Here is a 57,671-nt window from a genome sequence, read left to right as displayed (position 1 = left end):
CCAGCGCACAGCGGAAGCCGTCAAGTCGCCGGTTCGACACCAGCCAGGGCACGCCGCCCTTGGGTGCGCCGCTGATGGCGAGCGCCTGGAAACAGGCGCTCTGCCGGATGGCGCGAATATCCGTACGCGAACATTCGAGCGTCGGGCCGGCATCGAAAATGTCGATGTAGCCCTGATAGCGGAAGCCCTCGTCCTCGAGCAGCACCCGCGCCGGCTTGGTGGCCGGATGCACATCGGCGATCGCGTCCTGCGCTTCCTGCGACAGCAGCGTCGTATAGATCGGGTAGCGTGGCATCAGCTCGGCGATGAACGATTTGCTGCCGATGTAGGAAAGAAAATCGGCGCGGGCGAAATCCATGGTGAAGAAATGCCGGCCGAGGCTTTCCCAGAACGGCGAGCGCCCATCGGCATCCGACACACCGCGCATTTCGGCAATCACGCGCTCGGCAAACCGCTCGGGAAACTCGGCAATGAACAGAAAGCGGCTCTTCGACAGCAAGGCACCATTGCCGTCGCGACGCCAGTCGGGATGCAGGAACAACGAGCACAGCTCGGACGAGCCGGTCATGTCCGACGTCAGAAACAGCGTCGGCAGCTGCTTGTAGATGTCGAGCTCGCGCGAGGCATGCACCGACAAGCCGACGCGATAGTTGTACCAGGGGTCGGCCATGCCGACGGCAGCCTCGATCGCGGCAATGCCGGCCAGCTCGCCAGTGGCTTCGTCTTCGAGTGCAAAGAAATAACCCGCGTCGGCCAATTGCGGCGCTTCGGCAACCGCGCGTTCGCTGCCGGCAATTCGCGCCGCCAGACGTGCCTCGTCGGCTTGCAAGGTGGTGACCCCCACACCGGCACTGCTGGCCAGCCGCACGACCGCATCGAGATCGGCGCGATTCAGTAAACGGACTCTCATCGGGTACACCTCCCGATCCCACTGTATGCAGGCGGTGCAGCGGCAGCCATTCGGTAAAGCCGCAATGTCGGCGGAGCGGCAAGTGCGTGCCCAAAACAAAACCGCCCGGCTGGCCGGGCGGTTTTGTTGGCGCAAAGGACCGGATCAGCCCTTGAACGTCTTCAGGGCACGAGCAAAGCGCGCCAGACCTTCATCGATATCGGCATCGTCGATCACCAGTGACGGCGCGAAGCGGATGACGTTCGGGCCGGCCATCAGCACCATCAGGCCTTCGGCCGTCGCGGCGTTGAGCACATCCTTGGCGCGACCTTCGTATTCGGCCTTGAGCGGCGCACCGATCAACAAGCCGACGCCGCGCAACGGGCCGAACAGGTCCAGCTCGGCATTGATCGCCTCAAGCCCCGCCACGAAGCGCGCACGCTTGGCCGCAATTCCCGCCAGTGTCGCCGGATCATTGATCACGTCGAACACCGCACTGGCCACCGCACACGCCAGCGGGTTGCCGCCATACGTAGTGCCGTGCGTGCCGACAGTCAGGTGCTTGGCCAGCTCGTCGGTGGTCAGCATGGCGCCGATCGGGAAGCCGCCACCGAGGCTCTTCGCGCTCGACAGGATGTCCGGCACGACGCCGAAGTGCTGATAGGCGAACAGCGTGCCGACGCGACCCATGCCGGTCTGTACTTCATCGAAAACCAGCATGGCGTTGTGCTTGTCGCACAGCGCGCGCAGCCCCTGCAGGAACTCGCGCGTCGCCGGCAGCACACCGCTTTCACCCATGATCGGTTCGACGATCACACAGGCGGTTTCATCGTCGATCAGCGCTTCGACACTGGCCAGATCGTTGTATTCGAAATGGGCGATACCTTCCGGGCGCGGACCGAAACCGTCCGAATACTTCGGCTGGCCACCGACCGACACGGTAAAGAAGGTCCGGCCGTGAAACGAATTCACCGCCGACAGCACCTTGTGCTTTTGCGGGCCGAAACGGTCGATCCCGACGCGACGCGCCAGCTTCAGCGCAGCCTCGTTCGCCTCGGCGCCCGAGTTGCAGAAGAACACGCGCTCGGCAAACGTTGCAGCAACGAGCTTCTCGGCCAGTGCCAGTGCCGGCTCGTTGGTGAACACGTTCGACACGTGCCAGAGCTTGTTGGCCTGCTCGGTCAGTGCAGCCACCGCCGCCGGATGGCAGTGCCCCAGCGAATTGACCGCAATGCCGCCGGAAAAATCGACGTACTCTCGCCCGGCCTGATCCCAGACTCGGCTGCCCTGACCTCGGACCGGCACGAAGGCGGCGGGGGCGTAGTTGGGCACCATGTACTGGTCGAAATCGGCGCGGGTCGGGGACATCGGCGTTTCCTTGATCGGGAGTGGATTGGACAGGCGTTGGACAATAAAAAACGGGCCACCGTAGTGACCCGTTTTTCCGTGACGATCAGTGCGCTTTCTGACCAGCCAGGAACAACCAGGTTTCCATCACGGTGTCCGGGTTCAAGGATACCGTTTCGATCCCCTCTTCGACCAGCCATTGCGCGAAATCCGGATGATCCGACGGGCCCTGACCGCAGATGCCGACATACTTGTCCAGCTTGCGGCAGGCCGCGATCGCCATGCTCAGCATCGCCTTGACCGCATCGTTGCGCTCGTCGAACGACGCCGATACCGGGCCGCCCGAATCGCGGTCGATACCGAGGGTCAGCTGGGTCATGTCGTTCGAGCCGATCGAGAAGCCGTCGAAGTACTGCAGGAAACGCTCGGCCAGCACCGCATTGGCCGGGATTTCACACATCATGATCAGGCGCAGGCCGTTGTCGCCGCGCTTGAGGCCGTTGCGCTCGAGCAGCTCGACTACGCATTCGGCTTCGTTCAGCGTCCGCACGAACGGGATCATCACCTCGATGTTGGTCAGACCCATCACGTCACGCACTTTCTTGACCGCGCGGCATTCAAGCTCGAAACAGTCACGGAAGCTCTTGTCGACGTAACGTGCCGCGCCGCGGAAACCCAGCATCGGGTTTTCTTCGTGCGGTTCGTATTGCGGACCGCCGATCAGGTTGGCGTATTCGTTCGACTTGAAGTCCGACAGGCGAACGATGACCTTCTTCGGCCAGAACGCCGCACCCAGCGTGGCGATGCCTTCGGCCAGCTTGTCGACGTAGAAGTCCACCGCACTGCGGTAACCGGCAATGCGCTCGTCGATCTGCGCCTTCAGCTCGGCCGGCACATTCGGGTAGGCCAGCAGCGCCTTCGGGTGCACGCCGATCATCCGGTTGATGATGAACTCGAGCCGGGCCAGACCGACGCCTTCGTTCGGCAGCTGGGCAAACTCGAACGCCAGTTCCGGATTGCCGACGTTCATCATCAGCTTCACCGGCGACTCGGGCATCTTGGTCAGCGCGATATCCAGCTTCTCGAACTTCAGCAAGCCGGTGTAGACGTTGCCGGTGTCGCCTTCGGCGCACGACACGGTCACAACATCGCCCGTCTTGAGCATGCGGGTTGCATCGCCGCAACCGACGACGGCTGGCACGCCGAGTTCACGCGCAATGATCGCCGCGTGGCAGGTCCGGCCACCACGGTTGGTAACGATGGCCGAAGCGCGCTTCATCACCGGTTCCCAGTCCGGATCGGTCATATCCGACACCAGCACGTCGCCCGGCTGGACCTGATCCATTTCCGACACGTCGCGAATCACCCGCACCGTGCCTTGGCCGATTTTCTGGCCGATCGCGCGGCCGCTGGTCAGCACTTCGCTCTTTTCGAGCATGCGGAACTTGGACATCTTGTCGCTGGCCGCTTCCTGCGACTTCACCGTTTCCGGGCGCGCCTGCAGGATGTAGAGCTTGCCGTCGATGCCGTCACGACCCCATTCGATGTCCATCGGCCGGCCGTAATGCTGCTCGATGATCAGCGCGTAGCGGGCCAGCTCCTCGACTTCCTCGTCGGTCACCGAGAACTTGCGGCGGTCAAGCGGATCGACGTCGACGGTTTTCACCGACTTGCCGGCGGCAGCTTCGAGATCGAACTCCATCTTCAGCGCCTTGCCGCCGAGGTGCTTGCGCACGATCGCCGGGCGACCGGCCTTCAGCGTCGGCTTATGGACGTAGAACTCGTCCGGGTTCACCGCGCCCTGCACCACGGTTTCACCGAGACCGTACGACGCAGTGACGAACACGACATCCTCGAAACCGCTTTCGGTATCGATGGTGAACAGCACGCCGGCAGCGCCCTTGTCCGAACGGACCATGCGCTGGATGCCGGCCGACAGCGCGACCAGCTTGTGATCGAAGCCCTTGTGGACGCGGTAGGCAATGGCGCGGTCGTTGTACAGCGAAGCGAACACGTGCTTCATCGCATCAAGCACGTTCTCTACGCCGACGATGTTCAGATAGGTTTCCTGCTGGCCGGCGAACGACGCATCCGGCAAGTCTTCGGCCGTGGCCGACGAGCGCACCGCGACAGTCACGCCTTCGCCCAGCTTCGCGTAGTGTTCGCGAATCTCGGCCTCGAGTTCGGCCGGGAACGGCGTTTCAATGATCCAGTCACGAATCTGCTTGCCGACTTCGGCCAACGCCTTGACGTCGTCGACGTCGAGCGTGGACACGGCCGCATCGATGCGATCGGCCAGCCCGTTGTGCGCGAGAAAAACGCGGTAAGCGTGTGCGGTGGTCGCAAAACCACCGGGAACGCGCACGCCCTTCTCGGCCAGTTGGGAAATCATTTCACCCAGCGAGGCATTCTTGCCACCGACGTACTCGACATCGGTCATGCGCAGGTGGACAAAGTCGATCACATTTCGATCATTGAGGTAGGCGGTCATCTACGGCACGACTCCACAGAGTTAAACTTCGAATAGTTTTAGCTTATGTTGCAATGCGATATTGCTTTCAGTCATTCTAGGCACCCAGCCCCGGTCGCCTAGTCGGGATAATCCTTTACATGCTATCCCGCAGCGAACTGTCAGGATGACACACAGCCAGTCCGCGCCTCACCATCCCAGACTCAACGCCTTGCACGCACGGAGCCCCGATGCCTCGCACCGCCTTCTTCGTATCCGACCGTACCGGCATCACCGCAGAGATGCTCGGCCACAGCCTGATCACCCAGTTCGAGGACGTGAATTTTCGCCGCATCACGCTGCCTTACATCGATAGCGTCGAGAAGGCGCACGAGGCCACCGCACGCATCCGCCACCAGGCCGAAATCGACGGCTGCCGCCCGATCGTGTTCTCGACCGTGGTCGACGACGAGCTGCGCAACCTCATCCATGTCGAAGAGGCACTGACGCTGGATTTCTTCGAAATTTTCATCGGCCCGCTCGAAAAAGAGCTGGGGCGTGAATCTTCACACACCGTCGGAAAGACACACGGCATCGCCAATTTCGAGGAATACAAGGCGCGGATCGATGCGGTCAATTTCGCGCTCAACCATGACGACGGCGTGATGCCGCGCGATCTGAACGAGGCCGACATCATCCTGATCGGCGTATCCCGCGCCGCCAAAACGCCGACCTGCCTGTATCTGGCGCTGCAATACGGCATCAAGGCCGCCAATTACCCGCTGACGCCGGAAGACTTCGGTCAACATACGCTGCCCAAACTGCTGCTACCGTACCGCAACAAGCTGTTCGGTCTGACCATCGACCCGGTCCGCCTCTCGCAGATCCGCGAAGAACGCAAACCGAACAGCAAGTACGCTGCACTCGACAACTGTCAGTTCGAGGTCGGCGAAGCCGAAGCGCTGATGCGCCATGTCGGCGTCCCCTATCTGGCCTCGACGACACGCTCGATCGAGGAACTCGCCACCACCATCATGCACCGCACCGGTCTGACCCGGCGCACCTACTGAGGCCGATCGGCCCGCTCCGGAGTTGTCATGCCCCGCACCGCGTTCTTCGTTTCCGGCCGAACCGGCATCACCGCAGAAATGCTCGGTCACAGCCTGATCAGCCAGTTCGAAGAGGTCAATTTCCGGCGCATCACGCTGCCTTACATTGACAGCGTCGACAAGGCGCGCGAAGCCATCGTGCAGATCCGGGAGCAAGCGCTCACCGATGGTGTACGCCCGGTGGTTTTCTCGACACTGATCGACGAAGAGTTGCGCCAGTGCTTCTACATCGAGGAAGCGCTGACGGTCGATATTTTCGCGACCTTCATCAAGCCGCTCGAGGAAGAGCTCGGCGTCATGTCGTCGCACACGGCGGGCAAGGTCCATGGCATTGCCAACTTCGAGGAATACAAGAACCGCATCGACGCGGTGAACTACTCGATGAGCCATGACGACGGTGGCGTATCGCGCAACCTGGCCGATGCCGACGTCATCCTCGTCGGCGTTTCGCGCGCCGGCAAGACACCGACCTGCCTGTATCTGGCGCTGCAGTACGGCATCAAGGCCGCCAACTACCCGCTGACACCCGAAGACTTCAACGACCACGCCCTGCCGCGGGTACTGGCGAATCACCGCAACAAGCTGTTCGGACTGACCATCCAGCCCGAGCGACTGTCGCAGATTCGCGCCGAACGCAAACCGGGCAGTCACTACGCATCGATCGACATCTGTCGTGCCGAGGTCGCCGAGGCCGAAACGCTGATGAAACAGGCCCAGATTCCCTACCTCAACACGACCTCGCTATCGATCGAGGAACTGGCCAGTTCGATCCTGCATCACAGCGGCCTGAAACGGCGTCTGTTCTGACCCGGCAACGGGAAAAATGCACGGGCGGCGTCACTGCCGTGACACGGACCACAGACGGAAGCACATTCCGGCGCTTACGTGCAAGTACAGCTTTCGCCCACCGGGTCGAACCGGTACACTCGGCACTTCCTTTGCCCGCAATAGACCCACATGCCCAGCGGTATCCAAGAGGCCACGGCCTTCGAATTCAAGAGCGCCAGCGTGCAACTGGTGAGCTTCGTGCCGGCCACGCTCGACGCCGAAGAAATCGATACCGAGTTGCGAGACAAACTCGGTGACGGCGAGCACATGCTCAGCGGCAGTCATGTCGCCATCGACTTCTCCGCACTCCCGGAAACACCGGACGCGGCCTCGTTGCGGCGTCTGGTCGAACAGCTTGCGCACTTCGACCTCGCGCTCGTCGCGGCTCAGGGCGGCAATGACGCCCAGTGCGCCGCTGCCAGAGAAGCCGGGCTGATCATTATCAATCCGGATGCCGTCACGCATTTGCCGACACCCAAGCCCGTCGTTGCCGAACGCGTGCCGGCCATGGTCGTCACCAAGCCGATCCGTGCCGGCCAGCAGGTTTACGCGCGCGGTGGCGACCTCGTCGTCCTGGCACTGGTCTCGAACGGCGCCGAAGTCATCGCCGATGGCAGCATCCACGTCTACGCGCCACTGCGCGGCCGTGCACTGGCGGGTGCCCGTGGCGACACCGGCGCCCGCGTCTACACCACCTGTCTCGAGGCCGAGCTGGTCTCGATTGCCGGCGTCTACCGCACGCTTGAAGAAGCCCTGCCTGCCAACATCAAGGCAGGTGCGGCCCAGATTCGCCTCGACGACAACAAACTCGTGATCGAGGCCCTGAGCGGCCTCGTCTAAACCAACAGACCCCATAAGGAATTCCGTAACGTGGCCAAGATCATCGTCGTCACCTCCGGCAAAGGGGGCGTAGGCAAGACCACTACCAGCGCCAGCTTTGCAACAGGCCTCGCCCTTCGCGGCTTCAAGACCGCCGTCATCGACTTCGACGTCGGCCTGCGCAACCTCGACCTCATCATGGGTTGCGAGCGTCGCGTGGTGTACGACTTCGTCAACGTCGTTCAGGGCGAAGCATCGCTGAAGCAGGCGCTGATCAAGGACAAGAACTGCGACAACCTGTTCATCCTGCCTGCATCGCAAACCCGTGACAAAGACGCACTTTCGAAGGAAGGCGTCGAAAAAGTCCTGAAGGAACTCGAACACGAAGCGTTCGACTACGTCATTTGCGACAGCCCGGCCGGCATCGAAACCGGTGCGTTTCTGGCACTGTATTTCGCCGACGAAGCCATCGTCGTCACCAACCCGGAAGTCAGCTCGGTGCGCGACTCGGACCGCATCATCGGCATCCTCGACGCCAAGTCGAAGAAGGCCGAGGAAGGCGGCTCGGTGAAGACCCACCTGCTGGTGACCCGCTACAGCCCCAAGCGTGTCGATTCGGGCGAAATGCTCTCGCTCGACGACGTCCAGCACCTGCTGCGCATTTCGCTGATCGGCGTGATTCCGGAATCGGAAAGCGTGCTGCAGGCGTCGAACGCCGGTTCGCCGGCGATTCACCTGAGCGGATCGGACGTCTCCGAAGCCTACAAGGACGTCGTCGCCCGCTTCCTCGGCGAACAGAAGCCGTTGCGGTTTATTGATGCACCGAAGCAGCCGTTCTGGAAGCGGCTCTTTGGAGGTTGATGCATGTCCATCCTGAGTTATTTTTTCGGCGAAAAGAAGAAAACCGCCTCGGTCGCCCGCGAACGCCTGCAGATCATCCTCGCACACGAACGCGCTGAAGGTCGTGGCGCACCGGATTACCTGCCGCAGCTCCAGAAAGAGCTGATGGAAGTGATCTCCAAATACGTGTCGGTCAGCCCGGACGACATCAAGGTCCAGCTCGACAAGCGGGACGACATGGAAGTGCTCGAAGTGAATATCGTGCTTCCGGAAGCGCCACGGCGATAGAATCTGAATCGACCGCCGCATATGTATGACCCAAAGAGAGGCGCGCGCCTCTCTTTGCCATTTCAGGAAAGACAATGACGATCGTCATCAAGACCAGCGAAGACATCGCAAAAATGCGCATTGCCGGCCGCCTGGCCAGCGAAGTGCTCGACTACATCACGCCGCACGTCGTCCCCGGCGTCACCACCGAAGCGCTCGACAAGCTGTGCGCCGACTACATGCGCGACGTGCAGGGCACGATTGCCGCGCCGCTGAACTACTGCCCGCCCGGTTACACACCCTATCCGAAGTCGATCTGCACCTCGGTGAACAACGTGATCTGCCACGGCATCCCGAACGACAAACCGCTGAAGAACGGCGACATCGTCAACCTCGACATCACCGTCATCAAGGACGGCTATCACGGCGATACCAGCCGCACCTTCCTGATCGGCGACAAGGTGCTGCCGCATGCCAAGCGACTGGTGCAGGTCACCTATGACTGCATGTGGCTCGGCATCGATCAGGTCAAGCCCGGCGCCCACCTTGGCGACATTGGTGCGGCAATCCAGAAATACGCAGAAAAAGCCGGCTTTTCGGTCGTGCGCGAGTTCTGTGGTCACGGCATCGGCCAGGTTTTTCACGAAGAACCGCAGGTCGTCCATTACGGCAAGGCCGGCACCGGCATCGAACTCGTGCCGGGCATGATCTTCACGATCGAGCCGATGATCAACGCCGGCAAGCGGGAACTGAAGGCACAGCCGGACGGCTGGACCATCGTCACCAAGGATCGCAGCCTGTCGGCGCAATGGGAACACACGATCCTGGTCACCGAAACCGGTTACGAAGTGCTGACCGTATCGGCCGGCACCCCGCCCCGCCCGGAACGTTACCTGCTCGACTAAGCCCCACCAAAGAGGACCGCCGATGCGCTCGGTCAACGCGATTCGTGATGATTACACCACCGCAAAGACGGCCCTCAAAACCCGCTTCGCCGCACCGCGCGCCGCTGCGCCGCTGCTGCGCACCCTTGCCCGCCAGACCGACGTCACGCTGAGCGAGCTGTGGGAGCGCCACCAGTTCGGCTGTGAAGTGCTGCTGGTCGCCGTCGGCGGCTACGGTCGCGGCGAGCTGTTTCCCCACTCGGACATCGACCTGCTGATCCTGCTGCCGGACCAGCTGAGCCCGGCACTACTGGAAAAGCTGGAAGTCTTTGTCGGCGAGCTGTGGGACATCGGCCTCGAAGTCGGCCACTCGGTCCGCACCGTTGCCGACTGCCTCGCCGAAGCCGAAAAGGACATTACCGTCCAGACGGCACTGCTCGAATCGCGTTTACTGGTCGGCGACGCAACGCGCTTCACCGCGTTTCGCGACACGGTCTACCGCTACATCGATCCGAAGGAGTTTTTCGAAGCCAAGCTGCTCGAGCAGCAGGCCCGCTACGGCCGCTTCCAGAACGCCACCTACAAGCTCGAACCCAACCTCAAGGAAGCCCCCGGCGGCCTGCGCGACCTGCACCTGATCGGCTGGATCGCCGCCAGCCTCGGCCTCGGGCGCGATTGGCGCGCACTGGCCGCCATGGGCATGCTGACCCGCGAGGAAGGCCAGAAGCTGCGCCGCGCGGAGCGCGTATTGCGCACGATCCGCATCCAGCTGCACTGGCTGGCGCGGCGCCGCGAAGACCGCATCCTGTTCGATCACCAGAACCGGCTCGCCGAGCTGTTCGGCTACGAGGACGACGGCAAGCTGCGCGCCAGCGAACAACTGATGGCACGTTACTATCTTGCCGCGCGCATCGTCACCCAGCTGACTCCCTTGCTGGTCCAGGCGCTGCGCACACGGATCTTCTCGCAGATCGGCAGCGAAGCAACGCCGCTGAACGAGCGCTTCCAGCTGCGCGGCAATACGCTGGAAATCACCACGCCGGACGTGTTCGAGCGGGAGCCCTCGGCCATTCTCGAAATCTTCCTGCAGTTCGAACAACAGCGCGACGTGACCGACATTGCGCCGGAAACGCTGCGCGCGCTCTGGCACGCCCGCGCACGGATCGACGATGATTTTCGCGCCGACCCGCACAACCGGTCGCTGTTCATCCAGCTGTTCCGCGAACCACGCGGTCTGACGCGCATCCTGCGACGGATGAACCAGTACGGCGTGCTCGGCCGCTACATCCCGCGTTTCGGCGAGCTGGTCGGCCGGATGCAGCACGACCTGTTTCATGTCTACACCGTTGATGAACACACGCTGATGGTGCTGCGCAATATGCGCCGATTCGCCCAGCCGGCGTTCACCCACGAATATCCGCTGTGCTCGCGACTGATCGAAGGCTTCGAACACCCCGAGGTGCTTTACCTCGCTGCGCTGTTCCACGACATCGGCAAGGGCCGGGGCGGTGATCATTCGACACTGGGCGCGAGCATCGCCCGGGAGTTTGTCGATCAGCACCCTTTGCGCCCCGCGGATCGAGACCTGATCGTCTGGCTGGTCGAACATCACCTGACGATGTCGCACGTCGCGCAGAAGCAGGACGTTTACGATCCGGAAGTGGTGGCGAACTTCGCCCGGATGGTCGGCACCCAGCGCACGCTCAATGCGCTCTACCTGCTCACCGTCGCCGACATCCGCGGCACCAGCCCCAAGGTCTGGAACGCGTGGAAAGCCAAGCTGCTCGAAGACCTGTTCAAGGCCACCCAACGCCAGCTGGCCAGCGACGACCTCCCCCCCTCCACCTGGCTGGAGGAGCGGCAGGAAGACGCACTGAGCCAGTTGCGTCTGTACGGCCTGCGCGACGATGCGCACACGGCCTTCTGGAACGAGCTCGACACGGTTTATTTCCTGCGTCACGAGGCGCGTGAAATCGCCTGGCACACGCGCCAGCTGTTCAACAAGGTCAACAGCGACACCGCCGTCGTGCGCGCAAGGCTATCCGAATCGGGCGAAGGCCTGCAGGTGATGGTCTATACCCGCGACACACCCGATCTGTTCGCGCGCATCTGCAGCTTTTTCGAGCGTGCCGGCTACAACATCTTCGACGCGCACGTACACACCACGCATCACGGCTATGCGCTCGACAGCTTCTACGTTTTCATTCCGGAAAACCGCAACGACAGCTATCGCGACCTGATCGGTTTTGTCGAGTACGAACTGGCTTTGCAGCTCGCCAAGGCCGGCCAGTTGCCGGCACCGGTCAAGGCACGCGTGTCGCGCCAGCTCAAGCACTTTCCGGTGCAGCCGCACGTCCTGATCCGCGCGGACGAGCGCGGCAAGTATCACGTCCTGTCGATCGCTGCCGGCGATCGCCCGGGCCTGCTGTCGACGATCGCCCGCGTGCTCGCCGACTACCGTATCGATATCCAGAGCGCCAAGATCATGACGCTGGGCGAGCGCGCCGAAGACAACTTTCTCATTTCCGGCCAGCGCCTTGGCGACGAGCGCAACATTCGCCAGCTCGAGAGCGAGTTGCTGCAGGCGCTGCAGGTTTAGCATCCGGGCCGGGCACGCTCACTTGCCCGGCTTGCTCGCTTCCTTCTTGTCGTTGGTGCGGTCGGCCGCCTGGTAGGCCAGGTAATAGCGATTCACCGTGGAAACGTAATCGAGCAGATGCTGGCCAACCGTCCGGCGGGCCACCTCCTCGACATTGCCCCGCCAGACATTCGGATCCAGCCCCTGCGCCTTGGCCTTCTTGCGCAGCTGCTGCACCCGTCCCTCGCCGGCGTTGTACGACGCGATCATGAAATACAGCTGGTCGGTCGGCGTAATGCCGCCACCGGAGAACAGCGAACGCAAGTGGGACAGATAGCGCGCTGCGGCGGTAACGTTCTGCTCGGTGTCGTGCGGATTGCTCACGCCCATCTTGCGCGCGGTCACCGGATTGACCTGCATCAGCCCGGTCGGCCCGCCGCCCTTGCGCGTCATCGGCTGCAGCTTGGTTTCCCGCTGACCGATCGCGGCCAGCAAGAGCCAGTCGAGGTTGTTGGCCGATGCCACCAGCTGCAGCATCGGCGCGAAAAAGCCGAGCTTGTCGGTTGCGCTCATTTCATCGGGCGCATCGGCGCGACCATCCTTGGGCAGAAAACGCTGCGTATCGACCGCCGCCTTGCTGGCCAGCTTGCCACCGGTCGAGGCAATGAAACGGTTCAGCAGCGACAGCAGCTGCGGATGCTCGGGCGCAACCGCCCACGCCACCGGCACGGTCGCCTCGGCGCACGCCTGCGTCTTCAGCGCCGGATAGCGCTTGCTCCACAACCGAACCTGATACTCGCTGGCGACGGTCGCCAGATCGCCGCCCTGCTGGATGTCGGCAAACAACTGCTCGGTCGACACGCCGACAGCCGGCTCGGCCAGCTCGGCCCCGGCCAGCTCGGACGCCATGACGCGGCGACCGAAGTTGGCAGACGGTACGGTCACCGGACGCTTGCCAAGCTCGTCGAGTTTCTCGACCGCCGGAAGACTCCGGTTTTGCACCAGACACCAGCGATCGTTGAGATAGGGCGTGGTGAACTCCGCCAGATGCCCCACCCCGGAGATCACCGGAATCAGACCGGCGGCAATATCGCCTTCGCCCGCACGCAGCTTCGGCAACAGCGCACCGGCGTCGACCGGCACGTACTGGAGCAGCAGCGGCGCCCTGCCTTTAGGGCGACCACGGTTCAGGTATTTTTCCAGTTCGGAAAGCATGGCGTACTCGACGCCGTGCGGCCGGCCATTGACGAAGAAAAACGTCGACGACCCCAGTGCAACCAGCACGCGCAACCGGTCCGGCGGGTTGGCCGGATCGTAATCCTCGCCAGCCAGTTCGGTCGGTTGCGTCAATGCCGGGTGTACGCTGGCCGGGGCCGCAACGATCTTCTTTTTGGTCTGCTTGGCGGCCACCGTCGTCGTTGCGGCGCACGCGAGCACCGCCGCCAGCAACAAGTGACTGAAAGCAAACGTTTTATGCAATTGGGTTGAGCGCATTTTTTGATTCTAGCGGGATTCGGTCAATTCGGCATGTCACCAAGCCCACTTGAGTCATGACAGCGAATCCGCTAACGCCGCACAAGCCGCGCTTATAATGGCCGCCTTGTTGAATGGAAGACCGTCATGCCTTTGCTGCTCGTTGAAAACGCTTCGCTCGCCTTTGGCCACTGGCCGCTACTCGATCACGCCACACTGGCGCTCGAATCGGGCGAGCGCGTCGGGCTGATCGGCCGCAACGGCCAGGGCAAGTCGTCACTGCTGAAAGCGGTGGCCGGCGTCATCAAGCTGGACGACGGCGACATCCGCATTCCGGCCGAAGTCCGCACCGCCTATGTCGCGCAGGAACCCGAATTCGCCGAAGGCAGCACGGTGTTCGATGCGGTCGCCGAGGGACTGGGTGAACTCAAGCAGCTGCTGCGCGACTATCACACTGCCACCCATTCGCAGGACGGCTCTCCCGAGGCGCTGGCCCGGCTGACCGAGCTGCAGCACGGCATCGAAGCCAGCGACGGCTGGCGCTTCGATGCGCTGATCTCGACCACGCTCTCCCACCTCGACCTGCCGGCCGACACACCGGTGGCCTCGCTGTCGGGTGGCTGGAAGAAACGCGTCGCGCTCGCACGTGCACTGGTGGTCGAACCGCAACTGCTGCTGCTCGACGAGCCGACCAACCACCTCGACGTCAGCGCGATCGAATGGCTCGAAGGCCTGCTCGGCAACTTCGGCGGCAGCGTGCTGTTCATCACCCACGACCGGCGCTTCCTCGACAACGTGGCCACCCGCATCATCGAACTCGACCGCGGCCGCGTCACCAGTTTCCCGGGCAACTTCAGTCAGTACGAAACACGCAAGGCCGACCAGCTGGCAGCCGAAGAACAGGTCAACAAGAAGTTCGACAAGGTGCTGGCGCAGGAAGAAGTCTGGATCCGCAAGGGCATCGAAGCCCGTCGCACCCGCAACGAAGGCCGCGTACGCCGGCTCGAGCAATTGCGCCGGGACCGCGCGGCAAGGCGCGAGCGCGTCGGCAATGTCTCGTTCCAGCTCGACGCGGGCGAGCGCAGCGGCAAGCTCGTCGCCGAGTTCGAACACGTCAGCAAATCGTTCATCGACGCCAACGGTGCCGAGAAACGCATCATCCGCGACTTCACCACCCGGCTGATCCGTGGCGACCGCGTCGGCCTGATCGGCCCCAACGGCGCCGGCAAAACCACGCTGCTCAAGCTCATCCTCGGCGAGCTCGAACCCGATACCGGCAGCGTCAAGCGCGGCACCAATCTGCAGGTCGCCTACTTCGACCAGTTCCGCACCCAGCTCGACGAAGAAGCTGCGATCGTCGACGTCATTGGCCAGGGCAAGGACTACGTCGAGATCGGCGGCCAGCGCAAGCACGTGATGGGCTATCTCGAAGAATTCCTGTTCGCGCCCGAACGCGCGCGCAGCCCGGTCAAGTCGCTCTCGGGCGGCGAGCGCAACCGGCTGTTGCTGGCCATGCTGTTCACCCGCCCGGCCAACGTGCTGGTGCTCGACGAACCGACCAACGACCTCGACATCGACACACTGGAATTGCTGGAAAACCTGCTTGCCGACTACCCCGGCACCCTGTTTCTGGTCAGCCACGACCGCGCCTTTCTCGATAACGTCGTCACCCAGACGATTGCCTTCGAAGGCGATGGCGTCCTGGTCGAAAATGTCGGCGGCTTCGCCGACTGGCAGGCAGCGCGCGCGCGCAAGCTGGCACAGCAGGCCACCGCCAAGCCGGTCGAAACCAGCGCAAAACCCGCAGCCGAGCGCAGCAAGCCGCGCAACCAGAAGCTCAGCTACAACGAGCAGCGCGAACTCGAACGCCTGCCGGGCGAAATCGAGGCCCTTGAAGCCGAGCAGGCGGATTTGCAACAGGCCATGCTTGATCCGCAGCTTTACAGAGAAAGCCCTCTGAAAGCCAAGGAAATGCAGGATAGAATCGAGGCCATCGAAAACCTGCTGCTGGAAAAGCTCGAACGTTGGGAAACGCTCGAAGCCAAACGCCCCTGAACATGAACTGGCCCTGGCCGCGCCGCAACCCCGACTCCACGCACCATTCGCTGCGACCGCTGCGTCGCGGGCTGATCCTGTTTTACATCACGCTCATGGCGGCCGGCGTCGCCATGCTGCTCTGGGTGACGTCACGCGACTACCAGCAGGCACTGGACGAGGCCGAGAGGCAAAACCTGTCGCTCGCACGCTCCCTCGACGAGCACGCAACGCGGACGTTCGTCTCGGTCGAGCAGGCCATGCAGAACATCATCGAGAACCTTGAAGGACTCGGTGGCGTCGACAAGGCCGACGAATACCTCACCTATCTGCTGCTGCGTGACAAGGTCAAACTCGCGCCACAGGTTCGCGGCATCATCGCCATCGATTCGCACGGCCGCATCCAGAGTCACGGGCTCGAATACCCGACGCGGCGCGTCGATCTTTCCGATCGCTCCTACTACCGCTATCACCAGCAGTTTCCCGACCTGCGACCGCAGATCCAGCTACCAGTGGTCAGCCGCACCGACGGCAAATGGCTGATCCCGGTCACGCGCCGCATCAACCGGCCGGACGGCAGCTTCGGCGGCATCCTGCTGGCCGGCGTCGAACCCAACTACTTTCTCGATTTCTACCAGTCACTCAAGCTGGCGCCGAGCATGCGCATCCAGCTGCTGCGATCGGACGGCGTGATCATTCTCAACTATCCGTTCGACGAGGTGCACATCGGCCAGAACGTGCGCAACGCCGACCCCACCCTGTTCGAACGGCACCGGCTCAAGCGCACTACCGTCTTCCGCCAGAACGACCCGGCCAGCAACCGCGACGAACTCGTCGCCTTCCACGCCAGCCAGGGCGAGTTGCCGCTGATCGTCACCGTATCGATCGACGAAGACACCGTACTCGGCAAATTCCGCGAAAACCTGTTCACCCGCGCCGTCATCACCATCGCGCTGATGCTGGTCGTCACGGTGCTGTTCTATCTGCTGCTGCGCCAGTTGCGCCGGATCGAACAGATCGAGGGCCGGCTGCACCTGACCCAGTTCACCGTCGACGAATCGCCCGACGCGGTCCTGTGGAGCGACCGTTTCGGCAACATCCGCTACGCCAACCGCTCGGCGTCGCGGATCACGCACTACACGCCGGACGACATGCTCGGCCTGCGCTTCGCGGACCTGTTCCCAAATATCGGCGAAGCCCAGTGGCACGAGCTGTGGGGGCGGTTGAAGCAGGAACGGCAGCTGGTGCAGATGACGCACCAGCGCGATCGTTACGGCCAGTTGCTGCCGGTCGAAATCACGCTCGCCCACATCGAGTTCAACAACGAGGCGTACACCTGCGCAACGGTGCGCGACATCACCGAGCGGCAGAACACCGAGCGCGAACTGCGGCGCCACCGGGACCACCTGCAGGATCTGGTGCTTGAACGAACGGCCGAAATCCGTACCGTGCTCGATGCCAGCCCGCTGGCGATCATGCTCTCGGTCAAGGGGACGATCCGCCTCGTCAATCCGGCGTTCGAAAAGCTCTTCGGCTTCACTTCCGGCGCCATCATCGGCCAGCCGATGAGCCTGATCCACGCCGATCAGGCCGACTACCAGGAAGCCGGCCAGCAGATGCTGCAGAAAGTCCAGCAGGGCGAGGTATTCCGCGGCGAAATGGCGCTGTTCCGTCGGGACCTGTCCGAGTTCTGGGCCATGCTGTACGCCAAGGCGCTCGATCCGGACGACGCCGACAAGGGTGTGATCTGCGTCATCGAGGACGTCACCGCACAGCGGATCGCCGCGCAGGCGCTGCGCCAGTCCGAACGCCTCAAGCGGACGATTATCGACACCACCGCCGACGGTTTCATCCTGCTCGATGCTTCCGGACGCATCGTCGAAATCAACCAGTCGTTTTCGCGACTGCTCGGCTACCGCCGCGAGGATGCGCTCGGCCACTCGCCCGAGGTGCTGTGGGGCGATCAGGCGGCGCGCGTTTTCCCGCCCGATCTGGCCAGCCGGATCGGTGCCGGCAACCACATCGAGGAAGTCATCCTGCGCGCATCGACCGGCGAACTGCTGCCCTTCCTTGTCAATTCGGCCGCGATCAACGACGAGCACCAGCAACTCGAATACGCATTCGCCTTCCTGACCAACATCGGCCGACTGAAGGAATTCGAGCGCAATCTGGTCGAAGCGAAGGATGCTGCAGAAAGTGCCAACGTGGCCAAATCCGCCTTCCTTGCGAACATGTCGCACGAATTGCGCACACCGATGCACGCCATCCTGTCGTTCTCGGAAATGGGCCTCTCCAAGGTCGGCCGCACCGAACCGGTCAATCTGGCGCGCTACTTCGAGCGAATCAATTCGAGTGGCAACCGCCTGCTGGTGCTGCTGAATGACCTGCTCGACATGTCCCGGCTCGAGGCCAACCGGATGCAGTACGACAAGTCACGTTATTGCATCCAGCAGACCATGCAGGTTGCGATCAACGAGATCAATCCGCTCCTGAGCGGCAAGCGACTCGACCTCGAAGCCGACGAGCAGACCCCGGCCCTGTTCGCCGTCTATGACAAGACGCGGGTGATGCAGGTCATCGTCAATCTGCTGTCGAACGCCATCAAGTTCAGCCCGGTCGGCAGCAGCATCAGCGTCGACTATCTGGCCGACGCCAGAATCGGGGATGGCCAGCCGGCCATCGGCATTTCGGTCCGCGATCACGGCCCCGGCATTCCGCCCGACGAGCTGGAGCTGATCTTCGACAAATTCATCCAGAGCAGCCGGATGCGGACGACCGGCGGCACCGGCCTCGGACTGGCCATCAGCCGGCAGATCATGGAAGACCATGGCGGCAAGGTCTTCGCAGCCAATCACGCCGATGGCGGCGCCGTATTCACGCTGCTGCTCCCCGCCGATCGCGGCGCAAACTGAACGCAGCCGGGCGGTTTTGATTGCGGTGCGATTGGCGTACAATGCCGCGCTTTCCTGCCGCAAATCCAAGATAAATCAAGACCATGCCCACGCTCGCCCAGCAAGTTGCCCGTCGGCGCACCTTTGCCATCATTTCGCACCCCGACGCCGGTAAAACCACGCTCACCGAAAAGCTGCTGTACTTCTCGGGCACGATCCAGGCTGCAGGCACGGTCAAGGGCAAGAAAGGCGGCAAGTTCGCTACGTCGGACTGGATGGACATCGAAAAGCAGCGCGGCATTTCGGTCGCCTCGTCGGTGATGCAGTTCGATTACCGTGACCACGTCGTCAACCTGCTCGACACTCCGGGTCACCAGGATTTCTCCGAAGACACCTACCGCGTTCTGACCGCCGTCGACTCGGCACTGATGGTCATCGACGCCGCCAAGGGTGTCGAGGAACAGACCATCAAGCTCCTGAACGTCTGCCGCCTGCGCAATACGCCGATCGTCACGTTCATGAACAAGTACGACCGCGAAGTGCGCGACAGCCTCGAACTGCTGGACGAAGTCGAATCGGTGCTGCAGATCCGCTGCGCCCCGGTGACGTGGCCGATCGGCATGGGCAAGACCTTCCGTGGCGTGTATCACATCCTGAAAGACGAAGTGATCATCTTCACGCCGGGCCAGGGCCCGCTCGATGAAGTCGAGATCATTCAGGGCCTCGACAACCCGCGACTGGACGAACTGTTCCCGCTCGAAATCGAGAACACCCGGATGGAAATGGAACTGGTGCGTGGCGCCAGCCATCCGTTCGTGCTGGACGAATTCCTCGCCGGCACGCTGACGCCGGTCTTTTTCGGCTCAGCGATCAACAACTTCGGCGTGCGAGAAATCCTCAACGCACTGGTCGACTGGGCGCCGCCGCCGGGCTCGCGCGACGCCACCGCGCGCAGCGTCGATCCGACCGAAGAAAAATTCTCCGCCTTCGTCTTCAAGATCCAGGCAAACATGGACCCGAAGCACCGCGACCGGATCGCGTTCCTGCGCGTCTGCTCGGGCGAGTTCTCGCGCGGCATGAAGTTCAAGCACCTGCGCCTTGGCCGCGACATCGCCGCCAACTCGGTGGTGACCTTCATGGCGCAGGGCCGCGAACAGGTCGAGGAAGCGTACGCCGGCGACATCATCGGCCTGCCGAACCACGGCAACATCCAGATCGGCGATTCGTTCTCCGAAGGCGAAGCGCTATCGTTCACCGGCATTCCGTACTTCGCGCCGGAACTGTTCCGCATCGTCCGGATCAAGAACCCGCTGAAACTGAAGCAGCTGCAAAAAGGCCTGCAACAGCTCGGAGAGGAAGGTGCAGTGCAGGTGTTCAAGCCGCTGAACGGTTCGGACCTGATCCTCGGTGCCGTTGGCGTACTGCAGTTCGAAGTCGTCGCGTCGCGCCTGTTGAACGAGTATGGCGTCGAGGCGATCTTCGAACCGACGACGATCTATACCGCGCGCTGGGTCAGTTGCGAGAACGCCAAGAAACTGACCGATTTCGAGAACAGCCTAGGCAACAATCTTGCGCGCGATGCGGCCGACAGCCTCGCCTACCTGGCGACAAGCCGCGTCAATCTGTCGCTGACGCAGGAACGCTGGCCCGACATCGTTTTCCACGCGACCCGCGAACACGCTGTCACGCTGTAAGCCCCCGCATCACACAACAACGGGCCGACATTGTCGGCCCGTTTTCTTTGGGCACCACCCGGAGGCACGGCCACCCGATAACGCGCGTCCGGATGGCAATATCTGCTAGTTATAAAGGTGGTATCGCGCTCAAATGGCAACGCATCCCCAACTGGGAAAACATACAGCAGTTGCGCATGACATACTTTCACCCGCGGACACCCGTGCGCGTTTTCCCGCAAAACGGGTTGATCTTGATCAATACCAATGCACTTTCTCCACCCCACAATGAGCGTGCTTTTTTGCAGAGCACGAAATAGGTCAACGGAGTAGTCTTAATTCATCGGAAGCGCCCCACCCTGCGACGATCCGCGGGCCCGGTGATTCCACCGCCACTGTTTTACTGATCGTTGAACAGATTCATCGAAAGGAGCATCACCATGAACGCACCGGAAACCAACCTGCAGATCAATGCTTGGCGTGGCTTCAAAGAGGGTGAGTGGCAGAAGAAGGTCGCCGTTCGCGACTTCATCCAGCTCAACTACACCCCGTACGAAGGCGACGACAGCTTCATCGCCGGCCCGACCGAGCGCACCAACAAGGTCTGGGAAAAGTTGTCCGAAATGCTGAAGGCCGAACGCGCCGCTCCGGGCCAGGTGCTCGACGTTGCAGCCGACCGCGGCACCGGCATCACCGCTTTCGGCCCGGGCTACATCGACAAGGATCTTGAAAAGATCGTCGGCGTTCAGACCGATGCACCGCTCAAGCGCGCCATTTTCCCGAACACGGGCCTGCGCATGGTGCAAAGCTCGCTGGAAGAAATCGGCCGTGAGCTGGACCCGAAGATCGAAGAGGTCTTCCACAAGTATCGCAAGGACCACAACTCGGGTGTGTTCGACATCTACAACCCGCTGATCCGCGCCTGCCGCTCGTCCGGCGTGATCACCGGTCTGCCGGATGCCTACGGTCGCGGCCGCATCATCGGTGACTACCGTCGCGTCGCGCTCTACGGCATCGACCAGCTGATCGAATTCAAGAAAGCCGAAAAAGCCGAAACCGACGACTTCGACTTCACCGAAGACACCATCCGCCTGCGCGAAGAACTGTCGGAACAGATCCGCGCACTGGGCGAACTGAAGGAAATGGCCGCAAGCTACGGCTTCGACATCGGCAAGCCGGCCGCTACCGCCCAGGAAGCCATCCAGTGGACCTACTTCGGCTACCTCGCCGCGATCAAGGAACAGAACGGCGCCGCCATGTCGATCGGCCGGATCTCGACCTTCCTCGACATCTACATCGAGCGTGACCAGAAAGAAGGCAAGATCACCGAAGCCGAAGCCCAGGAATTCATCGACGACCTGGTCATCAAGCTGCGTATCGTCCGCTTCCTGCGCACCGAGGAATACAACAGCCTGTATTCGGGCGACCCGACCTGGGTGACCGAATCGATCGGCGGCATGGGCAAGGACGGCCGTACGCTGGTATCGAAGAACAGCTTCCGCTTCCTGAACACGCTGTTCAACCTCGGCCCGGCACCGGAACCGAACCTGACCGTGCTGTGGTCGCCGGCGCTGCCGCAGGGCTTCAAGAACTTCTGCGCCAAGGTCTCGATCGAAACCAGCTCGATCCAGTACGAGTCGGACGAACAGATGCGCCCGCACTGGGGCGACGACTACGCGATCGCCTGCTGCGTCTCGGCCATGGAAGTCGGCAAGCAGATGCAGTTCTTCGGAGCCCGCTGTAACCTGGCCAAGGCCATGTTGTACGCCATCAACGGTGGTGTCGACGAAAAGACCGGCAAGAAGGTCGTGCCGAACTTCGAGCCGATCACGTCCGAATACCTCGACTACGACGAAGTCATGGCCAAGTACGACAAGATGCTCGACTGGCTGGCCAAGACCTACGTCAAGGCCCTGAACGCGATCCACTACATGCACGACAAGTACTCGTACGAGCGGATCGAAATGGCGCTGCACGATCGCGACATCCTGCGCACCATGGCTTGCGGTATCGCGGGCCTGTCGGTGGCTGCCGACTCGCTGTCGGCCATCAAGTACGCCAAGGTCAAGACCATCCGCAACGAAGCCGGCGTGGCCGTCGACTTCGAGATCGAGGGCGAATACCCGGCCTTCGGCAACAACGATGACCGCGTTGACGAAATCGCCGTGTACCTGACCGAATCGTTCATGAACAAGGTCAAGAGCCACAAGATGTACCGCAACGCGCTGCCGACCCAGTCGATCCTGACCATCACGTCGAACGTCGTGTACGGCAAGAAGACCGGCAACACCCCGGACGGCCGCCGTGCAGGTGCACCGTTCGCACCGGGTGCCAACCCGATGAACGGCCGCGACACTTCGGGTTTCGTTGCTGCCGGTGCATCGGTCGCCAAGCTGCCGTACGAAGCAGCACTGGACGGCATCTCGTGGACCGCTTCGGCAACGCCGGATGCACTGGGTCACTCGCTGGCCGATCGCGTCAACAACCTGACTGCCTGCCTTGATGGCTTCTGCAACGCCACCGGCTTCCATATCAACGTCAACGTGCTCAACCGCGACACGCTGCTCGATGCGATGGATCACCCGGAGAAGTACCCGCAGCTGACCATCCGCGTCTCGGGTTACGCCGTCAACTTCATCAAGCTGACACGCGAGCAGCAGCTGGACGTGATCAACCGCACCTTCCACGTGAAGTGCTGATCTGATAAGAAGAAACAGGGGTGGGCCCGCCCTGCCCCCGCAGCAAACAGGGCGGCCTCGGGGCCGCCCTTTTGTCACTGGAGACACGCAATGAGCATCGAGATCGTAGAAGTACAGAGGCCGCTCGGCGAGATCGTGCCGGCCATGGTCGACGAGAACGGCAAGATGTGCGGTTTCGTCCATTCGTTCGAAACCGGTGCCGCGGTCGATGGCCCCGGCATGCGCTTCGTCGTGTTCGTGTCGGGCTGTCAGTTCAGGTGCCTGTATTGCCACAATCCGGACACCTGGAAGCTGCACAACGGCAAGCAGAAGACGGTCGACGAGGTCGTCGCCGAAATCGGCAAGTACGCGGCCTTCCTGAAAATGACCGGCGGGCTGACCATCTCCGGCGGCGAACCGCTGATGCAGGCGCATTTCGTCGGCGAGATCTTCTACCGGGTCAAGCAGCAGTACGGCCTGCACACTGCGCTCGACACCCAGGGCTTCCTCGCGGCGCATCTGGACGACAGCTGGTTCGACAACGTCGACCTGATCCTGCTCGACATCAAGCAGTTCAACCCCGAGCGCTACGAAAAACTGACCGGCAAACCGCTGCAACCGACGCTGGACTTCGCGCGCCGGCTGCAGAAGATGGGCAAGAAGATCTGGCTGCGCTACGTGCTGGTCCCCGGCTGGTCGGACGATTTCGACGATGTAGAGGGGCTGGCAGAGTTCGTCCAGTCACTCGGCAGCATCGTCGAGCGCGTCGAAGTCCTGCCGTTCCACAAGATGGGCGAGCACAAGTGGGAAGAACTCGGCATGAAGTACGAGCTGGGCGACGTCGAGCCACCAAGCACCGAAGTCACCGAACGCGTCCGTGACCAGTTCCGCGCCCGCGGACTGAACACCTACTGAACAACGGGGCCGTCGGCCCCGTTTTCTATTTCGGATACATGTAGCCGCGCGACATCGGTGTCGGGTTCAATCCCGCCGTTCCGGCCCGGCAGCCGAGCAACTGATAGATCGACACCCAGTCGTTGGCGAATGCCCACGCACAGCCGGCAAGGTAGACCCGCCAGATCCGGTAGTGCTTGTCGTCGACCATCGTGCGGATCCGGCTGCCGTTCGCCTCGAAACGATCGGTCCAGAGTTCGAGCGTTCTGGCGTAGTGGCGCCGCAGTGATTCGACATCGAGCACCTCGAGCCCGGCGGCCGACATCTCCTTGACCGCCAGGGCCAGGTGGGGCAATTCACCATTCGGAAACACGTAGCGATCGATGAAATCGCTGCCGCCAAAGTAGGCACCGCTGCCGTTGTTGACGTCGGTGGTCGTGATGCCGTGGTTCAGCACCAGCCCGCCATCGCGCAACAGGCTGTTTACTTTGGCAAAGTAACCGGCAAGGTTGGCCAGCCCGACGTGCTCGAACATGCCCACGCTGGTGATCTTGTCGTAGGTACCGGTCACGTCGCGATAGTCGCACAGCAGCACCTTGCAACGGTCCTGCACGCCTGCATCCCGGATGCGCTGCCGCGCGCGTTCGTACTGGTTTTCCGACAAGGTGATACCGGTCGCATGCGCCCCGAATTGCGTCGCGGCGCGCAGGATCAACGCCCCCCAGCCACAGCCGATATCGAGCAACTGCTCGCCCGGGCGAAGCATGACCTTGGTCAGGATGTGGTCGAGCTTCTTGACCTGCGCATCGGCCAGTGTTTCGTCACCCCGCTCGAAATAGGCACACGAATACACCATCTGCTCGTCGAGCCAGAGGCGATAAAACTCGTCGGACACGTCGTAGTGATACTGGATCGACTCGGAATCGAGCGTACGCGAATGATGTGCATTGCGTGCCGCCAGCCGTCCCCAGAGCTTGTTGCCCGAGACCAGCCGCCCAGCCAGCGCCACCGCCACTTCGAATACGCTCAGCAGCGGGCCGTCGATATCGACCTGCCCCTCGACATAGGCTTCGCCAAGACTGGCCAGACTGGGCTTGCGGAAGTAGCTCACCGCTTGCGGGCCCGGCAGCGTGATCGTCACCGTCGGTGATGCCGAAAACCGGTAGTCGCGCCCGTTCCACAGGCGGATCTGCAAGGGCAGCTCGCCATACGAGCGAATCTGCCCGGCCCATCGGTCAAACTGATCAAGTCCGAACTGCCCCAATTTGTCGATCAGCATGCATGCACTCCCCGGCCGCGATCAGCCAATACCACACTTCGAACAGCCCCTTGATTTCAGGACGGTTTTTCTCCACCCGCACCGCAAGGCCACCACGAGGAAACCGACTAATCACGCCGGGGAAAGCCGCGGCACTGTGCTAAAATTCGCGCCTCTTTCCCTTGGCTTGGGCCATGTACGAACTCCTGATCGGCCTGCGCTACACGCGGGCCAAACGCCGTAACGGCTTCATTTCGTTCATCTCGCTGGTTTCCATTCTCGGCATCACGCTCGGCGTCGCGGCACTGATCATCGTGCTCTCGGTGATGAACGGTTTTCAGGAAGAGGTCCGGGACCGGATTCTCGGCATGGCCGCGCACGTGCAGATCACCGGCACCGACAACCGGCTGCCCGAATGGCACAAGGTTGCGGCCGACGCCAAGCAGAACCCCCACGTCAAATCCAGTGCTCCCTATGTGCTCGGCCAGGGCCTGCTGGCGAACGGCAGCCAGGTCAAGGGCACGATCATCCGTGGCATCGATCCGGCGCTGGAGCCGACGGTCAGCGACGCCGCGAGCAAGATGCTCGCCGGTCAGTTGAGCGACCTGCAGGACGGCCAGTTCAACATCGTGCTCGGCTGGCAGCTCGCCGCCGAACTGGGCGTACGCGCCGGCGACAAGATCACCCTGATCACGCCGCAAGGCCAGGTCACGCCGGCCGGGCTGATTCCGCGCTTCCGCCAGTTCCTCGTCGTTGGCGTATTCCGCGCCGACTACTACCCGTACGACGCCGGCCTCGCCTTCATCCACATCGGCGACGCACAGAAGCTGTTCCGCACCGGTGACGACGTCAGCGGCCTGCGCCTGAAACTCGACGACCTGTTCAACGCCCGCAGCGTCGCCCGCGATCTTGGCCGGAACATGCCGTCGCTGCTGGTCAGCGACTGGTCGCAGGAAAACCCGACCTATTTCCGCGCAGTCGAGATCGAGAAGCGGATGATGTTCATCATCCTGACACTGATCGTCGCCGTCGCCGCGTTCAATCTCGTATCGACCCTCGTGATGGTGGTCACCGACAAGCAGGCCGACATCGCCATCCTGCGCACGCTGGGGGCATCCCCGGGGTCGATCATGAAGATCTTCGTCATCCAGGGCGCCATTTCCGGCTTCTTCGGTACGCTGTGCGGCGTGCTTGGCGGCGTACTGGTCGCCAGCAACCTCGACGTCATCATTCCGACAATCGAGCGCGTCATCGGCACCCGCATCCTCTCGCCCGACGTCTACCTGATCACCGAGCTGCCATCGAAAATCATCCCGAGCGATGTCACGACGATTGCGGTGATTTCGCTGGTGCTGGCGCTGGCCGCAACGCTGTACCCGAGCTGGCGCGCCAGCCGCATCAACCCGGCGGAGGCATTGCGCTATGAGTAAGCCCATCCTGAGCGCACAGGGCCTGATCAAGCACTACCGTGGCGGCAAGCTCGACACACCGGTGCTCGAAGGCGTCGACTTCAGCCTTGAGGCCGGCGATACCGCCGCCATCGTCGGCGCTTCCGGCTCGGGCAAATCGACGCTGCTGCATTGCCTTGGCGGTCTCGATACGCCGAGTGGCGGCAGCGTGCGCATCGGCGACACCGACCCGTTTGCACTGAACGAAGCCGCGCGCGGCGAGCTGCGCAACCGCAAGCTGGGTTTCGTCTACCAGTTCCACCACCTGCTGGCCGAATTTTCCGCAGAGGAAAACGTCGCCATGCCGTTGCTGATCCGTCGTGAACCGAAGGACACCGCCTTCGCAGCGGCACGCGAGATGCTCAAGCGTGTCGGGTTGGGCCACCGGCTGCACCACAAGCCGGGCGAGCTGTCCGGCGGCGAGCGCCAGCGCGCCGCCATCGCCCGCGCACTGGTCAACCAGCCCGCCTGCGTGCTGGCCGACGAACCGACCGGCAACCTCGATCGCGGCACCGCAGAGTCGGTGTTTGCACTGATGCTCGAACTCAACCGCGATCTGCAGACGAGCTTCGTCATCGTCACCCACGACCCGTCGCTCGCCCAGCGCTGCCGGCTGCAATACCATCTCGCCGACGGCCGGCTCGGACCGCTGCAGGCCTGACCGTGCTGCGCATACGCCGCACCGACCGCCTGGGGCTGATTGCCGGACTGACCTCGATCGTGCTGGCGCTGCTGCTGACGCTGGTGGCCTACGCCAATCACGGCCGCGCGTTCACGCTCGACAACTACCACTGGTTGCGCTCGATGGTCTGGCTGCTGTTCGTCATCCAGATCGGCGCGCTAATGTCGAGCATCGCCAAGGACCGGCTGAGCAGCCTCCCGGCACTGGTCCGGCTCTATGGCGGGCTGGTCTTCCAGTTCGCGCTGATCTATTACGCGCTGGTGCTGTTCGACTTCGACAACAACGCCTTTGTCGGCATCCACAACCTGCACACTTACAAGCCCGACACCCCGCTCGCCTTCTTCACCGGCGCGCTGAAGACCTTTCTGGACTGCCTGCACTTCAGCATCGTCACCTCGGCCACCGTCGGCTATGGCGACATCTACCCGCGCGACTGGCTGGCGCGCCTGCTGACCGATCTGCACATCCTGTCCGCCACCGGCATTGCGGTGGTCGGCTTCGGCCGCTATTTCGCCGGACACGGCAAGCCGTCGCACGACGACCCGCGCTGACCATGCGCATCTTCCGGACAGACCGGTTTCCACTGCCGCTGCCACCGGGGCATCGTTTCCCGGCCGAGAAATACCGCCTGATGTACGAAGCGGTTGCAGACGCGCCGGGGGCAGAATTCGTCGAAGCACCGCGCGCCGACAATGACGAACTGGGCTGCGCGCACACCACCGACTACCTGCACAAACTCGATACCGGCACCCTCAGCCGTGCGGAAGAGCGCGCCATCGGCCTGCCCTGGTCGGTCGAACTGGTCGAACGCTCGCGCCGCTCGACCGGCGCAACGATTGCTGCCTGCCGCGCCGCACTCGAGGACGGCATGGCCGCCAGCCTTGCCGGTGGCACGCACCACGCCTACGCCGAACGTGGCAGCGGGTTCTGCGTATTCAACGACAGCGCCGTGGCGCTCCGCTTGCTGCAGCGTGAGCAGCTCATCCAGCGCGCACTGGTCATCGATCTCGACGTCCATCAGGGCAACGGCACGGCAGCCATGCTTTCCGGCGCCCCTGCGCTTTACACTTTCTCGATGCACGGCGCCGGCAACTTCCCCTTCCAGAAGGAAGTCAGCGACCACGATGTCGAGCTGCCGGATGACTGCGGGGACGATGCCTATCTCGATTGCCTGATGCATGAACTGCCCAGCCTGTTCGCCGCCAGCTGGCCCGATCTGGTGATCTACCTGTCCGGCGCCGATGCCTATCAGGGCGACCGGCTTGGCCGGCTGGCGCTGTCGCGCACGGGTCTGGCGACACGCGATGCGATGGTGCTCGACAGCTGCAGTCGTTACGGTGTTCCGGTCGCGGTCACCATGGGTGGCGGCTATGCGGTTCCGATCGAGGATACCGTTGCCATCCACGCAGCAACGATCACCGCTGCACTGGCCCGCGCACGCTGAACTACCCGGCTCAGCTCAGCCAGTAGACCAGCCGCTGACTCCAGGTCAGCGACTGCCACCAGTCCTCGCCCAGTGCAAGGATCGCCAGCCCGCGATCCGAAAGAAACCACGCCCTGACGCCATTGGGCCAGTCCTGCGCTGCAATCCAGCCGTTGCGGCGGAAATAGCCGAGCCATAGCGCCGCCTCTGCGCCATAGCCGTCGAGGTAGGTCGTGATGGCCAGCGGTCCCGCCTCGAGAATCGGGTAGCCAAGGCGCATGCGGCGCATGACGCCCAGCGCCCGGCGCGGCCGTGGAATGCGGTTCATCAGATGGGCCGGTGATGAAAATTCCATTTTTCATCAATACCTTACATTTTCACTACGCCATATTGGCGAGTGTGAATATCACCGGTTTAGCACCAAAGGCGAACGGCGCGGTCCACCTTCAGGGCTTTGTGCAGCCAGCCGGCCGGAACGCAATGAATGCGTCGGAACATTTCCCCCGTTGAAAGTACGCGCAGAAAGCATTGCCCGTGCGCATTTCTGCCTGCGCAAGGCCTTGGAAAAAACGTCGTATGTCTTTGTGAAATAAGGATTTTTCATGAAAAATTGGGCTGGCAAAACCTGATTGACACTGATAACTTCCGTCCTGACCCTGAAATCCGAACACCGTCAGAAAACGATGTCGAACACACAACAACACCCTCCTCACCTGCCGCTGCTGTGGCTCGCCGCAGCGATCGCCGGCCCCGTATCGCTCACCGTGACCGCCTATGGCGTTGCCGAGTACGGCCCGCAGGAAACCGTGCAGGTGCATCCCGTTTCGCAGAAGCTGGAAACCCCCACGCTGATCAGCCAGATCGCCACCACGCCGCTGCGGCAGGATGAAGTCATCCGCAACGGCGACACGCTGGCCCGGATGCTCAGCCGCCTCGGCGTCAATGACCCGGCGGCACTGGCCTACCTGCGCTGGCGCGACGCGGCGCCCGCTGCACGCGGCTTTTTCGACCTGACGCCGGGCCGCAGCATCTATGCGATCACCCAGCGCGACGGCCAGTTGATCGAACTGGGTTACCTCAATGCGCAGAACGAACGACTGGTCCTGCGGCACGATGGCGACAGCTACAGCGTCAGCAGCACCCCGGTCAGCCTCACCCGATCCACGGCCTATCGCAGCGGTACGATCTCCGGTGATGCCTCGGATGCGATCAAGGCGCTCGAACTGCCGGCAAACGTACGCCAGCAGCTCGGCGCACTGTTCGGTGAAGGCCAGCTGTCCAAAGGCAGCCGTTACAGCGTCATTTACGAGACCTTCGAGGACGACGGCCAGACCGTGAGCACCGGCCGGCTGCTCGCTGCGTCGCTCAACGACGGCAAGCAGGTCCGGCGTGCTTACTGGTTCCAGCCGCAAAATCAGGCCGGCGCGTACTACAACGAGACCGGCGACAGCGCTTCGGCACGCTTTACGCGCTACCCCACGGATTTCACCCATATCTCCTCGCCGTTCGGCCTGCGCATGCACCCCGTGCTGAAGCGCCCGATTGGCCACGAAGGCGTCGACCTCGCAGCCCCGGCCGGCACCCCCGTTTACGCCGCCGGCAACGGCAAACTGGTCAAATACGGCCGCGAAGGCGCGTACGGCAACATGGCGGAAATCCGCCACGACGGCCGCTACCAGACCGTCTACGCCCATATGAGCAAGTTCGCCAGCGGCCTCAAGGCCGGCAGCACGGTCACCAAGGGCCAGCTGATCGGCTACGTTGGCAGTACCGGCCGTTCGACCGGCCCGCACCTGCACTTCGAATTCCGCATCAATGATCAACCGGTCGACCCTTTGGCAGTAAAATTGCCGGCCGACGCGGCGCTGGGCAAAAACTGGCTTGCCGCATTCAAACAACACACCACCCCGTTGGGTGAACAGCTGGCACTGCTGGACGGTTCGAGACTGGCCAGCATCCGCTAACGAGGCAGCATGGCGCACCCGCAACTGTTGATCGGCCTGATGACAGGCACCAGCCTGGATGGCATTGATGCCGTTCTCGTCGATCTCTCGGGTGCGCAACCCGCATTGCTTGCCGCGCAGGGCACCGCGCTGCCGGCGTCATTGCGGCACGACCTGCTGACACTGCAGGCCGCGTCACCGGATGAAATCGATCTGGCCTGGCGCGCCGGCAACAGCCTCTCCGACTGCTATGCCGACTCGGTCGCTGCACTGCTGGAACAGGCCGGCGTCGCCGCGGCCGACATCGTTGCCATCGGCAATCACGGCCAGACCATCCGCCATCGCCCCGAACGCGGCTACACGATCCAGCTCGGCAACCATGCCCGGCTGGCCGAGCGCAGCGGCATCACCGTCGTCGGCGATTTCCGCTCGCGCGACGTGGCCGCCGGCGGTCAGGGTGCGCCGCTGGTGCCGGCCTTCCACCACGCGATCTTTGCCGATGCGCAGCGGCACCGCGTGATCGTCAACATCGGCGGCATTGCCAACCTGACCAATCTGCCTCGCAACGGCGACGTCTCCGGCTACGACACCGGCCCCGGCAACGTGCTGATGGACCTGTGGATCCACCGCCACCGTGGCGAGCGCTACGATGCAGCAGGCGCTTGGGCGGCCAGCGGCAAGGTACTCGACGACCTGCTGGCACGGCTGCTGACCGAACCGTATCTGGCACTCGCCGCACCAAAAAGCACCGGCCGCGACCTGTTCCACGCAGACTGGCTCGACGCACAACTGGCCGGCCGCAACGACGCACCGGCCGACGTCATGGCCACGCTGACGGCCTACACCGCGCGCACGATCGCCGACGCGATCCGCACCACCGCCCCCAGCGTCGACGACGTGTTCGTCTGTGGTGGCGGCGCGCACAATCCGACCCTGCTGGCGATGCTGGGCGACGCCCTGCCCGGCGTTGGCATCGCCAGTACGGCCGCCCTCGGCGTCGATCCCGACTGGGTCGAGGCGATCGCGTTTGCCTGGCTGGCCCAGCGCTGCCTTGCCGGCGCCAGCGGCAACGTCCCCACCGTCACCGGTGCGGCCGGCCCGCGCGTGCTCGGGGCGATCTGGCCAGCCTGAACGCCACACGTCGCGCACACAGCAAGGTGTAAGTAAGCACGACGCAACCGGCAAGGATTTCACCTGCGGTCTGAGGTAGACTTGCCGCCGGATTGTCATCTACCGGACCCGCGCCGATGTCGCACCCCAACCAGTTCGATCTGTTCCGCAGCCGCCGCTTTCTGCCGCTGTTCGTCACGCAGTTTTTCGGCGCGTTCAACGACAATCTGTTCAAGAACGCACTGCTGGTGATGATCGCCTTCCACGGCCTGTCTGCCGCGGGCATGGGCGCGGCAACGCTGGTCAACGCCGCCGCCGGCATCTTCATCCTGCCGTTCTTCCTGTTCTCGGCGTTCGCCGGGCAACTGGCCGAAAAGTACGACAAGGCCATCCTGGCGCGCTGGGTCAAGATCCTCGAAATTCTCATCATGCTGGCCGCCGGTTACGGCTTCGCGACGCATCACGCTGGCGTTCTGATGGGCTGCCTGTTCATGATGGGCGTGCACTCGACGCTGTTCGGCCCGCTCAAGTACTCGATCCTGCCGCAGTATCTGAAGCCGCCGGAGCTGCTCGGCGGCAACGGCCTGATCGAGATGGGCACCTTCATCGCCATCCTGCTGGGGCAGATCGCCGGCACGCTGATCATCAGCCATCAACCGCACGGCGAAACGCTGATCATCTGGGCCTGCGTCGGCGTCGCCCTACTCGGCTGGCTCAGCAGTCGCAGCATGCCGGCTGCGCCGCCGCCGGCCGCAACGTTGCCGATCAACTGGAACGTCATCGGCGAAAGCTGGCACATCATTGCCCACGTCAAAAAGAACCGTACCGTTTTCAACAGCCTGCTCGGCATCTCGTGGTTCTGGTTCTTCGGCGCGGTCTACCTGACCCAACTGCCCGAAGTCGCCAAGACCGTATTGCACGGCGACGCACAGGTCTACACGCTGCTGATCACGCTGTTCTCGGTCGGCGTCGGCGTCGGCTCGATGCTGTGCGAACGGCTGTCGGGGCGCTCGATCGAACTCGGCCTCGTGCCGTTCGGCTCGATCGGCCTGTCACTGTTCGGCGTCGATCTGTACTTCGCGCTCGCCAGTGCACCGGCAGGCCAGTACGAGTTGACGAGTTTCATCGCCGCCGCAGGCCACTGGCGCGTGATGGCCGACATCCTGCTGCTCGGCGTATTTGGCGGCTTCTTCATCGTGCCGCTGTATGCACTGATTCAGGTGCGCTCGGAACCCGGCTTCACCTCGCGCGCCATCGCTGCCAACAACATCCTCAACGCCTTCTTCATGGTCGTCGCCGCCGGCATGAGCATCATCCTGCTCAAGGCCGGCATGTCGATCAAGGGGCTGCTGCTGACCGTCGCGCTGATGAACGTCGCCGTCGCAATCTACATCTACTCGCTGATCCCCGAATTCATGATGCGTTTTCAGGTCTGGATTCTCACCCACCTGCTGTACCGGATTCGCGCACAGGGACTGGACAACATTCCCGAAACCGGCGCCTGCGTACTGGTGTGCAATCATGTCAGTTTCATGGATGCCATGGTGCTCGCCGGCCGCGTACGCCGGCCCATCCGCTTCGTGATGGATCACCGCATTTTCAAGATTCCGGTGCTCAACTTCATTTTCCGCACCGCCGGCGCCATCCCGATCGCCCCGGTGCGCGAAGACCCGAGTCTCAAGGACAAGGCGTTCGACCGTGTCGCCGAGTACCTCGAAGCCGGTGAAGTCGTCTGCATCTTCCCGGAAGGCAAGATCACCAAGGACGGCGAGATGAACCGCTTCAAGCCCGGCATCGAGGACATCATTCGCCGCACCCCGGTGCCGGTGATTCCGATGGCGCTGCAGGGCCTGTGGGGCAGCTTCTTCAGCCGCAAGGACGGCGCCGCGATGATGAAATGGCCGCGCGGGATCTGGTCGAAGATCGGCGTCGCCGTCGGAGAACCGATTCCCGCCGAAGCCGTCACGCGTACGCTGCTGGAAACGCAGGTTGCCCAACTGCGTGGCGACTGGAAGTAAAACTCAGCCAACTGGATCGGTTCATGCCAACCGGTCACCTTAACCTTGGGAATACGTATGCCGCTCCTGAGCAAGAAGCTGACCTCTACACGGGCGGTTGAAAAGACTCTGACCTTAAGCGATGAGTTCTATCGCTATTGCGAGTTTTCGTCAGCCTCACTAGAGGGCGGCAACTTTGACGGTGTATTTGTTTCTTGCTCATTCAAAGACATCGAGTGGTACTCAGGTCTTTTCAATACCGCGATTCTGGTTGATTGCAAATTTGAGAACTGCACGTTTCTCGGAACCTCATTTTCGGGGTGCCGCATTGTCAACTGCAACTTCAAGAACTGCCGATTCTTGCAAGACAATCTCAATGCCTTCTGTTTGGCATCTCAAACGAGCCTCTATCATTGCCAATCGGAAAACTGCGAAGGGTTCAATGAGTTGTTTGAAAAGTAGCAAGGTCTCTTTGGCCCCAGCAAGAGCACCCCAACCGGCCGTGCGGCACGATCCGGCCACCCAACACCGATGGTCGGCACAACTCGACATGATCATTGCGAACTCAACGTCAGCATTCGTCGCTCGGACAGGAGAGACGCAGCAGAACGCACGATAGAAAAACCGCCGGTGGGCGGCTTTTTCTATCGTGGCAGCACATTCAACCTGCATTTGAAGAACTTGCTGTTCAGGTACTCGGTCAGGGCCTGATTGCCCTCACCCACCACCGTGCCACCCGCATCGTGGCAGCGCCAGATGAAATGCTCGTTCAGGCGGATCGTGCCATCCAGATCGGCGCTCACCAGCCAGCGGGCAAACTGCTGGCCATCGTCCGATTCCGACCACGCTTTCGACGCACAGACTTCGTCCGGCAAACCGTTCAGCACCACAGCCATCACGGCCTGATCATGGTTGGCGGCCTGTTGCCAGTAACCCTCGATGCCCGGATAGACCGTTTGCGGCGTGGTCGTCGGGTCGATGAACAGTCGGTATCCCATCTCGTTTACTCCCTTCAATCGACGGCCAGCCAGACCGTGTCGTCGCGCAGTTCGACCTTGTGGCAAGGCGTGTGGCCTTCGTCCGGCGCCTGCGCCTGACCGGTCTGCAGGCTGATCTTGAAATTGTGCAGCGGACAGGCAACGGTATCACCGTACACCAGCCCGTGCGACAGCGCGCCGCCCTTGTGCGGGCAATGATCGTCGAGCGCGAACACGCGGTTGTCGAGGGTGCGGAACAGCGCGATATCGGTCTTGCCTTCGCGCTTGACCACGCGGGCGCCCTGCGCCGGAATGTCGTCGAGTTTGCAGATGGATTGCCATTGATTCTTATCGGCGCTCATGTCGGTTTTCCTTGGTCGGCCCACCGCTTGCACGGCGGGCGTCTGTCATTGTCGGTCGATCAGACGGTCAGATCGGTGAAGCGGGCTGCCGCGTCGGCACCCAGCTGCGCCTGCCACGGATCCGGCTCGCCGGCGAGCGCCAGTTGCAGCCGTGCCCACAGTGCCTTGCGATTGGTCGCGTCCTCAAGCACTTTGGACTTGATGTAGTCGAGGCCGACACGTCCCATGTAGTGCACGGTGCGCTCGAGGTAATACGCCTCCTCACGGTACAGCTGCAACACCGCACCCGAGTACTCGAGCACCTCTTCTTCGGTCTTCACCTTGGTGAAGAACTCGGCCACCTCGGTCTTGATGCCGCCGTTGCCACCGATGTAGATTTCCCAGCCCGAATCGACGGCGATGATGCCAACGTCCTTGATCCCGGCCTCGGCGCAGTTGCGCGGGCAACCCGAGACAGCAAGCTTGACCTTGTGCGGCGCCCACATCCGGTCAAAGGCCTTTTCCAGCGCAATGCCCATGCCGGTCGAATCCTGGGTGCCGAAGCGGCAGAACTGCTTGCCGACGCAGGTCTTCACCGTGCGCAGGCCCTTGGCGTAGCCCATGCCGCACGGCATGTCGAGATCGCGCCACATCTGCGGCAGGTCCTCTTTCTTCACACCGAGCAGGTCGAGGCGCTGACCACCGGTGACCTTGACCATCTTGACGTTGAACTTGTCGGCCACGTCGGCAATCTTGCGCAGCTCGGCCGGGCTGGTCACCCCGCCCCACATGCGCGGAATCACGCTGAAGGTGCTGTCCTTTTGCACGTTGGCATGCACGCGCTCGTTCACCAGACGCGCCTGCGGATCATCCTTCGCCTCGCCCGGCCAGGTCGAGATCAGGTAGTAGTTCAGTGCCGGGCGGCAGGTCGGGCAGCCGTCCGGGGTTTTCCAGTGCAGCGCCTTCATCGTGTCGGCCAGCGTCACCAGATGCTGCTCGCGGATCGCTTCGCGCACTTCGCCATGTGTATGGTCGGTACAGCCGCACATCGACTTGCGCTTCGGCGCATCCTGGAACGAGCTGCCGACGGTGCTCATCAGCACCTGCTCGACCAGACCGGTACACGAGCCGCACGAGGCGCCGGCCTTGGTGTGCTTCTTGACGTCGTCGACGGTGAACAGGCCCTTTTCCTTGATCGCCTTGACCAGCACACCCTTGGTGATGCCATTGCAGCCGCAGATTTCGGCATCGTCCGGCAGCGCCGCTGCACGGCTGGCACCCGAGGTGCCGTGGTCGCCCAGATCGCGCGGCGGCCCGAACAGCAGCTGGCTGCGCAGGTCGGCCAGATCACGCTCCTGCCGCAGCAACTGGAAGTACCACGCGCCGTCGCTGGTGTCGCCATACAGACAGGCGCCGACGAGCTTGTTGTCGCGCACGATCAGCCGCTTGTAGACGCCGCCGGCCGGATCGGAGAGCACGATCTCGTCACAGTTCTCGCCGCCCATGAATTCGCCGGCGCTGAACAGATCAATGCCGGTCACCTTGAGCTTGGTCGACGTCGTCGTACCGGTGTAGCGCTGCTTGCCGCAGCCGCCGAGCTGGTTGCCCAGCACCTTGGCCATTTCGAACAGTGGCGCCACCAGCCCGTAGGACACGCCACGGTGGTTCACGCACTCGCCAACGGCGTAGATGTGCTCGTCGCTGGTGGCCAGCTTGTCGTCGACGACGATGCCGTTGCTGACCTCGATGCCGGCGTCGCGCGCCAGATCGGCGTTCGGCACGATGCCGACGGCCATCACCACGAGGTCGGCCGGAATCAGCTCGCCCGATTCGAGCCGCACGCCGGTCACGTGGCCGTTCTCGCCGACGAGTGTTTGTGTCTTGGCACCCAGCTTGAGCTTCAGCCCGCGCTCGGCCAGCGACTGCTCCAGCAGGCGGCCGGCGGTTTCGTCGAGCTGGCGGTTCAGCAACCAGTCGCCGAGGTGAATCACCGTCACGTCCATGCCGCGCAGCTTCAGCCCGTGTGCGGCTTCAAGCCCCAGCAGGCCGCCACCGATGACGACCGCGTGGCGATGCAGCGCCGCGGCGACGATCATCCGTTCGGTGTCCTTGATGTCGCGGAAACCGATCACGCCGTCGAGTTCGGCACCCGGCACCGGCAGCATGAAGGGGCGCGAGCCGGTGGCGATCAGCAGCTTGTCGTAGGCGATCGCCTCGCCGGCAGCGGTATGGACTTCACGGCGCTCACGGTCGATCCGTGTTGCGGCACAGCCTTTGACCAGCCGGATGCCGTGCTCGGCATACCAGTCGAGGTCGTTGAGGATGATGTCCTTGAGCTTCTGCTCGCCGGCCAGAATCGGCGACAACTGGATGCGGTTGTAGTTGCCCCACGGTTCGTCGCCGATCACGGTGATGTCGTAGCGCTCCTTGTCGTGCTTGAGGATTTCCTCAAGCGTGCGGATTCCCGCCATGCCGTTGCCGATCAGTACCAGTCGCTGCTTTTGCATTCGTCACTCCTTGGGCTGTACACCGTCTGCGCGCGCGGTGTGATGCATTGCAGTGATGATCGCCAATTCCCAGCTTTTAGGACAGGTAAATACCGACGACGAAAACTTGATTGAAATCAACGATTTCCGCCCGACTAGTCATTTCGGATTAGTACCGCCAACGTCACCCCCCGTCCGATCGGACTAGTTGCTTCCCGCCAAATAAAAACGCCGCCTTGCGGCGACGTTTTTTTCTTGGGTAACCGGACGAATCAGCAGGGGCACTTGCCGCCGGCTGCCCGGTCGGCGCTCGGAAAACGCGCTTCGAGGCAATAGCGGTAAAAGTCCTCGCGACTCATCGGTGTCGCATCCGGATGCTGGCGGCGCATGTGGTCCACGTAGTACTCGTAGTCATGCACACCCACCATCAGGCGGCAGGTCTGCACCACCTTTTTTGCCGCATCCTTGAGCCCGGCCAGCCAGTCCGAACCGAGGCTGTAGCGCTCGAACTCGGCGCGGCTCATCGGCGTACCGGCACCGTGGCGCCGCTGGTGGTCGAGTACGTAACGCTGGTACTCGTCACCCTCCTCGGCCACCGGTGGCGCCGGCTCGCGCCGGCCGCCAGTCAGAAAGGACAGATCAAGCATTGGCAGCGGCCTCGCCCCGGAATTGGACTTCGGTTTCACGAGCGGTCGGCTGACGGCTGGCCAGCGCGCGGCGGATATTGAAGAATGCCGCCACCAGCATCACCACGGCCACGATCATGAAGAACGCGCACAGCGTGGCGTTGATCTGGTTGTTGAAGGCGATGCGCTGCATGTCCTCCACCGTCTTGGCCGGGGCGATGATCGTCCCGTTCGCCGCGGCCGCGTTGAACTTGTCGGCGACAGCGAGGAAGCCGATTTTCGGGTTGGCACTGAAAATCTTCTGCCAGCCGGCAGTCATCGACGTCACGAACAGCCAGGCCGTCGGCAGGATGGTGACCCAGGCGTAACGCTCCTTCTTCATCTTGAAGAGCACGACGGTACCGAGGATCAGCGCCATCGATGCCAGCATCTGGTTGCCGATGCCGAACAGCGGCCACAGCGTGTTGATGCCGCCAAGCGGATCAACCACGCCCTGATAGACGAAGAAACCCCAGCCCGCGACCGCAATCGTGGTACCGACCATATTGCCGAGCCAGCTGCGGCTCTTGCCCAGCGACGGGATCGCCACACCGGCCAGATCCTGCACCATGAAGCGGCAAGCACGCGTACCCGCATCCACAGCGGTCAGGATGAACAGTGCTTCGAACAGGATGGCAAAGTGGTACCAGAACGCCATCATCGCGCGGCTGTTGAAGATGTCGGTAATGATGTGGGCCATACCGACGGCGAAGGTCGGCGCGCCACCGGCACGCGACAGGATCGAGTGCTCGCCGACGTCCTTGGCGATCTGCACCAGCATCTCCGGCGTGACGACAAAACCCCAGCCGTTGATCACTTCCGATGCCGATTCGACAGTCTTGCCGATCACGGCGGCCGGCGAGTTCAGCGCGAAGTACACGCCCGGATCGATCACCGAAGCGCAGATCAGCGCCATGATGGCAACGAACGACTCCATCAGCATGCCACCGTAACCGATCAGGCGCATGTGGCTTTCGCGCTCGACCAGCTTAGGCGTCGTGCCCGACGACACCAGTGCATGGAAACCCGAAATCGAGCCGCAGGCGATGGTGATGAACAGGAACGGGAACAGGCTGCCCGAGAACACAGGGCCGGTACCGTCGACGAAGCGGGTAACGGCCGGCATCTTCAGGTCCGGCGCGGCAAACACGATGCCGATGGCCAGACCGACGATGACGCCGATCTTGAGGAAAGTCGACAGATAGTCGCGCGGTGCCAGCAGCAGCCACACCGGCAGGACCGAAGCGATGAAGCCGTAGATCACCAGCGCCCAGACAAGCTGCGTGCCGTGCAGCGTGAACATCGGGCCCCAGACCGGGCTTTGCGCGATGTCCTCGCCGTAGACGATGGCCAGCATCATCAGGACGAAGCCGATCACCGAAATCTCGCCGATGCGACCCGGGCGGATGTAGCGCATGTACACGCCCATGAACAGCGCGATCGGAATCGTCGCAGCAATAGTGAACGTACCCCACGGGCTGTCGGCCAAGGCCTTCACAACGATCAGGGCCAGCGCCGACAGGATGATGATCATCACGCCCAGCGCACCGAGCATCACCACCACACCAGCAAACGGGCCGAGTTCCTGCTTGGCCATTTCGCCGAGCGAACGGCCGTCACGACGGGTCGAGATGAACAGCACCAGGAAGTCCTGCACCGCCCCGGCGATCATCACACCGATCAGGATCCACAACGTACCGGGCAGGTAGCCCATTTGCGCCGCGAGAATCGGCCCGACCAAAGGGCCGGCGCCGGCGATTGCCGCAAAGTGATGGCCGAACAGCACCCACTTGTTGGTCGGCACGTAATCGAGGCCGTCGTTACGGCGCTCGGCCGGCGTCATCCGGCGATCATCGAGCTCGAAAAGCTTGTTGGCGATAAACGAACTGTAGAAACGGTAAGCGATGCTGTAGCAGGCGACCGCTGCCACGACCATCCATACCGCATTGACGTGCTCCCCCCGATTCAACGCCAACACCCCAAAGGCGAACGCCCCTGCGATGGCGACGGCGAGCCAGATCAGCTTTGATTTCAGCGTACTCATCCTGTCTCCGAGTCATGTTATTCATTGCAAAACGCACTGCAATGTAGTCATTTTTATGAAATTACAACAGACAAGATGATCCGCCCCTGCCGGGGCGGCACAACATAAGCAGTTTCCCTGGCTGTGCAGCGGTCAGCCCAGCTTCAAACCGATGATGCCGGCCAGAATCAGCAACACGGATGCCAGACGCAGCAGATTCATTGGTTCGTGGAACCAGACCACACCAAGCGCAACCGTACCGAGCGTGCCGATGCCAACCCAGATGGCGTACGCGCTCCCCAGCGGCAGGTGTTTCACTGCGTAGGCGAGCAGGCCCATGCTGGCCGCCAGCGTCACGACAAAAACCAGCGTTGGCAGCGGGCGCGAAAAGCCGTGCGAAGCCTTGAGCGCGAGTGCCCAGGCAACTTCGAACAGACCGGCAACGACGAGGGAAATCCAGGGAATCAGGGAGGAAGACATGGCCTTTTCCTTTTTGAAGGTCGGGGCCGTCCCCGGATGAAACAGGACAGCGCCGGGTCGTCCCGACGCTGGGTGACGCGCATCCGGCATGGAAATACCGGAAACGCGCCCATAGGATACGTCAGATCAGCCGAGTCCGCGCGCCAGATCGGCAGTCAGGTCGTCGATATGCTCAAGGCCAACCGCAACCCGGACCAGCCCGTCGCGAATCCCTGCTGCAGCACGCGCCTCCGGTGTCAGCCGGCCATGCGTCGTCGACGCCGGATGGGTAATCGTCGTGCGTACATCGCCCAGATTGGCTGTCCGGCTCATCAGTTGTACCGCGTCGACCAGTGCCCAAGCGGCATCCTTGCCCCCCTTGAGCTCAAACGACACAACGCCACCGCCACCCGATTGCTGACGCATCGCCAGCGCGTGCTGCGGATGGCTTTCCAGCCCCGGGTAGTAAACGCGCTCGATGGCCGGATGTGCCTCAAGCCAGGTCGCCAACTTCAGTGCATTGTCGCAGTGCGCGCGCATCCGCAGCGGCAGTGTCTCCATCCCCTTGAGCAGGACCCAGGCGTTGAACGCCGACAACGTCGGACCCGAGGTGCGCAGGAACAGGTAAACCGGGTCGACGACCTCGGACTTGCCGACAACCGCGCCGCCCAGCACCCGCCCCTGACCATCCAGATACTTGGTCGCCGAGTGGATGACGATATCCGCGCCCAGCGCCAGCGGCTTTTGCAGAATCGGCGAACAGAAACAGTTGTCGACCGCCAGCAGTGCGCCATTTGCATGCGCGATCCGGGCGATGGCAGAAACATCGGCGACATCGGTCAGCGGGTTCGAAGGAGTTTCAAGGAAAAACAGACGGGTATTGGGGCGAACCAGCGCGGCCCAATCGGCCGGATCGGTCGGCTTCGCGTAGCTGACCTCGACACCGAACTTGCCCATGTAATTGTTGAAAAACTGGATCGTCGAACCGAACAATCCCGCCGATGCAAGAATGTGGTCCCCGGCCTTCAGGTGCGCCATGCACAGGCCGAGGATCGCGCTCATGCCCGACGCCGTGGCAACAGCCCGCTCTGCCCCCTCAAGCGCGGCCAACCGTTCCTCGAACGCGGTGACGGTCGGATTGGTGAAACGCGAATAGGTATAGCCGGGAATCTGGCCACCAAACTTGAGCGCGGCATCCTCCGCACCGTCAACGACAAAACTGGATGTCAGAAACAGCGCATCGGAATGCTCGCCAAATTCGGTACGGTGGGTACCGGCGCGAATGGCCAGCGTATCGGGGTGCAAATCGGAGTGATCGGTCATGTCGGCATCCTGTATCAGCATTCGGTTTCGGGCATTCATGCTCGGCGGCAAACCCCGTAGTGCGGTTCAATCGACTGATCGCCTTCGCGATCAACCCGCACCGCGATGCACGCCACCGGAAGGCGGCTCAATGCCGCGCTAAATAAAACAAGGGCCGGAGAATCATCTCGCGGCCCTTGATATGCATGTCGCTTCTTTGATCTGCTGTTATTAGATCAAATTCTGCTCGGCAACGCCAATATTGAGATCCAGCACGCGGCTGTCGGCATCACCTTCTTTCGTCTTGGTCGACAGCGGCGACAGGCGCTTTGCTTCAAGCGCATCCAGATAGGCATCGGTAATGTCGCCGGTGATGTACTTGCCATCGAAACACGACGTTTCAAACTCCGTGATCACGCCACCGCTGGCATCCGTACAGGCCTGAATCAGCGCCGACAAATCCTGGTAGATCACGGCATCGGCGCCGATTTCGGTCGCGATCTCGGCGTGGGTGCGGCCGGTAGCGATCAGCTCGGCACGTGTCGGCATGTCGATGCCGTAGACATGCGGATACATCACCGGCGGTGCAGCCGAGGCAAGGTAGACCTTCTTGGCGCCAACATCGCGCACCATCTGGACGATTTCCTTCGACGTCGTCCCGCGAACGATCGAATCGTCAATCAGCAGCACGTTCTTGCCACGGAATTCGCCGGCAATGGGGTTCAGCTTCTGACGGACCGACTTCTTGCGGCTCGCCTGCCCCGGCATGATGAAGGTCCGGCCGATATAGCGGTTCTTCATGAAACCTTCGCGATACGGCAAATTCAGCGCGTTCGCCAACTCGAGCGCGGAATCGCGGCTGGTATCCGGAATCGGGATCACCACGTCGATATCCATCTCCGGCACCATTTCCCGCACCTTGCTGGCGAGCTGCTCGCCCATCTTCAGACGGGCATCGTGCACAGAAATGCCGTCGATCACGCTGTCCGGGCGCGCAAAGTACACGTGCTCGAAAATGCACGGCACGAGCTTGGGGCTCGGGTGGCACTGACGATTGTGGAATTCGCCGTCGAAACTGACGTACACGGCCTCGCCCGGTGCGATATCGCGCCAGAACTTGAAGCCCATGGTGTCCAGCACGACCGACTCGCTCGCAACGAGGTACTCGGTGCCTTCCTGCGTTTCATGCCGGCCCAGCGACAGCGGACGAATGCCGTGCGGATCGCGGAAAGCCACCAGACCGAAGCCGGCGATCAGTGCGACCACGGCGTAAGCGCCGCGAACGCGCGAATGCACTGCCTCGATCGCGTCGAAAACGATCTTCGGCGTCAGGATCGGGCCTTGTGTCCGGCGGCTGATTTCGTGCGCCAGCACGTTCAGCAGCGCTTCCGAATCCGAATTGGTATTGATGTGCCGCAGATCGCTGCGGTACATGTCGTCCTTGAGTTCCTTGTCGTTGGTCAGGTTGCCGTTGTGGGCAAGAACAATGCCGAACGGGCTGTTGACATAGAACGGCTGCGACTCGGCCAGGCTGGATGCCGAGCCGGCGGTCGGATAGCGCACATGGCCGATGCCGGCGTTGCCAAGCAGGGAGCGCATATTGCGGGTGCGGAACACGTCACGCACCAGCCCCTGCCCCTTGTGCATGTGGAACATGTGCCCCTCGGCGGTCACGATGCCGGCTGCATCCTGACCACGGTGCTGCAGGACCAGCAACCCGTCGTACAGCAACTGGTTGACCGGAGTTTTGGCGACCACGCCGACGATGCCACACATAACTAGAAACCTCGATACTTGGTAAATTGCTTAGTCGAAGGACACATGCCCGGCCAACGACGCCGGCAACCAGGGCAGTGCCATTCTCGCCGCCTGCTCGAACAGCGGACTGAACATTGCGTCTCGCCACAGATCCGATTTGGGCAACCCGGTCAATCCGCCCGCCAGCACCAGCAGGACGACGAACAGGCTCCCGCGGACCAGGCCGAATACCGACCCGAGCAAGCGGTCGACCGGTTTGAGTCCGGTCGCCTTGAGAAACTGGTTCAACGTGATTCGCACAATGGCCGTCAGCAGCCACGCAGCACAGAAAATCGACACCAGCGCCGCCAGATACCGTAGCCCTTCGTTCGGCAGCGCCGCCGGCATATGACTGGAAATGGGGGCGGCATAGTTCAATGCAAGCCAGGCCGAAATCACCCAGCCCGCCAAAGCCAGCAGCTCTTGCGTCAGCCCGCGCATGACCGACAGCAGGATCGACAATCCAAGAACAGCCAGCACGACATAATCGAATCCGGTCATGGGCGGGTTACTTGCTGACCAGTCGGGCCGATACACCCAGCGCATCGAGTTTCTGCTGCCAGCTACGGGCCTTGGCCTGGTCTGCCGGGCCAACCCGCACGCGGGTCAGCGTGCCCTTGTCCGTTTTCACCGTTTCGCCGTAGGCCGGAATGTCCGCATCCTTGAGCTTGGTGATCATTTCCTGCGCCTTGACTTTGTCGGCGTAGGCACCCAGCTGCAAATAATACTGACGCGCGGCGCCCTTGCTGCTGTCGTCGTCCAGACCGGCCAGAATCCGTGCCGGATCTTTGGCCGGCGCCGCTTCGTGGTGTTCAGTGTTCGGCTTGGCCGCAGGCGTCGGGGACGGCTTTGGCGTGGGGACAGGCTTGCGCTCAAGCTGGGGATTGACGAGCTTGCCGGGCAGCAGTGCGGCGTTGTCCTGTTCGATTACCGGCGACGATTCGGCTTGCGGCACGGGCGACACAGGCAGCGGTACCGGCGTCACCTCGGCCAGTGCGACAGGCGCACTAGCTGCCGCTGCCGCCACTGACGAGGCGGAAGGTGCACTCGCAATGATCTCGACCGCGGTCGTACCATGATTGAGCGCGGCCGGCGGCTCGCCATCCATGACGGTCCACAGGACGATGAGCGAAAACAGCACCAAGGCAAATGCCCCGACCAGCCGTCGCCGTGCGCGCTTGCGCAGTTGCAAAAGTTCTTCGCTGATGTTTTCTCGAGCCATACTCAGCGTCCACGCGCAGCCAGTACTTCGGCCACGGTGTAGAAGGATCCAAAGGCAAGGATTCTATCACCATCCCCGGCCTGACGTACGGCACCTTGCCAGGCCGCCGCGATGGAATCGTAACGCGACAGCGTAGCCTGCGGCGCCGCCATCGCCACGATGTCGGCCAGCGCGTCGGCGCTGGCTGCACGCGGCAAGGCAGGCGCAGCAAGATGCCAGTGATCGACCTTGTCTTTCAGCAGGGCCACCACACCGGCAATATCCTTGTCGGCCATCATGCCGAAGACGGCATGACGGTTGGCGGCAAACCCCATCTGGTCCAGCGCCGCTGCCAAGGCCTTGGCAGCATGCGGATTATGAGCAACATCAAGCACGACCTGCGGCCGCCCCGGCAGCACCTGACAGCGTGCCGGCCACTCGACCTCAAGCAAGCCCTGCTTGACCTGGCCAATCGACACCGGCAGACGATCCCGCAATGCATCGAGCATGGCCAGCGCCAGCGCGGCATTGCCAAGCTGGTATGCACCACGCAAAGCCGGCATCGGCAAAGCGTGACGGCGCCGGGTCGTCGTCCAGCACATCCATTGATTGCCTTCGGCCTCCCGCTGATAGCCGAAATCCTTGCCGATCAACTGCAGCGGCGCACCGACGGCAGCGGCCTGATCGATCAAGCGCTGCGGCGGATTCGGATCGGCGCAGAATGCAGGCCGACCGCCACGGAAAATGCCGGCCTTTTCAAAGCCGATCGATTCGCGGTCATTGCCCAGGAAGGCCTGATGGTCCAGATCCACACTGACGATGCCGGCCACATCGGCGTCAAACACGTTGACGGCATCAAGCCGGCCACCGAGACCGACCTCAAGCACCGCAACATCAACCTTGGCCTCGATGAAGCAATACATCGCAGCCAGCAGGTTGAACTCGAAATAGCTCAGCGAGATTTCGCCGCGCGCCAGCTCGATCGCCCGGAATGCCGCAACGATCGCCTCATCGGAGGCGGGCTGCAGACCCAGTGCGATGCGCTCGTTGTAGCGCTGCAGATGCGGCGAGGTAAACGTACCGACGCGATAGCCGGCCGCATGCAACGTTGTCGACAGAAAGGCGCAGACCGACCCTTTGCCATTCGTACCGCCGACCGTCAGCAGCGGGAACGCCGGCGTCATGCCCATCGCCTTGCGCACCGCATCGACACGGGCAAGGCCCATGTCGATTTCGGCGTGATGCGCGTTTTCCAGATGGTTCAGCCAGGCATCGAGCGTCTCGGCGTCAAACCGTGACATCAAGCGGTCACCGCAGCCTGTTTTTGCAGCAGGGTCAGCAACTGGGCCAGTTGCTGACGCATTTCGCGCCGATCGACGATGCGATCGATTGCGCCCTTCTCAAGCAGGAACTCCGAGCGCTGGAAGCCTTCCGGCAGCGTTTCGCGCACCGTCTGCTCGATCACGCGCGGACCGGCAAAGCCGATCAGTGCACCCGGCTCGGCCAGCACCACGTCGCCGAGGAAGGCAAACGACGCCGACACGCCACCCATGGTCGGATCGACCAGAATCGAGATGAACGGCAAACGCTGATCAGCGAGCTTGGTCAGGATGGCCGAGGTCTTGGCCATCTGCATCAGCGAATTCAGACCCTCCTGCATCCGCGCACCGCCCGATGCGGCAATGCAGATGAAGGGCAGGTTGTTTTCCAGCGCGGTTTTCACGCCGCGTACGAAGCGCTCACCCACAACGGACCCCATCGAGCCGTTGACGAAGCCATATTCGAACACCGCCAGCACGACCGGCACGGTCTGGATGGCGCCCTGCACCACCACCAGCGCCTCGTCCTCGTCGGAGCTCTTCTTGAAGTTTTCGAGCTGCTCGCTGTAACGCTTGGCCGCCTTGAACTTGAGGATGTCGACGGCTTGTACTTCGGCACCGATTTCGAAGCGGCCCTCGGCATCCAGCAACAGATCGACACGGCGACGCGCCGAAACCCGGTTGTGGTAACTGCACTTGGGGCACACGTCGAGATTGTTCTCGAGGTCGGTGCGATAAAGCACGGCGCCACACGCCGAGCACTTGTGCCACAAGCCTTCCGGCACGGCCGACTTGGAACCGGGCTCACGGCTCTTGATCTTCGGAGGCAGGAGTTTCTGCAACCAACTCATCGTGTATCTCCTTGTTTCAGCGGCGCGCAGTATCCATCGCGGCGCGGACGCTGGCAAGGAATTCCGTCAGCCGGGCGGCCAGACCAGCCTCGCCCGCCTCGACTTCCTGCACCAGACGCGAACCGATCACCACGGCATCGGCGACAGCGGCGACGGCGCGCGCCGACTCCGGGTCACGGATACCGAAACCCACCCCGACCGGCACCGACAGATAGGACTGCAGCTCGGCGAGTTTGGCGGCGACGCTGGCGACATCAAGCGTCGCCGCACCGGTCACGCCCTTCAGCGAAACATAGTAGACATAGCCGCTGGCGAGACGCTCAACCGCCTGAATGCGGCTGACGGGCGTAGTCGGCGCCAGCAGGAAGATCGGATCGATGCCGTGACGCTTGAACGTCGCGGCACAGTCTTCGGCCTCTTCCGGCGGAAGATCAACGGTCAGCACGCCATCGACACCGGCCGCCACCGCGGCTTGTGCAAACGTTTCATACCCCATTGCTTCGACCGGGTTCGCGTACCCCATCAGTACGACCGGGGTTTCGGCATCGGTCTTGCGGAACTCGGCGACCATGCCGAGTACGTCGCGCAGGCTCACGTCATGTGCAAGTGCGCGCTCGGACGCACGCTGGATCACTGGCCCATCGGCCATCGGATCGGAAAACGGCACGCCGAGTTCGATCACGTCGGAGCCGCCCTTGACCAGCGCGTGCATCAATTCCACGGTGATTCCGGGTCGCGGGTCACCGGCGGTGATGAACGGGATCAGCGCCTGACGGCTGTCGGCCTTCAGGGCCGCGAGGGTTTTCTGGATACGGGACATGGATAAGGCCATCAAAAAGTGTTGCGGGCGCCAACCGACGCCCGCCAATGATCAGAGCTGGATACCGTCAAGTTTGGCGATCGTCGGAATATCCTTGTCACCACGACCCGACAGATTGACCAGCAGAACTTGATCCTTGCTCATCGTCGGCGCGATTTTTGCAGCATGCGCCAAGGCGTGGCTCGACTCGAGCGCCGGGATGATGCCTTCGTAACGGCACAGATCATGGAAGGCCTTGAGCGCCTCGTCGTCGTTGATCGCCACGTACTCGGCGCGACCAATATCCTTCAGGTGACTGTGCTCGGGACCGACGCCCGGATAGTCGAGACCGGCGGATACCGAGTGCGTCTCGACGATCTGGCCATTCGCATCCTGCATCAGATAGGACCGCTGGCCATGCAGAACGCCGATCTTGGCGTTGGTCGTCAGCGGTGCAGCGTGCTGCCCGGTTTCGACACCATGACCGCCGGCTTCAACACCGATCAGACGCACACCCGGCACCTCGACATAAGGATGGAAGATGCCGATGGCGTTCGAGCCGCCGCCGACGCAGGCGATCACCGCATCGGGCTGGCGACCGATCATGTCCTGCATCTGCACCTTGGCCTCTTCACCGATCACGCACTGGAAATCGCGGACCAGCGTCGGATACGGGTGCGGGCCGGCACACGTGCCGATGATGTAATAGGTCGAATCCACATTGGTGACCCAGTCACGCATGGCTTCGTTCATCGCGTCTTTCAGCGTTTTGCTGCCCGATGTGACCGGCACCACGGTCGCGCCGAGCAACTTCATCCGGTAAACGTTCGGCGATTGGCGGGCGACGTCTTCTGCGCCCATATAGACGACACATTCAAGCCCGTAACGGGCAGCAACAGTCGCCGAGGCAACGCCGTGCTGGCCTGCGCCGGTTTCGGCGATCACACGCTTCTTGCCCATGCGACGGGCCAGCAGCGCCTGACCGATGGTGTTGTTGACCTTGTGAGCACCGGTGTGATTCAGGTCTTCGCGCTTGAGATAGATCTGCGCGCCGCCCAACAGCTCCGACCAGCGCTTGGCGTGGTAGACCGGGCTGGGGCGACCGACATAGTGCGCCAGCTCGTACCGGTACTCGGCCATGAACGCCGGATCGTTGATGGCTTTTTCATACTCGACACGCAACTCGTCGAGTGCCGACATCAGCGTTTCCGCGACGTAGATGCCGCCATGCTGACCGAAGTGGCCACGTGCGTCGGGCTGGTTGTAGCGAAGCTTATCGTTCATCAGTCATCTCGGTTGCTGCCAGACGTGCCGCCCTGATAAAGGCGGCCACCTTGGCCAGATCTTTTTCACCCTTGCTGCGCTCGACGCCGCTGGAAACATCCAGCGCCCAAGGCCGCACCTGCTTTACCGCGAGCTCTACATTGTCCGGATGCAACCCGCCGGACAGAATCAACGGCAGGGGCAAACCGGCAGGCAACAAGGCCCAGTCGAAGGCTTCACCCGTTCCGCCGGGAACACCGGGAACGTAGGCATCGACCAGCAAGCCCCGTGCATCGTGATAGCGCTTGGCACATTCTACCAAATCCGTATCCGGTTTAACCCTAAGTGCCTTGATATAGGGCCGTCCGAACTGGCGACAGTACTCGGGCGACTCGTCGCCGTGAAACTGCAGCAGATCCAGCGGCGCCTGCCGAAGCAAGTCACGCACATACCCGGGCGCCGCATCGACAAACAGGCCGACACTGGTCACAAAGGCCGGCAAGCCTGCCACGATACTGGCGGCAACACCGGCGTCGACACAGCGCGGGCTCGGCGCATAGAAGACCAGACCGATGGCATCCGCACCCAGCCGGGCCGTGGCCACCGCCGTCTCAACGTCGCGCAACCCGCAAATCTTGATACGGGGAATCATCATCACTTCGTCACTCATATGAGGCCGTGTCGCTGCTCCGGCTCGGTATCCAGCCCGTATTCAGCCGGGTAGCTGACGCCAGCCAGGTAAAGTCCGTCGGGCATGAAGGTCGGGGGGGCTACGGCGCGCTGGCGCGCGGCGAGCAGCGTCTCGATCCATGCCGGCGCCTCGTTGCCTTTTGCGACGTGCAACAAGGCCCCCATCAGATTTCGTACCATGTGGTGCAGGAAGGCGTCGGCCGAAAAATCGACCGTCAGCAAATTGCCCACCTGCTTCAGCTCGATCCGGCTCAGTGTCTTCACCGGCGTCTTGGCCTGACACTCCGCCGCACGGAAACTGGAAAAATCGTGCGTCCCAAGCAAGCGCTGCGCCGCATCGTCGAATGCGGCCAGATCAAGCGGCTGATGAATCCAGCCCACCCGTCCGGCCCACAACGCCGGACGCACCGGATGATTCAGCAGCAAGTAACGATAATGGCGCGCATGCGCCACGAAGCGCGAATGGAATGTATCGGGCACGGCCTTGGCCCACAGCACGGCCACACCGGACGGCAGAAAGCTGTTGACGCCGCGCACCCAGGCCGTCAGCGGACGATCGGCATCGGTGTCGAAGTGCGCCACCTGCCGGCTCGCATGCACACCGGCATCGGTTCGCCCTGCTGCATGGACCCGAACCGGATGCCCCGCCATGCGCGACACGGCTTCCTCGACCACGCCCTGCACTGTCAACCTGTTCGGCTGAATCTGCCAGCCACTGAAGCTGCGACCATCGTATTCGAGTGCAAACGCATAACGGCTCACCAGCCCACTCCCAACAAAATCAAGCCGATCACCCCCAGCAATACGGCACACCACACACGCTGCCACCCCTGCAGCGGCAACAACACCAGCCTGACAGGCGCGACATCGCCAACGTTGTCCGCGTCGAGCCAAGCGCGCCAATTGCCGCGCAAGGGCTTGGGATCGGCCAACAGAACTTCGGCAAAATCCATCGTCAAGGCAAGTCGCAACGCACAGCGTTCTCGCCATGCCCCGAACAGTGCCAGCGGCGCGGTCAAGGTGTAAAGCCCGCCGAAAAGTTTCTCGCGCCCCAAGCCCGTCAACAGGCAGTGCAGACTGGCGAGCATGCCAAGCAACCGCAACGCCTGAAGCGTCCCCATCCGGAGCCCTTCTTCACTGGGCGCCCACGACCACGCAGCCAGGCGCACGCCCGGGGTACTCCAGCCATACACCACCGCCAGAGCGAGCAGCAGAAAACGCATGCGCCTGAGCGTGCGCCACCACCGCTGCCTGTCCCGCAGGCCGGCGGCAACGACAAGGAACGCCGTACAAACAATCAGTGGCGTGGGCTGCATTTGATGCAACCAGCACGCCACCGTCAGCCAACACAGAATCCAGTTGGCCGGATGAACCCGCGACATCGGCGGATCAGAGCTCGGCCAGCAAGCGCTGTGCCTCCGCCTTGTGACGCTCGCCGCCCTCGCCAAGGGCCTCCTGCAGAATCTCGCGGGCCCCCTCGGTGTCGCCCATGTCGAGATACGCCTTGGCCAGATCGATCTTGGTTTGAACCGGATCGTCTTCACCCAGCGCCAGATCGGACTCGTCCTGCGCTCCGAGGCTCAGATCCAGCCCGGCCAGCTCGGTCTCGGACAGCGGCGGCTCAACGGACGTCACAGCCGGCGACGAGGCCAGTTCGCCGAAGTCGAAATCCATCGCCAGCTCGTCGTCGAGCCCTTCGCTGGCCGACGGTGCGGCAGAAAGGTCCAGCGGCGCAGATGCAATGGCATCCGGCAGCTCGAGATCGAGCGGGAAGTCGAGTTCGCCAGCCGAATCCAGATCGAGCTCCACGGGCACGGTTGGCGCATCCAGCGACGACACCGCTTCCGGCAGATCGAAGCTCAGATCATCCAGCTCCGACGTGGCCGGCGCATCGGCCGGCGCGCCCAGATCGAAATCGACCAGATCATCCAGCATCGCGTCCAGCCCGGACTCCTCGGCCTTCACCTCGTCCAGCGGCGCAGCCTCGGTCGTGGCAAACGCCAGCGAAGCACCGTCATCCGCCGGTACGTCGGCACTCAGGTCCAGGTCGAGACCGAAATCGTCATCCTGTTCGGCAGCAACAGCAGCGATCGCCGCACCGCCGGCCACCACCGCAGCACCAGCCGCCGCGAGCGGCGCAACGGACGACGCCTGAGCCGGTTGATACAGCGGATTGGCCGAATCCAGGTTGCGCCCCATGTAGGCCGCCTGCTCCCAGACAGGGCCCTGGCCGTTGACATTGGCAAACAGCCCCGAGGCCACGTCCTCAAACGCGGACCTGTCCTTGCGTGCTGCGTAGATCTCAAGCAACTTCAGGCGAATCTCGTTCCGGCTGCCATCCTTCGCCAGCGCGTCACGCAGGATTTCCTCGGCCTGTGCATCGCGGCCGTAGGCCATATAGACCTCGGCTTCGGCCACCGGATCGACTTCGTCGGTATCGATTGTCCCCAACCCTTGACGGCTGAAGTCGGTCAGGAACGAGTTTTCGGTCGGCTGCGTGGTGATGACTGCGCCACCACTACTGCCAATCACGGTATTCGGCTTGAGATCGCCGGCAGTCAGGAAGCTGTCTTCAAAGCGCGCCGGCTTGCGGCGACGCATCCAGAACAGGCCACCAACACCAGCCAGCACGGCCGCAAGGCCACCACCGATCAACAGCGGATTCTCGAACATCGACTCGATGAACGACGGTTCCTCGACCGGCGGAGCAATCACGACCGGCTTGCGCTTCTTGGCGACCGGGCTGGCTTCCGCAACCGTCGAGGCGGTCACGGCCGGCACCGCGCTCGCCGCAGCCACTTCCGCCACCGCCGACGCGACTTCAGCCTGCACCGACGATGCACTGGCCACCGGCGCGGATGCGGTCGTTGCCGCACCGGCCGGAGCCTTGATCGCCAGCGCCTTTTCCATGTCCTTGATATTCTTTTGCAGATCGGCAACGCGCTGATTCGCCTCGTCCAGCGATTTCTGCTGCGCTTTTGCTTCGTCCTGCAAGGCTTTCAGCTGCGCGTCTCCGCCCTGGCCACCCTTGGAAAGTTTGAGGACGTCCTTGTTGCCTTCGGCCTGCGACAAGCCCTTGTCTTCGACCTTTGCGGAAATCTTGCCGGACGTGGCGCCACCACCTGCATCCGCCGCCGGCTGCTGGCCTGCAGCTGCCGCCAGCTGGCTGCGATAGTTCTTCCAGTTTTCACCCTGAAGACGGATTTCCTTGGCCGCCTCGTCACGACTGACCGACGCCATCGCATCGCGATCGGGCACCCGGAGAATTTTGCCGCGCTTGAGTCGATTCATGTTGCCGTCGAACGCCGACGGATTCGCACGGTAAAGGCTGACCAGCACCTGCTCGTAGCTCACGCCGTCGCCCTGCACCCGGCGCGCCACCGACGACAGCGTGTCGCCCGATTTGACCGTGAACGAATCACCGGCCGACTTTTCTGCCGGCGCGGACGGCTGCGGCTGCGAGGGCTGTGCCTGCGCGGCCGCAGCCGACTTGGCGGAAGCACCCTTGACAGGCTTCGCGGCGCCGCTCGTGCTTTCCGAAGCCCCCTTGCCGCTTACACGCCCCGGGAGTGCGGCCGAGCCGCTCGAGCCGTAGCCTACCGGGTCGATCAATGCGGAGTATTCACGCTGGATGCGACCGGAAGCCCAGTTCAGCTCGACCAGCAACCCCAGGAAGGGCTCGTTGACCGCCTGACCCGACGTCACGAGCACGTAGTACTGGCCGTTGGCGCGCTTGTCGATATTGAAGCGCAAGCCCAGCGATGTCGGCGGATATGGCACCTGAGCATTGGCATATCCCTCAGGCGACGCGAGACTGACAGCCAGCGAATCGGCTTCGCCCGGCTGCACCGACGTCAGGTCGATTTCGGCACGGAACGGCTGCCCGAGCCCGGAAACGACATTGAGTTTGCCCAGCCCCGCTGCATGGGCAGTCCACGGCGAAGCAAGCATCATTGCCAATACGCAGGCTTTGAGTTTGGATTGAATGTGCACGTTATCCCCCCAGGGCGCTTAATAGATCAGCCGGCGTGCGCTGAGTGCTTTATTCGAATATTGGCTCGCAACATATCACCCCGGTTGAAGGGGTTGCAAGGTAGCCCCGAGAACGCAGGGAAAATCGTTGCGGATTCATCATTGGCGCGGCTTTCAGCCGAATTAAGCCACCCTGATCCAGGGCAAAATTCGCGCCAAAAACACCCCAATCAAACGTCATCGGCGAAGTAGATATATTGCACGAAGCGTAAGAAATAAAGCAAACATCCACACGCCTCACGCATCAATGGCAATTGCCTTTTCCCCGGCCAATCTCGCCATGCCCCAATGCGCCAGCGCCCACTCCCACACCTCGGCCACCGAGGCACGCAGCAGGGACTCGGGCGGAGACTGGCGCAACAGTCGCAGCGCCGTCACCAATGCCGTCGCCGCACCATCCACCATCAACGGCTGCGCCAGCGTTTGCTTGCTCAACTTTTCGCCATTGTCATTCACCAGCACGGGAATGTGCGCGTAGCCGGGGCTCGGAAAATCAAGCAGTTGCTGCAGGTGAATCTGCCTCGGCGTCGAGTCCAGCAAGTCAGCGCCACGCACCACATCGGTAATGCCTTGCTCTGCATCGTCGACCACCACGGCCAACTGATAAGCCACCAACCCGTCCGCCCGCAGCAGCACGAAATCCCCCACCAGTCGCGCCAGATCCTGCTGCTGCCAGCCCTGCACACCATCCTCGTAGCCGATCACCACGTCATCGACACGCAGCCGCCACGCCCTTGGATGCACCCCCGCCGGTAAGCCACCCCGGCACGTCCCCGGATAAACAGGTCCGTCGACCCCTGCATGAGCAATCGCTGCTATTTCCTTACGGGTGCACGCGCAGCCGTACAGCCGCCCCATCGACTTCAGCCGTTCGATCTCGGCCAGATAGCGCTCGTGCCGATCGCTCTGGTAAAGCACCTCGCCACTCCACTCGAAACCGTAAGCATCGAGCACCCGCAAGATACGCCCGGCCGCCCCGGGAACCGTACGCGGCGGATCGAGATCCTCGATCCGAAGCAACCAGCTGCCACCCGCCTGCTTTGCTTGCAGATAACTGGCCACCGCGGCCAACAGCGACCCCAGATGCAGATCACCGGTCGGGCTGGGCGCAAAACGACCGCGATAAGAGGCCGGAGTTAGCGCGATGGATTCTTTGCAAATAGCCACGTCGTCACTCGCCTTGGTAGGGGCTTTGGTAATATCGCAATATTCTGACGACCGTCTCGCCCCAAGAAAAGGACAAATACAATGACCTACGTTGTGACCGACGCCTGTGTGAAGTGCAAGTACACCGACTGCGTCGACGTTTGCCCGGTGGACTGCTTCCGTGAAGGCCCCAATTTCCTGGTTATCGACCCGGACGAGTGCATCGACTGCACGCTCTGCGTCGCCGAGTGCCCGGTCGAGGCAATCTATGCGGAAGATGATGTTCCGGCGGATATGCAGGACTACATCGCGCTGAACGCCGAGCTCTCCAAATCCTGGTCAGCCATCGTCGAGAAGAAAGACCCGCTACCGGACCACGAAACTTGGGCCGCCGTAACCGGCAAAATCGACCAGATCGAACGTTAAGCACTGAAACGGTTGAGGAAATCCGCACAGTCGGCTATCATTGCGAGTTACCCCTTGCCTGACCGACGTCGCTAGCGGCAGGCTTTAACCCATAAGGAGAACACATGCGACATTATGAGATCGTCTTCATTGTGCACCCGGACCAAAGCGAGCAAGTGCCCGCCATGGTTGAGCGCTACAAGAGCCTGATCGCTACCGGCAACGGTACCGTGCATCGTCTGGAAGACTGGGGCCGCCGCCAACTGGCTTACCCGATCCAGAAGATCCACAAGGCACATTACGTACTGATGAACGTCGAAATCGGCCAGGAAACCCTGGACGAACTCGAACACGCGTTCAAGTTCAACGATGCCGTGCTGCGTCACCTGATCATCAAGGCCGATCACGCTGTTACCGAAGCGTCGCCGATGATGAAGGAAGAGAAGTCGAAGTCGCTGACCGCTCCCGCACAGGAAGGCCAGGCTGCTGCCTAAGTGCCTGACCGCAACAAGACGGTAATCGGCGGCACCCTGATCGAGTTGCCCCCGCTGCGATACACCCCGGCCGGCGTCCCGGTTCAACACTGCGTAATCAGTCACGAATCCAGCCAGCAGGAAAACGGCAAGCCACGACAGGTCACCCTCGAAATGGAAGCCATCGCAATCGGCACGGTCGGACAAGCCCTCAATCGGCTTGTCATTGGCCAGCAACTCAAGGTTCGCGGTTTTTTTGCCGCTACCAGCCAGCGCCAGCGTCGACGTCTTGTACTGCACATCAACGAATTTGAATTGCTGAATTGAGGAATTAACATGTCCCGTCATCTGTTTAAGCGGAAAAAATTCTGCCGCTTCACCGCCGAAGGCATCAAGCATATCGATTACAAAGATATCGCCATCCTGAAGGATTTCATTGCTGAAAACGGCAAGATCATCCCGGCCCGCATCACCGGCACCAAGGCCAAGTACCAGCGTCAGCTGTCGACCGCGATCAAGCGCGCTCGCCTGCTGGCTCTGCTGCCGTTCACCGATCTGCACTAATTCGAGGAGACACTGACATGCAAATCATTCTGCTCGAAAAAGTAGCAAACCTCGGCGGCCTCGGCGACGTGGTCAAGGTCAAGGATGGTTACGCTCGTAACTTCCTGATCCCGCAAGGCAAGGCCAAGCGTGCCAACGATGCCAACCTGGCCGAATTCGAAGCGCGTCGCGCCGAACTCGAAGCCCGTCAGGCTGAAATCCTGGCTGGCGCTCAATCGCGCGCAGGCCAGCTGGAAGGCGCCGTGGTCACCATCAGCCAGAAGGCTGGTGTTGACGGCCGTCTGTTCGGCTCGGTGACGACCGCCGACATCGCCGATGCGTTCACCAGCAACGGCATCGAAGTGAAGAAGTCGGAAGTCCGCCTGCCGGAAGGCCCGTTCAAGGCCATCGGCGAGTACGACATCGCCCTCGCGCTGCACCACGATGTTGTGGTCGACGTGAAGGTCACCGTGGTTGGCGAGCAGTAATCGTCCAGCTTCGGCCCAACAAAAAAGGCACCTTCGGGTGCCTTTTTTGTTGCCCGTCGTCCGTCAGCACCAGCATCATCGATCAAGCCCACCTTCGACACACGACCACACACCAGACCCGACACGCCAGCCCTCGCACACGGCGGCACCAACAGAACCGGTCATTAAGCCCGCCACTTTCGCCCTCCTATCACCACGCCGGCACACCCCGACCAACAGAACACATCACCAAAGCGCCAGCAACAAAAAAGCCGACCCAAAGATCGGCTTTTTTTGACATCGGCGAACGTCAGCGCTTGTCGTTGTCCGACTCGTGCGGGAAGTCCATGTCGGCATAGGCCACCAGACGCGACTTGTTCTTGATCCGGTAGCCCCACCAGATCACCAGGAACAGCGGGATGCCGATATAGGTCGCCACCACGCCAACCCAGTCGATCCGGTCGAGCAGGAAGGCCTGATAGTTTTGCCCCAGCATGATCACCATGCACAGGACGAAAGCAAACATCGGCCCGAGCGGGAAAAACTTCGACTTGTACGGCAGATCCTCGAGCGAATGCCCCTGCGCCACGTAACCCTTGCGGAAGCGGTAGTGGCTGATGGCGATGCCGAGCCAGGCGATGAAACCGGTCATGCCCGACGTATTCAGCAGCCACAGGTACACTTCCTTGTCGCCGTAGAGCGAGGTCAGGAAGCACAGCGCACCGACCGCAGTGGTCGCATACAACGCATTGCGCGGCACACCGTTCTTCGACAGGCGGGCAAACAGCTTCGGCGCCTTGCCTTCGGTGGCGAGGTTGTAAAGCATCCGCGTCGATGCATACATGCCCGAGTTGCCGGCCGACAGCACCGCAGTCAGGATCACCGCATTCATCACACCGGCAGCGAACGCCAGCCCGG

Annotated in this window: 51 protein-coding genes (2 of these 51 running past the window's edge); 25 read left to right on the top strand and 26 right to left on the bottom strand. The window is 62.3% G+C overall.

Features of this window, described 5'->3' with window-relative positions:
- The 3 genes from astA to ppsA all read right to left on the bottom strand — a co-directional run.
- A protein-coding gene (gene astA / locus JMJ54_RS07535; RefSeq protein ID WP_203537390.1) for an arginine N-succinyltransferase crosses the window boundary here: on the bottom strand, positions 1 to 910 show its 5' portion. It extends 113 nt beyond the left edge of the window; the window shows 910 of its 1,023 coding nt (coding positions 1-910); its start codon is at positions 908 to 910; its stop codon lies off the left edge, out of view.
- Positions 911 to 1,054: 144 nt separating this feature from the next.
- Positions 1,055 to 2,257: an aspartate aminotransferase family protein gene (locus JMJ54_RS07530; protein ID WP_203537388.1), complete on the bottom strand. Its 1,203-nt coding sequence runs from the start codon at positions 2,255 to 2,257 to the stop codon at positions 1,055 to 1,057.
- Positions 2,258 to 2,342: 85 nt separating this feature from the next.
- Entirely contained in the window at positions 2,343 to 4,727 is a 2,385-nt protein-coding gene (gene ppsA / locus JMJ54_RS07525; RefSeq protein WP_203537387.1) for a phosphoenolpyruvate synthase, read from the bottom strand.
- 209 nt (positions 4,728 to 4,936) lie between these two features.
- Here ppsA and ppsR (JMJ54_RS07520) point away from each other — a divergent pair, with 209 nt between their 5' ends.
- From ppsR (JMJ54_RS07520) to JMJ54_RS07490, 7 genes are all read left to right on the top strand, one after another.
- Positions 4,937 to 5,755, top strand: a complete 819-nt coding sequence (ppsR, locus tag JMJ54_RS07520; protein WP_203537386.1) for a posphoenolpyruvate synthetase regulatory kinase/phosphorylase PpsR — start codon at positions 4,937 to 4,939, stop codon at positions 5,753 to 5,755.
- Between the two features lie 27 nt (positions 5,756 to 5,782).
- Positions 5,783 to 6,601, top strand: coding sequence for a posphoenolpyruvate synthetase regulatory kinase/phosphorylase PpsR (ppsR, locus tag JMJ54_RS07515; protein WP_203537385.1), 819 nt, complete (start codon positions 5,783 to 5,785; stop codon positions 6,599 to 6,601).
- Positions 6,602 to 6,751: 150 nt separating this feature from the next.
- Complete coding sequence (minC, locus tag JMJ54_RS07510; protein WP_203537383.1) at positions 6,752 to 7,462, top strand: septum site-determining protein MinC; 711 nt, start codon at positions 6,752 to 6,754, stop codon at positions 7,460 to 7,462.
- A gap of 30 nt (positions 7,463 to 7,492) precedes the next feature.
- Positions 7,493 to 8,302, top strand: a complete 810-nt coding sequence (gene minD, locus JMJ54_RS07505) for a septum site-determining protein MinD (RefSeq protein ID WP_203537381.1) — start codon at positions 7,493 to 7,495, stop codon at positions 8,300 to 8,302.
- 3 nt (positions 8,303 to 8,305) lie between these two features.
- Complete coding sequence (gene minE, locus JMJ54_RS07500; RefSeq protein ID WP_203537379.1) at positions 8,306 to 8,569, top strand: cell division topological specificity factor MinE; 264 nt, start codon at positions 8,306 to 8,308, stop codon at positions 8,567 to 8,569.
- Between the two features lie 74 nt (positions 8,570 to 8,643).
- Positions 8,644 to 9,453 (top strand): type I methionyl aminopeptidase, encoded by an 810-nt coding sequence (gene map / locus JMJ54_RS07495; RefSeq protein ID WP_203537372.1) that lies wholly within the window; start codon positions 8,644 to 8,646, stop codon positions 9,451 to 9,453.
- Positions 9,454 to 9,475: 22 nt separating this feature from the next.
- Positions 9,476 to 12,031 (top strand): [protein-PII] uridylyltransferase, encoded by a 2,556-nt coding sequence (locus JMJ54_RS07490; RefSeq protein ID WP_203537370.1) that lies wholly within the window; start codon positions 9,476 to 9,478, stop codon positions 12,029 to 12,031.
- Positions 12,032 to 12,049: 18 nt separating this feature from the next.
- Here the strand turns inward: JMJ54_RS07490 and JMJ54_RS07485 are convergent, their stop codons facing one another.
- Positions 12,050 to 13,504: an MltF family protein gene (locus tag JMJ54_RS07485; RefSeq protein WP_203537368.1), complete on the bottom strand. Its 1,455-nt coding sequence runs from the start codon at positions 13,502 to 13,504 to the stop codon at positions 12,050 to 12,052.
- A 126-nt stretch (positions 13,505 to 13,630) separates the two neighbouring features.
- Here JMJ54_RS07485 and JMJ54_RS07480 point away from each other — a divergent pair, with 126 nt between their 5' ends.
- From JMJ54_RS07480 to pflA, 5 genes are all read left to right on the top strand, one after another.
- Entirely contained in the window at positions 13,631 to 15,538 is a 1,908-nt protein-coding gene (locus JMJ54_RS07480) for an ATP-binding cassette domain-containing protein (protein ID WP_203537360.1), read from the top strand.
- Positions 15,539 to 15,540: 2 nt separating this feature from the next.
- On the top strand, positions 15,541 to 18,429 hold the full coding sequence (locus JMJ54_RS07475) for a PAS domain S-box protein (protein ID WP_203537358.1): 2,889 nt from the start codon (positions 15,541 to 15,543) through the stop codon (positions 18,427 to 18,429).
- Between the two features lie 83 nt (positions 18,430 to 18,512).
- Positions 18,513 to 20,102, top strand: coding sequence for a peptide chain release factor 3 (locus tag JMJ54_RS07470; protein ID WP_203537357.1), 1,590 nt, complete (start codon positions 18,513 to 18,515; stop codon positions 20,100 to 20,102).
- A 419-nt stretch (positions 20,103 to 20,521) separates the two neighbouring features.
- On the top strand, positions 20,522 to 22,780 hold the full coding sequence (pflB, locus tag JMJ54_RS07465) for a formate C-acetyltransferase (RefSeq protein ID WP_203537356.1): 2,259 nt from the start codon (positions 20,522 to 20,524) through the stop codon (positions 22,778 to 22,780).
- Positions 22,781 to 22,870: 90 nt separating this feature from the next.
- On the top strand, positions 22,871 to 23,674 hold the full coding sequence (gene pflA, locus JMJ54_RS07460) for a pyruvate formate-lyase-activating protein (RefSeq protein WP_238999939.1): 804 nt from the start codon (positions 22,871 to 22,873) through the stop codon (positions 23,672 to 23,674).
- A gap of 25 nt (positions 23,675 to 23,699) precedes the next feature.
- Here pflA and JMJ54_RS07455 read toward each other — a convergent pair whose 3' ends face one another.
- Complete coding sequence (locus JMJ54_RS07455) at positions 23,700 to 24,932, bottom strand: class I SAM-dependent methyltransferase (protein WP_203537355.1); 1,233 nt, start codon at positions 24,930 to 24,932, stop codon at positions 23,700 to 23,702.
- Positions 24,933 to 25,105: 173 nt separating this feature from the next.
- Between JMJ54_RS07455 and JMJ54_RS07450 the strand changes: the two genes are divergently transcribed.
- Genes JMJ54_RS07450 through JMJ54_RS07435 form a run of 4 tightly spaced genes read left to right on the top strand, consistent with a single transcriptional unit; the run spans position 25,106 to position 28,485 of the window.
- The gene (locus JMJ54_RS07450) at positions 25,106 to 26,341 is read left to right on the top strand and encodes a lipoprotein-releasing ABC transporter permease subunit (protein ID WP_203537353.1); all 1,236 of its coding nucleotides are present in this window, start codon (positions 25,106 to 25,108) and stop codon (positions 26,339 to 26,341) included.
- Positions 26,334 to 27,020, top strand: a complete 687-nt coding sequence (gene lolD / locus JMJ54_RS07445; protein ID WP_203537351.1) for a lipoprotein-releasing ABC transporter ATP-binding protein LolD — start codon at positions 26,334 to 26,336, stop codon at positions 27,018 to 27,020. The genes JMJ54_RS07450 and lolD overlap by 8 nt, the downstream gene beginning before the upstream one ends.
- Positions 27,021 to 27,022: 2 nt before the next feature.
- Positions 27,023 to 27,592, top strand: coding sequence for a potassium channel family protein (locus JMJ54_RS07440; RefSeq protein WP_203537349.1), 570 nt, complete (start codon positions 27,023 to 27,025; stop codon positions 27,590 to 27,592).
- Positions 27,593 to 27,594: 2 nt separating this feature from the next.
- The gene (locus tag JMJ54_RS07435) at positions 27,595 to 28,485 is read left to right on the top strand and encodes a histone deacetylase family protein (RefSeq protein WP_203537347.1); all 891 of its coding nucleotides are present in this window, start codon (positions 27,595 to 27,597) and stop codon (positions 28,483 to 28,485) included.
- A gap of 10 nt (positions 28,486 to 28,495) precedes the next feature.
- Here JMJ54_RS07435 and JMJ54_RS07430 read toward each other — a convergent pair whose 3' ends face one another.
- Positions 28,496 to 28,792, bottom strand: coding sequence for a hypothetical protein (locus JMJ54_RS07430; protein WP_203537345.1), 297 nt, complete (start codon positions 28,790 to 28,792; stop codon positions 28,496 to 28,498).
- 355 nt (positions 28,793 to 29,147) lie between these two features.
- On the opposite strand from JMJ54_RS07430, the gene JMJ54_RS07425 reads away from it, so the two are divergent.
- The 4 genes from JMJ54_RS07425 to JMJ54_RS19620 all read left to right on the top strand — a co-directional run bounded on the left by JMJ54_RS07425 (position 29,148) and on the right by JMJ54_RS19620 (position 33,976).
- The gene (locus tag JMJ54_RS07425; protein WP_203537342.1) at positions 29,148 to 30,428 is read left to right on the top strand and encodes a M23 family metallopeptidase; all 1,281 of its coding nucleotides are present in this window, start codon (positions 29,148 to 29,150) and stop codon (positions 30,426 to 30,428) included.
- A gap of 9 nt (positions 30,429 to 30,437) precedes the next feature.
- On the top strand, positions 30,438 to 31,538 hold the full coding sequence (locus tag JMJ54_RS07420) for an anhydro-N-acetylmuramic acid kinase (RefSeq protein WP_203537340.1): 1,101 nt from the start codon (positions 30,438 to 30,440) through the stop codon (positions 31,536 to 31,538).
- 116 nt (positions 31,539 to 31,654) lie between these two features.
- A complete protein-coding gene (locus tag JMJ54_RS07415; RefSeq protein ID WP_203537339.1) occupies positions 31,655 to 33,535 on the top strand; it encodes an MFS transporter in 1,881 nt (626 codons plus the stop codon).
- 57 nt (positions 33,536 to 33,592) lie between these two features.
- Complete coding sequence (locus JMJ54_RS19620) at positions 33,593 to 33,976, top strand: pentapeptide repeat-containing protein (RefSeq protein WP_203537337.1); 384 nt, start codon at positions 33,593 to 33,595, stop codon at positions 33,974 to 33,976.
- Between the two features lie 182 nt (positions 33,977 to 34,158).
- Here the strand turns inward: JMJ54_RS19620 and JMJ54_RS07405 are convergent, their stop codons facing one another.
- The 19 genes from JMJ54_RS07405 to gluQRS form a co-directional block, all read right to left on the bottom strand.
- Entirely contained in the window at positions 34,159 to 34,512 is a 354-nt protein-coding gene (locus JMJ54_RS07405; protein WP_203537335.1) for a hypothetical protein, read from the bottom strand.
- Positions 34,513 to 34,526: 14 nt separating this feature from the next.
- Positions 34,527 to 34,853: a nitrite reductase small subunit NirD gene (gene nirD, locus JMJ54_RS07400; RefSeq protein ID WP_189459101.1), complete on the bottom strand. Its 327-nt coding sequence runs from the start codon at positions 34,851 to 34,853 to the stop codon at positions 34,527 to 34,529.
- A gap of 59 nt (positions 34,854 to 34,912) precedes the next feature.
- Positions 34,913 to 37,339, bottom strand: a complete 2,427-nt coding sequence (nirB, locus tag JMJ54_RS07395; RefSeq protein WP_203537333.1) for a nitrite reductase large subunit NirB — start codon at positions 37,337 to 37,339, stop codon at positions 34,913 to 34,915.
- Between the two features lie 251 nt (positions 37,340 to 37,590).
- Positions 37,591 to 37,965 carry a CstA-like transporter-associated (seleno)protein gene (locus JMJ54_RS19165; RefSeq protein WP_203537331.1) on the bottom strand — a complete coding sequence of 125 codons (375 nt, stop codon included), beginning with the start codon at positions 37,963 to 37,965 and terminating at the stop codon, positions 37,591 to 37,593.
- Positions 37,958 to 40,027: a carbon starvation CstA family protein gene (locus JMJ54_RS07385; protein ID WP_203537329.1), complete on the bottom strand. Its 2,070-nt coding sequence runs from the start codon at positions 40,025 to 40,027 to the stop codon at positions 37,958 to 37,960. Before JMJ54_RS07385 ends, JMJ54_RS19165 begins: the two co-directional genes overlap by 8 nt.
- Positions 40,028 to 40,159: 132 nt before the next feature.
- Entirely contained in the window at positions 40,160 to 40,486 is a 327-nt protein-coding gene (locus JMJ54_RS07380) for a DMT family transporter (protein WP_238999937.1), read from the bottom strand.
- 126 nt (positions 40,487 to 40,612) lie between these two features.
- Entirely contained in the window at positions 40,613 to 41,788 is a 1,176-nt protein-coding gene (locus tag JMJ54_RS07375; RefSeq protein WP_203537327.1) for an O-succinylhomoserine sulfhydrylase, read from the bottom strand.
- A gap of 210 nt (positions 41,789 to 41,998) precedes the next feature.
- The gene (gene purF / locus JMJ54_RS07370) at positions 41,999 to 43,543 is read right to left on the bottom strand and encodes an amidophosphoribosyltransferase (RefSeq protein ID WP_203537325.1); all 1,545 of its coding nucleotides are present in this window, start codon (positions 43,541 to 43,543) and stop codon (positions 41,999 to 42,001) included.
- Between the two features lie 30 nt (positions 43,544 to 43,573).
- Positions 43,574 to 44,065, bottom strand: coding sequence for a CvpA family protein (locus tag JMJ54_RS07365; RefSeq protein WP_203537323.1), 492 nt, complete (start codon positions 44,063 to 44,065; stop codon positions 43,574 to 43,576).
- Between the two features lie 7 nt (positions 44,066 to 44,072).
- Positions 44,073 to 44,786, bottom strand: coding sequence for an SPOR domain-containing protein (locus JMJ54_RS07360; RefSeq protein ID WP_203537320.1), 714 nt, complete (start codon positions 44,784 to 44,786; stop codon positions 44,073 to 44,075).
- 2 nt (positions 44,787 to 44,788) lie between these two features.
- Positions 44,789 to 46,066: a bifunctional tetrahydrofolate synthase/dihydrofolate synthase gene (gene folC, locus JMJ54_RS07355; protein ID WP_203537318.1), complete on the bottom strand. Its 1,278-nt coding sequence runs from the start codon at positions 46,064 to 46,066 to the stop codon at positions 44,789 to 44,791.
- Complete coding sequence (gene accD, locus JMJ54_RS07350; protein WP_203537316.1) at positions 46,066 to 46,935, bottom strand: acetyl-CoA carboxylase, carboxyltransferase subunit beta; 870 nt, start codon at positions 46,933 to 46,935, stop codon at positions 46,066 to 46,068. Before accD ends, folC begins: the two co-directional genes overlap by 1 nt.
- Positions 46,936 to 46,951: 16 nt before the next feature.
- Positions 46,952 to 47,755, bottom strand: coding sequence for a tryptophan synthase subunit alpha (gene trpA / locus JMJ54_RS07345; RefSeq protein ID WP_203537314.1), 804 nt, complete (start codon positions 47,753 to 47,755; stop codon positions 46,952 to 46,954).
- A gap of 51 nt (positions 47,756 to 47,806) precedes the next feature.
- Positions 47,807 to 49,018: a tryptophan synthase subunit beta gene (gene trpB, locus JMJ54_RS07340; RefSeq protein ID WP_203537312.1), complete on the bottom strand. Its 1,212-nt coding sequence runs from the start codon at positions 49,016 to 49,018 to the stop codon at positions 47,807 to 47,809.
- A complete protein-coding gene (locus JMJ54_RS07335) occupies positions 49,008 to 49,667 on the bottom strand; it encodes a phosphoribosylanthranilate isomerase (protein ID WP_238999936.1) in 660 nt (219 codons plus the stop codon). Before JMJ54_RS07335 ends, trpB begins: the two co-directional genes overlap by 11 nt.
- On the bottom strand, positions 49,664 to 50,449 hold the full coding sequence (gene truA, locus JMJ54_RS07330; protein ID WP_308437985.1) for a tRNA pseudouridine(38-40) synthase TruA: 786 nt from the start codon (positions 50,447 to 50,449) through the stop codon (positions 49,664 to 49,666). The genes JMJ54_RS07335 and truA overlap by 4 nt, the downstream gene beginning before the upstream one ends.
- Positions 50,446 to 50,910, bottom strand: a complete 465-nt coding sequence (locus JMJ54_RS19160) for a hypothetical protein (protein ID WP_238999935.1) — start codon at positions 50,908 to 50,910, stop codon at positions 50,446 to 50,448. Before JMJ54_RS19160 ends, truA begins: the two co-directional genes overlap by 4 nt.
- Positions 50,911 to 51,076: 166 nt before the next feature.
- Positions 51,077 to 53,641: a motility hub landmark protein FimV gene (locus JMJ54_RS07325; protein WP_203537308.1), complete on the bottom strand. Its 2,565-nt coding sequence runs from the start codon at positions 53,639 to 53,641 to the stop codon at positions 51,077 to 51,079.
- A 315-nt stretch (positions 53,642 to 53,956) separates the two neighbouring features.
- On the bottom strand, positions 53,957 to 54,880 hold the full coding sequence (gluQRS, locus tag JMJ54_RS07320) for a tRNA glutamyl-Q(34) synthetase GluQRS (protein WP_308437988.1): 924 nt from the start codon (positions 54,878 to 54,880) through the stop codon (positions 53,957 to 53,959).
- 87 nt (positions 54,881 to 54,967) lie between these two features.
- Here gluQRS and fdxA point away from each other — a divergent pair, with 87 nt between their 5' ends.
- The 5 genes from fdxA (at position 54,968) to rplI (ending at position 56,774) form a co-directional block, all read left to right on the top strand.
- A complete protein-coding gene (gene fdxA, locus JMJ54_RS07315; protein WP_203537306.1) occupies positions 54,968 to 55,291 on the top strand; it encodes a ferredoxin FdxA in 324 nt (107 codons plus the stop codon).
- Positions 55,292 to 55,395: 104 nt separating this feature from the next.
- On the top strand, positions 55,396 to 55,764 hold the full coding sequence (rpsF, locus tag JMJ54_RS07310) for a 30S ribosomal protein S6 (RefSeq protein WP_203537304.1): 369 nt from the start codon (positions 55,396 to 55,398) through the stop codon (positions 55,762 to 55,764).
- Positions 55,765 to 56,070, top strand: coding sequence for a primosomal replication protein N (gene priB / locus JMJ54_RS07305; RefSeq protein WP_203537302.1), 306 nt, complete (start codon positions 55,765 to 55,767; stop codon positions 56,068 to 56,070).
- Between the two features lie 9 nt (positions 56,071 to 56,079).
- Positions 56,080 to 56,307 (top strand): 30S ribosomal protein S18, encoded by a 228-nt coding sequence (gene rpsR, locus JMJ54_RS07300; protein WP_070525702.1) that lies wholly within the window; start codon positions 56,080 to 56,082, stop codon positions 56,305 to 56,307.
- A 17-nt stretch (positions 56,308 to 56,324) separates the two neighbouring features.
- Positions 56,325 to 56,774 carry a 50S ribosomal protein L9 gene (gene rplI / locus JMJ54_RS07295; protein WP_203537300.1) on the top strand — a complete coding sequence of 150 codons (450 nt, stop codon included), beginning with the start codon at positions 56,325 to 56,327 and terminating at the stop codon, positions 56,772 to 56,774.
- Positions 56,775 to 57,063: 289 nt separating this feature from the next.
- On the opposite strand, the gene JMJ54_RS07290 is transcribed toward rplI, so the two are convergent.
- Positions 57,064 to 57,671: the 3' end of an amino acid permease gene (locus tag JMJ54_RS07290; RefSeq protein WP_203537298.1), read on the bottom strand. 880 nt of this gene lie beyond the right edge of the window; only the last 608 of its 1,488 coding nucleotides appear in the window; its start codon lies beyond the right edge, outside the window; the stop codon is at positions 57,064 to 57,066.

Origin of the sequence: Jeongeupia naejangsanensis (assembly GCF_016865585.1) — a bacterium.
In the GTDB taxonomy this organism is placed as follows: Bacteria; Pseudomonadota; Gammaproteobacteria; order Burkholderiales; family Chitinibacteraceae; genus Jeongeupia; species Jeongeupia naejangsanensis.
The sequence above is the reverse complement of the archived record's forward strand: the minus strand, read 5'-3'. Positions and strand labels throughout refer to the sequence as shown.

What these genes read in the sequence shown, in the direction of transcription:
- JMJ54_RS07530 (WP_203537388.1), bottom strand. Translation starts at nt 2,257, where the DNA reads ATGTCCCCGACCCGCGCCGATTTCGACCAGTACATGGTGCCCAACTAC.
- ppsA (WP_203537387.1), bottom strand. Translation starts at nt 4,727, where the DNA reads ATGACCGCCTACCTCAATGATCGAAATGTGATCGACTTTGTCCACCTG.
- ppsR (WP_203537386.1), top strand. Translation starts at nt 4,937, where the DNA reads ATGCCTCGCACCGCCTTCTTCGTATCCGACCGTACCGGCATCACCGCA.
- ppsR (WP_203537385.1), top strand. Translation starts at nt 5,783, where the DNA reads ATGCCCCGCACCGCGTTCTTCGTTTCCGGCCGAACCGGCATCACCGCA.
- minC (WP_203537383.1), top strand. Translation starts at nt 6,752, where the DNA reads ATGCCCAGCGGTATCCAAGAGGCCACGGCCTTCGAATTCAAGAGCGCC.
- minE (WP_203537379.1), top strand. Translation starts at nt 8,306, where the DNA reads ATGTCCATCCTGAGTTATTTTTTCGGCGAAAAGAAGAAAACCGCCTCG.
- map (WP_203537372.1), top strand. Translation starts at nt 8,644, where the DNA reads ATGACGATCGTCATCAAGACCAGCGAAGACATCGCAAAAATGCGCATT.
- JMJ54_RS07490 (WP_203537370.1), top strand. Translation starts at nt 9,476, where the DNA reads ATGCGCTCGGTCAACGCGATTCGTGATGATTACACCACCGCAAAGACG.
- JMJ54_RS07485 (WP_203537368.1), bottom strand. Translation starts at nt 13,504, where the DNA reads ATGCGCTCAACCCAATTGCATAAAACGTTTGCTTTCAGTCACTTGTTG.
- JMJ54_RS07480 (WP_203537360.1), top strand. Translation starts at nt 13,631, where the DNA reads ATGCCTTTGCTGCTCGTTGAAAACGCTTCGCTCGCCTTTGGCCACTGG.
- JMJ54_RS07475 (WP_203537358.1), top strand. Translation starts at nt 15,541, where the DNA reads ATGAACTGGCCCTGGCCGCGCCGCAACCCCGACTCCACGCACCATTCG.
- JMJ54_RS07470 (WP_203537357.1), top strand. Translation starts at nt 18,513, where the DNA reads ATGCCCACGCTCGCCCAGCAAGTTGCCCGTCGGCGCACCTTTGCCATC.
- pflB (WP_203537356.1), top strand. Translation starts at nt 20,522, where the DNA reads ATGAACGCACCGGAAACCAACCTGCAGATCAATGCTTGGCGTGGCTTC.
- pflA (WP_238999939.1), top strand. Translation starts at nt 22,871, where the DNA reads ATGAGCATCGAGATCGTAGAAGTACAGAGGCCGCTCGGCGAGATCGTG.
- JMJ54_RS07455 (WP_203537355.1), bottom strand. Translation starts at nt 24,932, where the DNA reads ATGCTGATCGACAAATTGGGGCAGTTCGGACTTGATCAGTTTGACCGA.
- JMJ54_RS07450 (WP_203537353.1), top strand. Translation starts at nt 25,106, where the DNA reads ATGTACGAACTCCTGATCGGCCTGCGCTACACGCGGGCCAAACGCCGT.
- lolD (WP_203537351.1), top strand. Translation starts at nt 26,334, where the DNA reads ATGAGTAAGCCCATCCTGAGCGCACAGGGCCTGATCAAGCACTACCGT.
- JMJ54_RS07435 (WP_203537347.1), top strand. Translation starts at nt 27,595, where the DNA reads ATGCGCATCTTCCGGACAGACCGGTTTCCACTGCCGCTGCCACCGGGG.
- JMJ54_RS07430 (WP_203537345.1), bottom strand. Translation starts at nt 28,792, where the DNA reads ATGAACCGCATTCCACGGCCGCGCCGGGCGCTGGGCGTCATGCGCCGC.
- JMJ54_RS07425 (WP_203537342.1), top strand. Translation starts at nt 29,148, where the DNA reads ATGTCGAACACACAACAACACCCTCCTCACCTGCCGCTGCTGTGGCTC.
- JMJ54_RS07420 (WP_203537340.1), top strand. Translation starts at nt 30,438, where the DNA reads ATGGCGCACCCGCAACTGTTGATCGGCCTGATGACAGGCACCAGCCTG.
- JMJ54_RS07415 (WP_203537339.1), top strand. Translation starts at nt 31,655, where the DNA reads ATGTCGCACCCCAACCAGTTCGATCTGTTCCGCAGCCGCCGCTTTCTG.
- JMJ54_RS19620 (WP_203537337.1), top strand. Translation starts at nt 33,593, where the DNA reads ATGCCGCTCCTGAGCAAGAAGCTGACCTCTACACGGGCGGTTGAAAAG.
- JMJ54_RS07405 (WP_203537335.1), bottom strand. Translation starts at nt 34,512, where the DNA reads ATGGGATACCGACTGTTCATCGACCCGACGACCACGCCGCAAACGGTC.
- nirD (WP_189459101.1), bottom strand. Translation starts at nt 34,853, where the DNA reads ATGAGCGCCGATAAGAATCAATGGCAATCCATCTGCAAACTCGACGAC.
- nirB (WP_203537333.1), bottom strand. Translation starts at nt 37,339, where the DNA reads ATGCAAAAGCAGCGACTGGTACTGATCGGCAACGGCATGGCGGGAATC.
- JMJ54_RS19165 (WP_203537331.1), bottom strand. Translation starts at nt 37,965, where the DNA reads ATGCTTGATCTGTCCTTTCTGACTGGCGGCCGGCGCGAGCCGGCGCCA.
- JMJ54_RS07385 (WP_203537329.1), bottom strand. Translation starts at nt 40,027, where the DNA reads ATGAGTACGCTGAAATCAAAGCTGATCTGGCTCGCCGTCGCCATCGCA.
- JMJ54_RS07380 (WP_238999937.1), bottom strand. Translation starts at nt 40,486, where the DNA reads ATGTCTTCCTCCCTGATTCCCTGGATTTCCCTCGTCGTTGCCGGTCTG.
- JMJ54_RS07375 (WP_203537327.1), bottom strand. Translation starts at nt 41,788, where the DNA reads ATGACCGATCACTCCGATTTGCACCCCGATACGCTGGCCATTCGCGCC.
- purF (WP_203537325.1), bottom strand. Translation starts at nt 43,543, where the DNA reads ATGTGTGGCATCGTCGGCGTGGTCGCCAAAACTCCGGTCAACCAGTTG.
- JMJ54_RS07365 (WP_203537323.1), bottom strand. Translation starts at nt 44,065, where the DNA reads ATGACCGGATTCGATTATGTCGTGCTGGCTGTTCTTGGATTGTCGATC.
- JMJ54_RS07360 (WP_203537320.1), bottom strand. Translation starts at nt 44,786, where the DNA reads ATGGCTCGAGAAAACATCAGCGAAGAACTTTTGCAACTGCGCAAGCGC.
- folC (WP_203537318.1), bottom strand. Translation starts at nt 46,066, where the DNA reads ATGTCACGGTTTGACGCCGAGACGCTCGATGCCTGGCTGAACCATCTG.
- accD (WP_203537316.1), bottom strand. Translation starts at nt 46,935, where the DNA reads ATGAGTTGGTTGCAGAAACTCCTGCCTCCGAAGATCAAGAGCCGTGAG.
- trpA (WP_203537314.1), bottom strand. Translation starts at nt 47,755, where the DNA reads ATGTCCCGTATCCAGAAAACCCTCGCGGCCCTGAAGGCCGACAGCCGT.
- trpB (WP_203537312.1), bottom strand. Translation starts at nt 49,018, where the DNA reads ATGAACGATAAGCTTCGCTACAACCAGCCCGACGCACGTGGCCACTTC.
- JMJ54_RS07335 (WP_238999936.1), bottom strand. Translation starts at nt 49,667, where the DNA reads ATGAGTGACGAAGTGATGATGATTCCCCGTATCAAGATTTGCGGGTTG.
- JMJ54_RS19160 (WP_238999935.1), bottom strand. Translation starts at nt 50,910, where the DNA reads ATGCGTTTTCTGCTGCTCGCTCTGGCGGTGGTGTATGGCTGGAGTACC.
- JMJ54_RS07325 (WP_203537308.1), bottom strand. Translation starts at nt 53,641, where the DNA reads ATGATGCTTGCTTCGCCGTGGACTGCCCATGCAGCGGGGCTGGGCAAA.
- fdxA (WP_203537306.1), top strand. Translation starts at nt 54,968, where the DNA reads ATGACCTACGTTGTGACCGACGCCTGTGTGAAGTGCAAGTACACCGAC.
- rpsF (WP_203537304.1), top strand. Translation starts at nt 55,396, where the DNA reads ATGCGACATTATGAGATCGTCTTCATTGTGCACCCGGACCAAAGCGAG.
- rpsR (WP_070525702.1), top strand. Translation starts at nt 56,080, where the DNA reads ATGTCCCGTCATCTGTTTAAGCGGAAAAAATTCTGCCGCTTCACCGCC.
- rplI (WP_203537300.1), top strand. Translation starts at nt 56,325, where the DNA reads ATGCAAATCATTCTGCTCGAAAAAGTAGCAAACCTCGGCGGCCTCGGC.